At 33.9% G+C, this 57,671-nt stretch carries 48 protein-coding genes (2 of these 48 running past the window's edge); 13 read left to right on the forward strand and 35 right to left on the reverse strand.

The window, feature by feature from the left end:
* From MTP08_RS09780 to MTP08_RS09820, 9 genes are all read right to left on the reverse strand, one after another.
* On the reverse strand, window positions 1-912 hold the beginning of the coding sequence (locus MTP08_RS09780) for a nitric-oxide reductase large subunit (RefSeq protein WP_243575861.1). It extends 1,338 nt beyond the left edge of the window; the window shows 912 of its 2,250 coding nt (coding positions 1-912); it begins with the start codon at window positions 910-912; its stop codon lies beyond the left edge, outside the window.
* Window positions 913-930: 18 nt separating this feature from the next.
* The gene (gene ric / locus MTP08_RS09785) at window positions 931-1,656 is read right to left on the reverse strand and encodes an iron-sulfur cluster repair di-iron protein (protein WP_243575863.1); all 726 of its coding nucleotides are present in this window, start codon (window positions 1,654-1,656) and stop codon (window positions 931-933) included.
* Between the two features lie 251 nt (window positions 1,657-1,907).
* Window positions 1,908-2,333 carry a c-type cytochrome gene (locus tag MTP08_RS09790; protein ID WP_243575864.1) on the reverse strand — a complete coding sequence of 142 codons (426 nt, stop codon included), beginning with the start codon at window positions 2,331-2,333 and terminating at the stop codon, window positions 1,908-1,910.
* Between the two features lie 19 nt (window positions 2,334-2,352).
* Window positions 2,353-2,916, reverse strand: coding sequence for an SCO family protein (locus MTP08_RS09795; protein WP_243575866.1), 564 nt, complete (start codon window positions 2,914-2,916; stop codon window positions 2,353-2,355).
* Window positions 2,917-2,921: 5 nt separating this feature from the next.
* On the reverse strand, window positions 2,922-3,758 hold the full coding sequence (locus MTP08_RS09800) for a formylglycine-generating enzyme family protein (RefSeq protein WP_243575868.1): 837 nt from the start codon (window positions 3,756-3,758) through the stop codon (window positions 2,922-2,924).
* Window positions 3,759-3,798: 40 nt separating this feature from the next.
* Entirely contained in the window at window positions 3,799-4,836 is a 1,038-nt protein-coding gene (gene nirK / locus MTP08_RS09805; protein WP_317233000.1) for a copper-containing nitrite reductase, read from the reverse strand.
* A gap of 92 nt (window positions 4,837-4,928) precedes the next feature.
* Window positions 4,929-5,360, reverse strand: a complete 432-nt coding sequence (locus MTP08_RS09810; RefSeq protein ID WP_243575869.1) for an RrF2 family transcriptional regulator — start codon at window positions 5,358-5,360, stop codon at window positions 4,929-4,931.
* Window positions 5,361-5,615: 255 nt separating this feature from the next.
* Window positions 5,616-6,665: a glucokinase gene (locus tag MTP08_RS09815; RefSeq protein WP_243575871.1), complete on the reverse strand. Its 1,050-nt coding sequence runs from the start codon at window positions 6,663-6,665 to the stop codon at window positions 5,616-5,618.
* A 113-nt stretch (window positions 6,666-6,778) separates the two neighbouring features.
* The gene (locus MTP08_RS09820; RefSeq protein ID WP_243575872.1) at window positions 6,779-7,351 is read right to left on the reverse strand and encodes a transporter; all 573 of its coding nucleotides are present in this window, start codon (window positions 7,349-7,351) and stop codon (window positions 6,779-6,781) included.
* A 540-nt stretch (window positions 7,352-7,891) separates the two neighbouring features.
* On the opposite strand from MTP08_RS09820, the gene MTP08_RS09825 reads away from it, so the two are divergent.
* On the forward strand, window positions 7,892-9,262 hold the full coding sequence (locus tag MTP08_RS09825; RefSeq protein WP_243575873.1) for a DUF1800 domain-containing protein: 1,371 nt from the start codon (window positions 7,892-7,894) through the stop codon (window positions 9,260-9,262).
* Window positions 9,263-9,319: 57 nt separating this feature from the next.
* Entirely contained in the window at window positions 9,320-10,510 is a 1,191-nt protein-coding gene (locus MTP08_RS09830) for a DUF1501 domain-containing protein (protein WP_243575875.1), read from the forward strand.
* Between the two features lie 264 nt (window positions 10,511-10,774).
* On the opposite strand, the gene MTP08_RS09835 is transcribed toward MTP08_RS09830, so the two are convergent.
* From MTP08_RS09835 to MTP08_RS09850, 4 genes are all read right to left on the reverse strand, one after another.
* On the reverse strand, window positions 10,775-11,107 hold the full coding sequence (locus MTP08_RS09835; RefSeq protein WP_243575876.1) for a HopJ type III effector protein: 333 nt from the start codon (window positions 11,105-11,107) through the stop codon (window positions 10,775-10,777).
* A 76-nt stretch (window positions 11,108-11,183) separates the two neighbouring features.
* Window positions 11,184-11,624, reverse strand: a complete 441-nt coding sequence (locus MTP08_RS09840) for a hypothetical protein (RefSeq protein WP_243575878.1) — start codon at window positions 11,622-11,624, stop codon at window positions 11,184-11,186.
* Window positions 11,625-11,640: 16 nt separating this feature from the next.
* Window positions 11,641-12,915 (reverse strand): alpha-amylase family glycosyl hydrolase, encoded by a 1,275-nt coding sequence (locus MTP08_RS09845; RefSeq protein WP_243575879.1) that lies wholly within the window; start codon window positions 12,913-12,915, stop codon window positions 11,641-11,643.
* A 309-nt stretch (window positions 12,916-13,224) separates the two neighbouring features.
* Window positions 13,225-14,475 carry a dicarboxylate/amino acid:cation symporter gene (locus MTP08_RS09850; protein WP_243575880.1) on the reverse strand — a complete coding sequence of 417 codons (1,251 nt, stop codon included), beginning with the start codon at window positions 14,473-14,475 and terminating at the stop codon, window positions 13,225-13,227.
* Window positions 14,476-14,685: 210 nt separating this feature from the next.
* Between MTP08_RS09850 and MTP08_RS09855 the strand changes: the two genes are divergently transcribed.
* The 3 genes from MTP08_RS09855 to MTP08_RS09865 all read left to right on the forward strand — a co-directional run bounded on the left by MTP08_RS09855 (window position 14,686) and on the right by MTP08_RS09865 (window position 17,566).
* On the forward strand, window positions 14,686-15,168 hold the full coding sequence (locus tag MTP08_RS09855) for a BON domain-containing protein (protein ID WP_243575881.1): 483 nt from the start codon (window positions 14,686-14,688) through the stop codon (window positions 15,166-15,168).
* A 6-nt stretch (window positions 15,169-15,174) separates the two neighbouring features.
* Window positions 15,175-15,594: an SH3 domain-containing protein gene (locus MTP08_RS09860; protein ID WP_243575882.1), complete on the forward strand. Its 420-nt coding sequence runs from the start codon at window positions 15,175-15,177 to the stop codon at window positions 15,592-15,594.
* A gap of 112 nt (window positions 15,595-15,706) precedes the next feature.
* The gene (locus MTP08_RS09865) at window positions 15,707-17,566 is read left to right on the forward strand and encodes a CocE/NonD family hydrolase (protein WP_243575883.1); all 1,860 of its coding nucleotides are present in this window, start codon (window positions 15,707-15,709) and stop codon (window positions 17,564-17,566) included.
* Between the two features lie 56 nt (window positions 17,567-17,622).
* Here MTP08_RS09865 and MTP08_RS09870 read toward each other — a convergent pair whose 3' ends face one another.
* The 3 genes from MTP08_RS09870 to queA all read right to left on the reverse strand — a co-directional run bounded on the left by MTP08_RS09870 (window position 17,623) and on the right by queA (window position 20,785).
* On the reverse strand, window positions 17,623-18,534 hold the full coding sequence (locus MTP08_RS09870) for a sterol desaturase family protein (protein WP_243575884.1): 912 nt from the start codon (window positions 18,532-18,534) through the stop codon (window positions 17,623-17,625).
* Between the two features lie 78 nt (window positions 18,535-18,612).
* Window positions 18,613-19,647 (reverse strand): 23S rRNA (adenine(2503)-C(2))-methyltransferase RlmN, encoded by a 1,035-nt coding sequence (gene rlmN, locus MTP08_RS09875; protein WP_243575885.1) that lies wholly within the window; start codon window positions 19,645-19,647, stop codon window positions 18,613-18,615.
* A gap of 88 nt (window positions 19,648-19,735) precedes the next feature.
* Window positions 19,736-20,785, reverse strand: a complete 1,050-nt coding sequence (gene queA, locus MTP08_RS09880) for a tRNA preQ1(34) S-adenosylmethionine ribosyltransferase-isomerase QueA (RefSeq protein WP_144281106.1) — start codon at window positions 20,783-20,785, stop codon at window positions 19,736-19,738.
* A gap of 199 nt (window positions 20,786-20,984) precedes the next feature.
* On the opposite strand from queA, the gene MTP08_RS09885 reads away from it, so the two are divergent.
* Window positions 20,985-21,677, forward strand: a complete 693-nt coding sequence (locus MTP08_RS09885; protein ID WP_243575886.1) for an AIM24 family protein — start codon at window positions 20,985-20,987, stop codon at window positions 21,675-21,677.
* Window positions 21,678-21,730: 53 nt separating this feature from the next.
* On the opposite strand, the gene MTP08_RS09890 is transcribed toward MTP08_RS09885, so the two are convergent.
* The 5 genes from MTP08_RS09890 to MTP08_RS09910 all read right to left on the reverse strand — a co-directional run bounded on the left by MTP08_RS09890 (window position 21,731) and on the right by MTP08_RS09910 (window position 26,326).
* Window positions 21,731-22,246 (reverse strand): hypothetical protein, encoded by a 516-nt coding sequence (locus tag MTP08_RS09890; RefSeq protein ID WP_243575887.1) that lies wholly within the window; start codon window positions 22,244-22,246, stop codon window positions 21,731-21,733.
* 293 nt (window positions 22,247-22,539) lie between these two features.
* Window positions 22,540-23,028 carry a DNA-deoxyinosine glycosylase gene (locus MTP08_RS09895; protein ID WP_243575888.1) on the reverse strand — a complete coding sequence of 163 codons (489 nt, stop codon included), beginning with the start codon at window positions 23,026-23,028 and terminating at the stop codon, window positions 22,540-22,542.
* A gap of 79 nt (window positions 23,029-23,107) precedes the next feature.
* A complete protein-coding gene (locus MTP08_RS09900) occupies window positions 23,108-25,102 on the reverse strand; it encodes a S9 family peptidase (RefSeq protein ID WP_243575889.1) in 1,995 nt (664 codons plus the stop codon).
* 196 nt (window positions 25,103-25,298) lie between these two features.
* Entirely contained in the window at window positions 25,299-25,592 is a 294-nt protein-coding gene (locus MTP08_RS09905) for a hypothetical protein (RefSeq protein WP_243575890.1), read from the reverse strand.
* Window positions 25,593-25,675: 83 nt separating this feature from the next.
* A complete protein-coding gene (locus MTP08_RS09910; RefSeq protein WP_243575891.1) occupies window positions 25,676-26,326 on the reverse strand; it encodes a protein-L-isoaspartate(D-aspartate) O-methyltransferase in 651 nt (216 codons plus the stop codon).
* Between the two features lie 133 nt (window positions 26,327-26,459).
* On the opposite strand from MTP08_RS09910, the gene MTP08_RS09915 reads away from it, so the two are divergent.
* Complete coding sequence (locus tag MTP08_RS09915) at window positions 26,460-27,422, forward strand: Gfo/Idh/MocA family protein (RefSeq protein ID WP_243575892.1); 963 nt, start codon at window positions 26,460-26,462, stop codon at window positions 27,420-27,422.
* Between the two features lie 111 nt (window positions 27,423-27,533).
* Here MTP08_RS09915 and tpiA read toward each other — a convergent pair whose 3' ends face one another.
* From tpiA to MTP08_RS09935, 4 genes are all read right to left on the reverse strand, one after another.
* The gene (gene tpiA / locus MTP08_RS09920; RefSeq protein ID WP_243575893.1) at window positions 27,534-28,292 is read right to left on the reverse strand and encodes a triose-phosphate isomerase; all 759 of its coding nucleotides are present in this window, start codon (window positions 28,290-28,292) and stop codon (window positions 27,534-27,536) included.
* Window positions 28,293-28,331: 39 nt separating this feature from the next.
* The gene (locus MTP08_RS09925) at window positions 28,332-28,682 is read right to left on the reverse strand and encodes a tellurite resistance TerB family protein (protein WP_209391291.1); all 351 of its coding nucleotides are present in this window, start codon (window positions 28,680-28,682) and stop codon (window positions 28,332-28,334) included.
* A gap of 63 nt (window positions 28,683-28,745) precedes the next feature.
* Window positions 28,746-29,861, reverse strand: a complete 1,116-nt coding sequence (locus MTP08_RS09930) for a BT_3928 family protein (protein ID WP_243575894.1) — start codon at window positions 29,859-29,861, stop codon at window positions 28,746-28,748.
* A gap of 13 nt (window positions 29,862-29,874) precedes the next feature.
* Window positions 29,875-30,432 (reverse strand): DUF1599 domain-containing protein, encoded by a 558-nt coding sequence (locus tag MTP08_RS09935; protein WP_243575895.1) that lies wholly within the window; start codon window positions 30,430-30,432, stop codon window positions 29,875-29,877.
* 268 nt (window positions 30,433-30,700) lie between these two features.
* Here MTP08_RS09935 and folP point away from each other — a divergent pair, with 268 nt between their 5' ends.
* The gene (gene folP, locus MTP08_RS09940) at window positions 30,701-31,567 is read left to right on the forward strand and encodes a dihydropteroate synthase (protein WP_449508585.1); all 867 of its coding nucleotides are present in this window, start codon (window positions 30,701-30,703) and stop codon (window positions 31,565-31,567) included.
* 42 nt (window positions 31,568-31,609) lie between these two features.
* On the opposite strand, the gene MTP08_RS09945 is transcribed toward folP, so the two are convergent.
* The 6 genes from MTP08_RS09945 to MTP08_RS09970 form a co-directional block, all read right to left on the reverse strand.
* Window positions 31,610-34,063, reverse strand: a complete 2,454-nt coding sequence (locus tag MTP08_RS09945; protein WP_243575896.1) for a DUF5686 family protein — start codon at window positions 34,061-34,063, stop codon at window positions 31,610-31,612.
* Between the two features lie 102 nt (window positions 34,064-34,165).
* Entirely contained in the window at window positions 34,166-34,402 is a 237-nt protein-coding gene (locus MTP08_RS09950; RefSeq protein ID WP_243575897.1) for a hypothetical protein, read from the reverse strand.
* Between the two features lie 18 nt (window positions 34,403-34,420).
* The gene (locus tag MTP08_RS09955) at window positions 34,421-36,760 is read right to left on the reverse strand and encodes a hypothetical protein (protein ID WP_243575898.1); all 2,340 of its coding nucleotides are present in this window, start codon (window positions 36,758-36,760) and stop codon (window positions 34,421-34,423) included.
* A gap of 146 nt (window positions 36,761-36,906) precedes the next feature.
* Window positions 36,907-38,721 (reverse strand): cytochrome-c peroxidase, encoded by a 1,815-nt coding sequence (locus MTP08_RS09960; protein WP_243575899.1) that lies wholly within the window; start codon window positions 38,719-38,721, stop codon window positions 36,907-36,909.
* 73 nt (window positions 38,722-38,794) lie between these two features.
* Window positions 38,795-40,270, reverse strand: a complete 1,476-nt coding sequence (locus MTP08_RS09965) for a PhoX family protein (RefSeq protein WP_243575900.1) — start codon at window positions 40,268-40,270, stop codon at window positions 38,795-38,797.
* Between the two features lie 199 nt (window positions 40,271-40,469).
* Entirely contained in the window at window positions 40,470-42,926 is a 2,457-nt protein-coding gene (locus MTP08_RS09970) for a hypothetical protein (RefSeq protein ID WP_243575901.1), read from the reverse strand.
* Between the two features lie 314 nt (window positions 42,927-43,240).
* Here MTP08_RS09970 and MTP08_RS09975 point away from each other — a divergent pair, with 314 nt between their 5' ends.
* Window positions 43,241-43,660 (forward strand): hypothetical protein, encoded by a 420-nt coding sequence (locus MTP08_RS09975; RefSeq protein WP_243575902.1) that lies wholly within the window; start codon window positions 43,241-43,243, stop codon window positions 43,658-43,660.
* A gap of 54 nt (window positions 43,661-43,714) precedes the next feature.
* Here the strand turns inward: MTP08_RS09975 and alaS are convergent, their stop codons facing one another.
* The 3 genes from alaS to MTP08_RS09990 form a co-directional block, all read right to left on the reverse strand.
* Entirely contained in the window at window positions 43,715-46,318 is a 2,604-nt protein-coding gene (gene alaS, locus MTP08_RS09980) for an alanine--tRNA ligase (RefSeq protein WP_243575903.1), read from the reverse strand.
* Window positions 46,319-46,431: 113 nt separating this feature from the next.
* Entirely contained in the window at window positions 46,432-46,944 is a 513-nt protein-coding gene (locus tag MTP08_RS09985; protein WP_243575904.1) for a nitroreductase family protein, read from the reverse strand.
* A gap of 110 nt (window positions 46,945-47,054) precedes the next feature.
* On the reverse strand, window positions 47,055-47,504 hold the full coding sequence (locus tag MTP08_RS09990) for a hypothetical protein (protein ID WP_209390119.1): 450 nt from the start codon (window positions 47,502-47,504) through the stop codon (window positions 47,055-47,057).
* Window positions 47,505-47,714: 210 nt separating this feature from the next.
* On the opposite strand from MTP08_RS09990, the gene MTP08_RS09995 reads away from it, so the two are divergent.
* The 4 genes from MTP08_RS09995 to MTP08_RS10010 all read left to right on the forward strand — a co-directional run bounded on the left by MTP08_RS09995 (window position 47,715) and on the right by MTP08_RS10010 (window position 52,177).
* Complete coding sequence (locus tag MTP08_RS09995) at window positions 47,715-49,754, forward strand: M3 family metallopeptidase (protein ID WP_243575905.1); 2,040 nt, start codon at window positions 47,715-47,717, stop codon at window positions 49,752-49,754.
* Window positions 49,755-50,113: 359 nt separating this feature from the next.
* Window positions 50,114-50,551, forward strand: a complete 438-nt coding sequence (locus MTP08_RS10000; protein WP_243575906.1) for a hypothetical protein — start codon at window positions 50,114-50,116, stop codon at window positions 50,549-50,551.
* 238 nt (window positions 50,552-50,789) lie between these two features.
* Window positions 50,790-51,383: a hypothetical protein gene (locus MTP08_RS10005; RefSeq protein WP_243575907.1), complete on the forward strand. Its 594-nt coding sequence runs from the start codon at window positions 50,790-50,792 to the stop codon at window positions 51,381-51,383.
* An 83-nt stretch (window positions 51,384-51,466) separates the two neighbouring features.
* On the forward strand, window positions 51,467-52,177 hold the full coding sequence (locus MTP08_RS10010) for an ABC transporter ATP-binding protein (protein ID WP_243575908.1): 711 nt from the start codon (window positions 51,467-51,469) through the stop codon (window positions 52,175-52,177).
* A 74-nt stretch (window positions 52,178-52,251) separates the two neighbouring features.
* On the opposite strand, the gene MTP08_RS10015 is transcribed toward MTP08_RS10010, so the two are convergent.
* Window positions 52,252-57,671: the 3' portion of an alpha-2-macroglobulin family protein gene (locus tag MTP08_RS10015; RefSeq protein ID WP_243575909.1), read on the reverse strand. The gene runs 514 nt beyond the window's last position; 5,420 of the gene's 5,934 nt are visible here — the last part of the coding sequence; its start codon lies beyond the right edge, outside the window; its stop codon occupies window positions 52,252-52,254.

Consider the following 57,671-nt stretch of genomic DNA (forward strand, 5'->3'; position numbering starts at 1 on the left):
ATGGGCGGTAATAACGCCGGCAAGCATCTGAACCAAAATCAGCAATGCCACTACCCAAATATATTTCAGAGTCGCTCTCATAGAAGGTGTTGGTTTCATATTTCTGAGCGGATCTTCCAATGGCAGCATCTCGCTTGAATTGATTTCCTCTTCCTTGTTTCGGGCGTGGTAAAATACCAGCAGACCAACACATCCCAGCAACATCAGCACGCTGAAACCAGACCAAAGGTGAAGCGATGGCGGTGGTACGTTGCCAATCAGCTCATCGTGTGGCCAGTTGTTGGTGTACGTTACATCGTCACCGGGACGATCCGTAATGCAAACCCAGGCTGCCCAGGAGAAAAAGGCATTCATTTTTGCCATTCTTTCCGGAGTTTTTACTGTATTTTTCGGGATGGCGTACTGGTCTCTTAGTTTTGCCATTTCCGGAGCGTTCATAAATATTTTAGCATAGTAATCTGCCAATTCTGCCTGTACTTTTGCTCTTTCGGGAGAAATCACAATTGTATTTTTGGCTTCGTCCAACGTATTTTTACGAAGTTCCTTTTTCAGTAATACCTGATATTTTGCCTGCTCGTCATCGGGTAAATCTTTATAGACTTTCCCATCTTTTTTAGCTAGTTCTTCCAGAAGAAGCAAAGATTCACGATGGAGATAATCCGCACTCCAGTCCGGTGCAATGTAGGCACCGTGTCCCCAGATGCTTCCAACGGTTTGTCCTCCGATAGATTGCCAGACATTCTGTCCGTCTTTGATGTCTTGTCCGGTAGCCACCACTTTGCCATCGGTGGTTACCACTTTATCCGGAACGGGCGGAATTTTCCTGTAAATCTCCACGCCGAAGAAAATAAGGACAGCAAAGGAACCAATAATAACGGCTGCAAGCCACGTCCATAACTTTTTAGGTGTCATATATTTTTGTTTTGATGCTTAATGTTCCACTGAAAACTCTTTCTCCAACTCGATAGATTTTGGGAAAAGGATATTATTTTCAAGATGGATGTGTTTGTGTAAATCGTTCTCGAAATCCTGAAGCATTGCAAATGTCACTTTGTAGGTGTTGCAGGCATCGGCTGGCGGCGTATATTCGTTGGTGAGTTCTGCAATTTGTCGCAGGCGTTCCCCTTCCACGGTATGTTCGTGCTTCATCATATTTACCGGATTTTCCACAGTTCCGAAAGGCGGCTGCGGAATAGCACTGCCATCAATCTTAGCTTTCACCATATTTTTGATGAATGGGAAAAGCATCAGTTCCTCTTTTTTCAAATGTGCGCCCAAATCCTGTGCAGAAGCATCAAACAATTCTTTAATTTCGAATAATTCTGGATGACGACCGCCGTGCACTTTACAAAGTTTGTCTAAGAAAGCCTGTAAAACGGGCGTTTTTTCATACACGTAGCGGTGATGGGTTTTCTCTACATAATCTGTCAGCAAATCCAACGGCCAGCTTTTAAAATCTATGGAGCCGCCATTATCCTGAGGAAGATTTTCGATTTCTGCATAAATTGAGTTGGCATCCAGCATTTTGTTTTCGCAGGCATCCTCTATCGTTCTTCCGCCTTTGCAGCAGAAATCGATACCATTTTTTTTGAAAATAGCTGCCGTTCTGAAATCTTCAGCCACAATCTCTCCTATAAAATCTGTCTTGATATTCATAATTAAATACTTTTTTATCTTTTATTATTTTAAATTTTTTTTATGTTGATTTTCTGGTCTTTAGTTTTTGAATTGGATATAGTTCATTAGCAATAAATCTTCTATTCAACTGTAAACAACCCTATTTTTAGCTTTTTTCAAGCCTATTATTTGTCATTCCGAAGGAATCCATTTAGAATAAGTCCTTAATTCATCATCAGCAAATTGAGATTCCTACGGAATGACAAAATAATATTGATTATGTTGTTAATCTATTTTTTAAGTGAAAGGATATATTTTACCATTTTCTGAGCGTTCTCTTTGCTGAGTCCGGCGTGCGGCGTCATCGGGATATCGCCCCAAACACCTTTTCCTCCTTCTATTATTTTAGTTGCAAGGTGGTCAATATCGGCGTCGGTATATTTTTTAGCTACATCCTGATAAGCCGGTCCCACCAATTTAGAATCTACCTTGTGACAAGACAGGCAGTCTGCGCCTTCTACAAGAGCTTTGCCTTCGTCTTCGGGCTTTGCTGCGGCTGTTGTTGAAGCAGTATCAGCAGATGCTGCAGGTTTTGGTTCCTCCATCATTGTATTGGATTCTGTTGTGGGCTGTTGTTCTGCCACCTGTTCTTTTTTTTCTGAGCAAGAAGTGATGGTAAGAGAGAGCAAAATTGCTGTAAAAAATAAGTTTTTCATTACTAAAGATTTTTATGGATTATAATTCTATTTGTTTTTTAATTTCTTTTACGAGGTCATCATCGCCGGAGTCCAGACCTTCTTTTTGATAAGCTAAAGTTCCTTTTTTGGAATAGACACTAATGATATTGGAGTGGGAAAACTCTATCGGCGAGATTTCTTTGTATTTAACAGCCATTACGTTGGCGAGTTCCCGCGTATCATCCTCGTTGCTGCGGATAAATGTCCATTGTTTTTCATCGAATTTATTGGTATCCAGATAAGCTTTCATTACCTGCGGCGTATCGTTTTTCGGATCAATGGAAATCAAAACATACTGGATGTCTTCCGGATTGGTTTTTCCTACTTTTTGGGAGATGGTTCTCATCTCGGCAGTGAGTCTCGGGCAAGCGGTTTTACACGATGTAAAAATCATTGCAGTAACCAGAACTTTCCCTTTCATATCAGAAAAAGTAATGGTTTTACCGTCCTGTTTCTCCCATTTGGAACTGACATTATAAATGGAATCCGGACTTATTTCTTCGTTTTTTTTGCTGCAGGATAAAGTTGCCATTGCCAACAAAATATAAAGTAAGTTTTTCATTATGATTAATTTTTAAAATCTCTCGCACATCGGAAACCGAGATTGTTGAGACAATTGTTAGCTTTGATACTTCCGCGAAGTGCATATCGCACAAAGGCAGCATAATTTCTAAGATCCGAAGCGGTAATGGCGCCACCGGCACAAAACAAAGACTCGTTGGTGGTATTGTCTTTTCTGGATTCTCCGCTCATCATCACCGAATTGAAATCGTACGTCCATTCCCAAACCATTCCGTACATATCGTAAACACCGTAAAAGTTAGGTTCACTTTGTCTCACCACTTTATTCATATTGCTTTTCCGCTGCTGGTATTCTCTAAGTATAAAATCTGTAAAATCAGGTTTATTAGAAGCATTTTTAGAAGTGCGGTCTGCAAGTCCTACATATTCCCATTCTTCTATTGTTGGAAGCCTTTTGCCCACACTTTTGGCATACGCTTCTGCGGAAAACCAGGAAACATTGGTTACGGGAGCGTCGGGATTTATTTTTTCCGGAAGCTGATAATCGCCTTTCCAATGTTTGAGGTAAGTGCTGTCTGCGTATAACCGAAGCACTTTGCTTCTGGTCCATTGAGGATTAGCTTTCAGAAATGTGAGATATTCTGCATTGGTCACCGGGCTGTCATCAATATAAAAAGATTTTACTTTAATTATATTGTTAGAATCTTTTCCGATAAAAGCTCTGTACGATCCGCTGTCTATTTTCATCATTTTTTTTGAACTGGAAATGAATTCTAACTGATGATCTGCTACAGACGTACTCTGATGACTTTTGGGAGATTCTGAACAGGAAGCTAAACCCAAATTAAGGATGACTGCACAAATGATAACAAAAACTCTCATTGCTTTGTATTTGCTAAACCTCAATGAAACAAGAAAAAAATTATGGATTCTTTTTATAAACTGCAGGATTATCCGGTCCTGTAACTTTAATTTTACCTAAAGCTCCTTTATTGAAAGCTCTGAAAATTGCATGGTCAACAATCACATATTCACCCGGAACTGTAGCTTTGAACTCTACGATAGACGCTCCACCAGGAGGAATAACCGTGGTCTGTACATTTTCATTGATTTTACTGCCGCCTTCCATATACACTCTGTCGAAGATTTCCCCGATAACGTGGAAAGAAGACGTAAGGTTCGGACCACCGTTTCCTACGAAGAAACGCACCGTTTCACCTACTTTTGCCTGCAACTCGCCATCGCCCAAAAGAGCTCCGGTTTTTCCGTTAAATACTACATATTCCGGATGTTCTGCAATGGCTTTATCCATATCGAATTCCTGAAGACCTTTGTCACCAAATTTCCCTTTGGTATAGAAATCGCCCTGCATAATGTAGTATTCTTTGTCCACTTTTGGCAGTCCGCCTTCCGGCTCTATGAGGATAAGACCGTACATTCCGTTGGCAATGTGCATTCCTACAGGAGCTGTGGCACAGTGGTAAACGTAAAGTCCAGGATTCAATGCTTTAAAATTGAAAACTTTTTCCGTTCCCGGCGCTACAAAAGTGGCTTCTGCACCACCACCGGGACCATTAACAGCGTGGAGGTCGATGTTGTGAGGGAATGTATTGTTTTCATTATTTTTTAAGTGAAGTTCTATTTCATCGCCTACCCTTGCACGGATAAAACTTCCCGGAACCGTTCCGTTAAAAGTCCAGAAATTATATTGCGTACCGTCTGCCAATTCGCCGGTCTTCTCGATGGTTTCGAGACGAACGATAACCTTCTTTGCTGCACGATCTCCAACAGGAGCCGGCACATTGGGCGGTGCTACAGATTTTTGTTCTTCTACGGAGCCGTCCGTTTTAATTTTCTCTGTATCTGAATTATTTTCAGAGCTTGTAAAATTGTTTTGTTTGCAGGAATTCAGACTGATGAAAGCTGATAAAACTGTTGCGATGATGAATGTCTTTTTCATAACTGAAATATTTGAGTAACACCTGATACTAATACATTAAAATTTTAAAAAGATAAAAACACCTTTTAGTATTTTATTGTAGTAATTTTTTTTTATTTTTTTAAGAATGTCAGTTTTAAATCCAGATCTTCTACAAAAAGTTGAATTCTAGATTCTTCCAACATTGTTTTTATTGCCTGACGAATATGCTTAAATTCATTATGGATTGGACAAGGATGGCTTTCAGAACACTCTTTTAAGCCTAATCCGCAACCTGAAAAAAGTTTATCTCCATCTATTTCTCTTACAATATCTGCGATGGATAATTTAAGATTACTGCCGTCCATAAAAAAACCGCCTGTTGGACCTTTCGCTGATTGTACAAATCCTTTTCTGCTTAATTCCTGCAAAATTTTAGCAATGAAATATTCTGGAGAATCGATACCTAATGCAATCTCCTTAATCCCTATCCTACTTCCGTCTTTCGACTTCTGTGCGATATATATAAGGGCACGAATGGCATATTCACAGGTTTTGGAAAACATTATCTCTTATTTTATGTGACAAAGTTAGAAATAAATTTTAAATAAAAGAGTAAAAGGTATTTTATTTATTATGATTAATATCAATTGTTTTGAAAAGAAACTTCTTTAGCAAATAAATAATATCAAACTCATTAAAAAATCATTAGAGAAATTCTTCAGATTAAAACCTATGAAGAAGAAAAAATTAAAATGAGGAATTAAAATTTTAGAAAATATTAAAAATAAAAACTCCGGAAGAAATCCGGAGCTGAAATTTTATTCTGTAAAGTAAGCGGTGTAAAGTGCAGCACCATTAATACTTATGCTATCTGTATTTACAATATAAATCGGGATATTCTTCAACATATCCTCCATCTTATCACTGATTTTGAACTTCTCATAAAACTTATCTCTGTCTATGTAATTTCTTATAATCTGAGGAATATCTCCTGCAATAAGCAAACCTCCGGTTGCTTTCAGTTTAAGAGTAAGATTGTTGGCTTCTCTTGCTAAAAATTCAAGGAAAGTATCTAACGCGATTTTACAAATCATAACGTCTTCTTCCATTGCGGCTCTATACAATTCTTCAGTAAAATTACCGTTGGCAAGACGTTCTGCTAACCACTCAGGTTCTGGGTGTCTCTTTACATCTCGTAAAAATCTGTAGATATTAAACAATCCTGTTTTGGAAAGCACAGATTCCCAACTTACAATTCCGTAGATGTTATTAAGAAACTGATAAAACTCTACTTCTACATTTGTTCTTGGTGAAAATTCTGAGTGTCCTCCTTCTGTAGCAAATGGTCTTAAATATTTACCATCGAAGAAATATCCTGCTTCTCCCAAACCATTACCCGGAGCAAGAATAGCAACATTTCCTTTTTCAAGATGTCCGCTGGTATAAATGGCATCCAATTCAGAGTCGTCTAAAAGACCAATTCCGTAAGCAGCAGCTTCCTGGTCATTCAGCATATTTACTTTCTCAAATCCGAATTTTTCCTGATATTCTGAAATATCTAAATTCCAGTTTAATCTTGCAGGATGGCTTTTTCCATCGATTACAGGCCCCGGAACAGATATCCCTAATCTTTTCACATTCTCCAGCTGAGATTCCTGAATAAACTGGGCAAGAACATCCGAAAACGAAGCGTATTCTTTAGTAATATATGTTTTTTTTAACTGAAGCTCTATACCTGCATTTCCAGAAATATAATACCCTATCGTAGTGGTATCTTCTCTTAGATTTGCTCCGATGATAGAGACATTGTCATTGGTATTATTTTTTACCCCCGGTAAATAAAGAGGAAATTTTGGATTTAAGTTCATAATCTCAAATTTTATCAAATATAACAATAGTTTTGATATTTTCTGTATCCTAACAAAAAACCTTTTCAAAAAAACGAAAAGGCTTGGTTAATAATTGTTTATATATCGGTTAATTATTTTCCTAAAGGAATATTATAAGAAAATCCTGCTCCAATGCTTCCCACATTGTAGTCTTGTGAAGCTGGAGAAACAATATCTCCATTGCTTCCTGCAAAAACCTTTTGGTACTGAAGGAAGAAATTCCAGTCTCTATTGTGATATCCTACCTCTGGTTTAAGGTAAAAACCTCCGTTGGGTCTGCTAACATCAGAATTACTTGCCACCTTATCATCTCCCAACAAAAATCCGTAACCTAAATCTGCACCGAAGTAAAATCCTGTCTTTTTAGGATAAACTCTAAAAAGTGCAGCTACCGGAACCACTCCTACATCGTTGTTTTTATATCCGTTGTTATCTTTACCAAAATAATGTGTATATCCTGTTGCAATACCCAATCCGAAACCTGGAGTAATTAGATTCTGATAAGCTACATCTACTCCAATTGCAGCCGAAAGATTATCTGCCGGAACTGCCAAACCTGCAGTAGCCCCTACTTTAATCATGTTATTCATACTTACATCCTGTGCACTTAATAATTCTGCAGTTAAAATCCCCGCTGCTAAAATGCTTTGTTTAATCATTTTCATAACTCTGATTTTTAAATTTTACCTTTTGCTGGATGTAAAAATCATGCCAATAAAAAAATTAAGACTCAACAAGACTTAAATAAAAATATATAATTAATTCCAAATCAAAACATTATACGCAAATGATTTTTTTTTGATTTTAGGCTTTGTTTAAATCTTGATTGTTTATTCTTTTTAAAAATTAAGATTTTTAGATTATTAAGATAAAATGATTAATAAATCAATTTGTTGATTTCTTTTAAGTAATTTAAGTATTTAAGATAATCTTAATTTCTTACTGTAAAATAAGTTTGAAATTTAAACTATTAAAAAAATATAATGGATGTCCGTTTTAAATCATAATTCTCAAAAATCAACAGCCATTATCATTCTGAAAAAACACAGACATACTGAAATACAATATTTTAGATTCTTAAAAAATGATAAAAGTAATGCTGAAAACTAAATTATCGCTCATTGCGCAAAAGCAGTAAATATATTAAAGTCTGTTAATATAATTTAACTCGAACGTACAAAATAGCTCTAAAAAGAAAAACAGCAATGAGTTCAGTACTAAACAATAAACATCTTATTTCCAGAGCAGGTTTTGGAGTAAGCATTAATCAAATTAACAATATGGAAGACTGGACTCCTCAAAAGTTGAGTGATGTACTATTCCGCAATTATAATTTTACTGAAATTACTTACCAAACTCCAGATTTTGTAAAAACAGAGACAGATGATCCTAAGCTGATTGCCAACCAAAAAAGACAGCAACTGAAAACATTTCAAAAGCAAAATGAAGAACTTAACCTGAATTTTCTAATGAATATGGTTCATAATGAAGACCAGCTTTTGGAAAAAATGGCTTTTTTTTGGCATGGTCATTTTGCAACGAGAATCAATAATTCTCAATTTAACCAGCAGCTTCTCAATTTTATTCGAAAAAATGCATTGGGAAATTTTAAAGATTTGCTTATTGGAGTAAGTAAATCTCCGGCAATGCTTAATTTTTTAAATAATCAGCAGAATAAAAAAGATCATCCCAACGAAAATTTTGCACGAGAGGTAATGGAGCTTTTTACACTTGGAAGAGGCAATTATACAGAAACCGATATTAAAGAACTTGCCAGAGCTTTTACGGGATGGTCTTATGATAAAGATGGTAATTTTCAGGAAAGAAAAAACCAACACGACAATCGGGATAAAACATTTCTCGGCAAGAGAGGCAACTTCAATGGAGATGAGGCTTTAAAAATAATTTTAGAACAGAAAACAACGGCAAAATTCATCACAGAAAAAATTTATCGCTTTTTTGTGAATGAAATTCCGGACAAGTCTATTATTGATAAGTTAAGCACAGATTTTTACGCTTCAGATTATGATATTAAAGGTTTAATGAAAAACATATTTACCAGTAAATGGTTTTATGATGAAAAAAATATAGGAAACAGAATAAAATCTCCTACGGAACTTATAGTCGGGATGATGCGAATATTACCCATGGAAATTAAAAATTCTGAAAATATTGTTGTCTATCAAAAACTTTTGGGACAGATGCTTTTGTATCCGCCCAATGTTTCGGGATGGCCTAACGGAAAATCTTGGATAGACAGTTCTTCTCTTATGTTGAGAATGCAGATTCCGCAGATTTGGTCGGGAATACGCCCAATGGAATATTCTGCCAAAGAAGATGATGATATGGATATGGGAATGAAGTCGAGAGAAGCACTGAATAAATCTTTCAAAAATCCAAATATTATAATTGACTGGAAAAAAGTTGAAAATACTTTTAAAGACAAAAAACCCGAAAATTATATCATCATCAATTCCGGAAATATTAATATGGAAAGTGTTAAACAGTTTTCAGATTCAGATAAAATTAAGGCAATCATCAATATGATGTCTACTCCAGAATACCAGTTGATGTAGATTACAGCACAAAGATTTTGGCAAACAATTATTTATTTTTCACTAAAAACTTATGTTATGCTCATTAAAAGAAGAGATTTTTTAAAGATAAGTTCCCTTGCAAGTGCATCTTTACTATTACCTGGTTTTCTAAAGTCTATGACTTTTGAAGGAGCTCTAAACCCTACGCAGAAAAAACTGATTGTTCTTCAGTTTACCGGAGGAAATGATGGCTTGAACACCATTATACCTATAAAAAATGATATTTATTTTAGAGAACGAAACAAAATCGCAATTCAGGATTCTCTCAAATTAAATGATGAAACAGGAATAAATCCTGCTCTCAGTTATTTCAAAAACCTTTATGATAGCGGAGAATTATCTGTAATGAATAATGTTGGGTATCCCAATCCGGACAAATCTCATTTCAGAAGTATGGATATTTGGCAATCTGCAAGCCGAAGTGATGAATATCTGGATACCGGTTGGATAGGAAGATTTCTGGATGAAGAATGTTACCGATGCCAACATCCGACCCAAGCTTTGGAAGTAGACGATATGCTAAGCCTTGCTCTAAAAGGAGAAAACAATAAAGCTTTTGCTTTTAAAGATCCTAAGAAATTGTACCAAACCAGTCAGGAAAAATATTTCAAGTCGATTTACGATCATCATCACAGCCATGATGACGAAACGGTTTCTTATCTATATCAGACATTGGGTTCAACCATCAATAATGCAGATTATATTTTCGATAAAAGTAAATCGGTAAAAACAGCAGAAGATTATCCAAACACCAAATTGGGTAAAGACTTCAAAACCGTTGCATCTTTAATAAAGTCTGATATTAATACTCAGGTATATTACCTATCGATCGGCAGTTTCGATACTCATGTGAACCAAAATGAAAGACAGCAAAAGTTATTTGAAGAAATAAACGGAGCCGTAGAGTCTTTTGTAGCAGACATGAAAAAGAACGGACTTTTTGATGATATTCTACTGATGACTTTTTCTGAATTTGGAAGAAGAGTCGCCCAAAATGCCAGCAACGGAACCGATCACGGCACAGCCAACCAAATGTTTTTTATAAGTGGCGGATTAAAAAAGAAAGGATTATTAAATGACTTACCCAATCTTGAAAAACTGAATGACGGCGATCTGATTTACACAGAAGATTTCCGAAAAGTGTATGCTACAGTTCTTAAAAAATGGCTTAATGCAGATTCTTCCAAAATTTTGGGATGGAAGAACGGAATGTACGATTTTATATGAAAAAACCTTACAAAAGTAAGGCTTTTTTCATTTAGCGGGGAGAAGGAATTTGCTTATCAGTGGTTTTCACTTCCTTCTTTCCTGTTACTTTTTTTATTACATAATCTATCACAATAGGTGCGAGAAGAGTAAGAATTGTTCTTAAAATTCTTGATTTCATATTTGAATTGTTATTTTGAATTAATATACAATTTGAATTGCTTTTTTTTAAATTACAAAAACAGTTACAAGAAATAAGCCAATTGCAATTCTATTATCTAAAAGTTATTTCAGTTGTAAAGCTTCTCCTTCAAAAGAAATTCCGTTCCAGCCAGACTCAATAAAATTTCTGATGTTCTGATGATCTGTACCTTTTGGATTTTGCAAAACATCTATTCTGTAAAAATCTCCAAACAACGCTAAAGTTTCTTCTTTTGATAAGTTATTCAGTTGAGCAAAACTGAAAATTTTACAAGAACCATTGTTCTGATTGGCTTCGTTTACTGTATTTCCGTTAGTGAATTTTGTGGGCGTAAAATCATATTTCTCATCAATGAAAGCAATGACATCTTTAAAATCGATACTTTCAGATGAATTTTTAAGTTGTTCTAATATCATTTTAATAAATTTATTTTTATTTAACAGTAAAATACAATTGTTTAATTATCAAATATTTAAAAACGATGTTAATATTTTATTCAACAGTTAAGATGGTATGATTAATTCCATTCAAAACAAAACTTTCATTTGCCGATTTTCCCTGCATGGCTTTTGCTAAAGGAGATTCTAATGAAATTGACATTATTTTTTGGGTATCCAACATAATTTCTCCCAAGGAAACCGAAATAAAAAACAATCCTTTTTCCGTACTCACCAAAGCTCCTTTTTCAACTTTTTGAAGCGGATTTAAAGAGATTCCTTTAAGATATTCGCGTTGTTGGAAAACCGCATTAAGCTGAACCTGAAGATTATTGATTTGTTGTTGCAACATTTCTCTTCCGGTTTCATACTTATCGCCCATAGAACTTTTTGTATCATTATTGGATGCTCTGGTTTCTGCGATAAGATTTTCCAGATTTTTGATTTTTTCTTCTATTTTTTGATGCAGAACATCAATTAGATTTTGTTTATTCATTCCTAAAATCAATCATTTACCTTTCAAAAACAGCATAATCGGACACTTTGAAACTAAAATTTCTACCTTCATTAAAATTTCTTTTCATCCCGTCAAAAACATTTTTAAATATTCCCGAGACACGATCATCATCAATATTAAAATCTACTGGTTGTTTCGAAAAATTAAGAACAGTAAGAACTTCATTTTCTCCATTTTTACGGAGATAGGCTAAAATTTTATCGTTTGCCGTAGTGTTTAGAAGATAAGTAGTAACGTTTGGATCGCCGCCTCTTAATGCAGGATGAGAAGATTTCAGTTCGAGCAATACTCTGTAAAAGTCTGCCATTTCGTAATTGTTGGTCCAGGATATGGTATCTTTTTCAAAAAACTCAAGCCTTTTAAGATTGGGAAGCTCCTGACCGGAATACAACAGAGGAATTCCGTTCCATGTGATCGAAAAAACAGCCATAGGCAAAGCAATATCGCCATATTTTTCGTATTCTGTTCCGTTCCAGGAGTTTTCATCATGATTGCTGGTAAACCAAGCCCTTATAGAAGAATCGCCTATCTGAGAATATTGTTTGAGTAAGTCTGTCAATTCATGCAAAGGCTGATTATATTTATAAAAATCTGCAGATTTGTGCATCCATTTCCAAGAATAGCTTGCGTCGAACACTTTTCCATATTCTGGATTTTCGAGTTCGTCGAATTCTCCAATCCAAAAAAGAGGTTTCAGTTTTTCTACTTCTGGTCTGGCTTCTTTCCAAAAATCTACTGTAACCCAAGATGCCAAATCGCAACGAAAACCATCAATATCTGTTTCTGAAATCCAGAATTTCATAGCTTCAATCATTTCTTTTCGAACCTGAGGATTTTCATAATCCAATTCAATAATATCATCCATCCCGGAAGCTTTTTTGAAATCTCCGTGGTCGTCTTTCTGATAAAATTCAGGATGGGTTTTTGTCCAAACATGATCCCAACCTGTATGATTGGCAACCCAGTCTATAATTACCTTCAACCCTAATCGGTGAGCTTTTTTCACCAATCTCTTAAAATCTTCCAAAGATCCGAATTCGGGATTAACAGAAAAGTAATCCGCAGCCGCATAAGGACTTCCTAAGCTTCCCTTTTTATTTTTCTGTGCAATAGGAGTAATGGGCATGAACCACAGTGTTTGAATCCCCATATTTTTAAGGCGCGGCATTTCTTTTTCGAAAGCCTGAAAAGTACCTTCTGGTGTATATTGCCTTACATTAACTTCGTATATATTGGTAGTATGCTTCCATTCTTGTGATAAATTCATCATTTTTTCTTGATTTTTATTTTTTTGCAATATAAAATTGATTACAAAAATTATTATCTTCTTGTATTAACTTATCATAAATAACATAATTTATTTAAAATTAAAAATTTAAAATAATGTTCTTAATACTATAAAATCAGATGTAGAAATAAAAGTTTACAACTTCTGAAACCAAGCTAATAAACTTGGCAAAATTAAATTACAGAAATAATTGTAGCAGCAGCAATCGTAACAGCAAATAAATTTTTATGATTTTGTGAATTCTTAACCTATTATAGAAAAGAACCTTTTTAAAATTCGAAAATATTGTAATTACATATCTCCCCCGTGACTTTCCAACTGACCTTCCCATTTTGAGACAGCAGAAGTTGCCAATGCATTCCCTAAAACGTTTGTCATACTTCTTCCCATATCACAGAAATGATCGATAGGCAATATTAGTGCAATTCCTTCCGGAGGAATCCCAAACATAGAACAAGTTGCCACAATAATTACCAAACTTGCTCTTGGAACACCAGCAATTCCTTTGGATGTAAGCATTAAAACTAAAAGCATGGTAATCTGTTGACCAATCGTCATTTCTACTCCGTAAATCTGAGCAATAAAAATAGAAGCGAAAGTCATGTACATCATGCTTCCATCAAGATTAAAAGAATATCCTAATGGTAAAATAAAAGATACTACTCTATTATTGCAGCCAAATCTTTCTAGTTCTTCCACCAATTTTGGGAAAACTGCTTCTGAACTTGTTGTGGAAAATGCAATTAGTAAAGGTGATTTTATTCTTTTCAAAAGATCAAAAAGACGGTTTCCTAAGATCATGTAGCCTACCAAAAGCAAAACCAGCCACAAAATTCCTAATGCAAAGAAAAAATCTCTGAGGTAAATTGCATATACTTTAAAAATTTCAAATCCGTTGGTCGCAACTACTGCTGCAATGGCTCCTAATACGCCTAAAGGGGCAAACCACATGATGTAGCCTACCATTTTTAAAATTCCGTGTGCTACAACATCAAAAAGTTTTATTACTGGCTGTGCATAATCATCACCCAAATTTGCCAACGCAACCCCGAACATAATAGAAAACACAACAATCTGCAAAACTTCATTTGTAGCAAAAGCTTCAAACAAACTCTTTGGGATAACGTGTTTTACAAAATCTTCCAAAGAAAATCCTTTGCTGGATTTCAACAGTTCATCAGCAGAAGTTACATCCTGAATCGGCAGTTTGGTAACGTGTCCCGGTTCCAGCCAGTTTACCAAAACCAAGCCTATGAAAAGAGAAACCAGAGAAGCAGAGATAAACCAAAGCATTGCTTTTGTTCCTACTCTGCCAATCATTTTAATATCACTCATTTTGGCAATTCCTACAACAAGTGTTGTAAATACCAACGGAGCGATAATCATTTGCACCAAACGTATAAAAATAGTACCCAAAAGTTTGATGTTTTTAGAAAACGGCTCTGCACTTTCAGGATACTGTATATGAACCAGTCCTCCAATTCCTACTCCTATTATGAGTGCTGCAATAATTGCAATAAATAATTTGTTTTGTCCTTTCATAAAAATAATTCAAGAAACACAAATATAATGCTTTAATTATTTAAGCTTAAGATTTTATTTGAAAATAGAAAAACGCTATACATATAAAATTAAGATTCAGAAAATGAAAACCTTAACAATTTCCCTTTGGATATTTATTGAATTTTTAATCTGTTGGTATAATTTTTATTATTACATTTGGTTGTAATTAAAACATTAAAACAATCAATTATGAAAAAAACAATCGCTATTTCTGCTCTAGCTTTGGCAGTATCGTTTGGATCTATTTCGTGTAAAAAGAAAGTTTCTGATGCCGATCTTCAGACTCAGGCAACAACAGTAGTAACTTCTAATCCGGGAGCAACTGTTGAAGTAAAAGAAGGTGTTGCACATCTTGGCGGAACATTCGCTTCTCAGGAAGAGAAAGATGCTGCCATTAAAGCATTAAAAGAAATTAAAGGCGTAAAAGATGTTCATGATATGGCTAAAGTAGAGGCTGCAACAGCACCAGTACAGACTACTTCTGCTGTTGATCCTGCTATTCAGCAAAAAGTACAGGATGCTGTAAAAGATTTCCCATCTGTAAAAGTGGAAGTTGTGAACGGAGAATTAACTTTAACAGGAAATGTTTCTTCTGTACAGGCAAGAAAAATCAAAGAATCTGTGGATGCTTTAAAAATCGGAAAGTATAACAATAATTTAGTTGTAAAATAAGGAGTTATGAGTACATTACAAGATAAATATTCAAGCGTAGTTTCTGCGGCTCAGTCTGCAGGTGTTACCAATCTTCAGGTTCAGGAACAAGACGGAATTCTTTATATCTCCGGAGGTGCAGCCAATACAGCTACTAAAGATGCGGTATGGAATGCTTTAGGAGCTATTGATTCTACTTATTCTGCTACAGACATCAATATCGATGTACAAGTTACAGGTTTGCCTGCAGGAGCTAGCTTAACTGTTGCTACTGAAGAATCTAATCTGAACATCAGACAAGAGCCTTCTACAGATGCTGCTGTTGTTGGAAAAGCAGCTAAAGGAGAAACTGTTACTTTGGTAGAGCAAACTTCTGATGACTGGTGGAAAATTAAAACTGCCGATGGAGAAGAAGGTTATGCTTATTCAAGATATTTGAGAGCTTAATTGCAAAACAAAATTTCAGAACACAGAGCATCCTTTTTATGAAGGGTGCTTTTTTTGTGACTGCGTTTCAGAATGCCATATTTTATCAATAAATTAGCAGCAAATTTTTCCCATGAAAATATACTTTTCTTTGCTATTTACTTTGTTTTTCCTTTTTGGAAAATCGCAGTCGGACAATTCAAAGGACAGCTTCGTAAAAGATAACTTTACAAAGAAAGAATTTTATATCACAATGCGGGACGGAATAAAATTGTTTACGGCAGTTTACATCCCAAAAGATATTTCAAGAAAAAATAAATATCCTTTTTTAATGCAGAGAACCTGCTACAGTATTGCTCCTTATGGTGAAAATGAATACCGAAAAAGTATTGGTCCCAATAAATACCTTATGAATGACAAATATATTTTTGTTTTTCAGGATGTAAGAGGAAGGTATATGAGTGAGGGAACTTTTACCAATATGACTCCTCAGGTAAATCATAAAACAAAAAAAGATGTAGACGAAAGTACAGACACTTATGATACTATAGAATATCTTTTAAAGAACATTAAAGACAACAATGGTAAAGTTGGGCAATATGGCACTTCTTACCCGGGTTTTTATACTGCTGTAGGAACTCTTTCTCAGCATCCGGCATTGGTAGCTTCTTCTCCACAGGCTCCTATTTCAGATTTCTGGAATGATGATTTTCTTCATAATGGAAAATTTATGCTCGGATACTTCAAAACATTTCCTGTATTCGGTGTTCAGAAAACAAAGCCAGAAACTAAAGCATGGTATACCGATTCTATGATTAAAACAACTTCTGAAGACGGATTGAAATTCTACAGAGAAATGGGTACTCTAAAAGATGGTTATGAAAAATATTATAAAAACAACTTTTTCATGACCGAAATAATGAACCATCCCAATTATGATGAATATTGGCAAAAAAGAAGTCTTTTACCTCATTTTAAAGACATTAAGCATGCCGTAATGACTGTTGGAGGCTGGTTTGATGCAGAGGATCTTTCCGGACCTTTAAACATTTATAAAACCATAGAAAAGACGAGTCCAAAGGCAAAAAACACAATCGTAATGGGGCCTTTCTCTCACGGAGGCTGGTCTAGAGAAGAAGGAAAGCATTTTCACAATCAGATATACTTCGGAGATAGCATTGCAACGTATTATCAAAAAAATATTGAGAGAAAATTCTTCAACCATTATCTTAAAGGCAACAGCACGAAAGATGCCGGTTTACCTGAAGCTTTAATGTATGATACAGGTTCTAAAGAATGGCGTGAATTTTCGGTTTATCCTCCAAAAGAATCCCAAAAAATCAGATTTTATTTATCTGAAAAAACATTAAAAAACACTCCCGAAAATGGCTTTTCAGAATATTACAGCGATCCGGAAAACCCAGTTTTAAGTTCGGAAAACTTAAAAGATTTCAATGGATTTACCCCAAGAAATTATATGTCAGAAGATCAGCGGTTTGCAGTTGGAAGACCGGATGTTCTTACTTTTACGACAGATATTCTTAATGATGATCTTACTTTTGCCGGAGAAATTTTGGCGAAGCTGAATATTGCGTCTACATCAACAGATGCAGATTTTGCGGTTAAAATAATTGATGTTTATCCTGAAGATTTTAAGCCTACAGAAAAAAAAGAAGGCGTTATTTACGGAAATTACCATCAGATGGTAAGAAGTGAGATTATGCCCGCAAGATTCAGAAATTCCCGTGAAAAAGCTGAAGCTTTAGTTCCCAACCAAAAAACAGCAGTCGATTTTAGGTTGCAGGATGTGGTTCATACTTTTAAGAAAGGGCACAAAATACAGATTCAGATAAGTTCAACATGGTTTCCTCTTTTCAGTGTCAATCCGCAAAAGTTTTTAGACAACCCAAACTCTGCCACAAAAGAAGATTACACCAAAGCTTTTATAAAAATTTTTGAAGACAGTGCCATTGAAGCAGATGTTTTAAAATAATTTAAAGAGAGAGTTGTAAATTTTGTTTCTCTCTTTTTTAAACCAAGAAAAAATCACTATTTAGTATTTCTTCTACTCAGATATTCTTTTTGATATTGTTTCACTGTTTTCCCGGTTCCATCATGCTTCCAACCGGGAGAATTGAAAATATAATTTATTCTGTCTGAAATTTTTAATCCGGGCTGCTTAATATCTTTCCATATTTTACGCCATTCATATAAGAGAACTGTATCCGGATTATTGTTGGGCATTTTAGGATAAATCCCAAATTTTACTGGCACATTAGAATCTTCTTTTTCGAATGTTCCGAATATTTTATCCCAAATAATAAGGCACATCCCCATATTTTTGTCGAGATACTTCACATTACAGGCATGATGTACTCTGTGATGAGAAGGTGTTACCAAGATGTATTCTAACACTCCCAGACTTTTTACAGCCTGAGTATGAATCCAAGTTCCGTAAACCTGCCCTATTGCATATACCACCATAATATGCCAAGGATTGAAACCTAAAAAAGCCAGCGGAGAAAAATACAGATATCGGTACAATGGCTGCAGAACGGGACTTCTGAAACCCGTCGTAAGATTAAAATATTCTGAATTGTGATGTGTAATATGAACTGCCCAAAAAGCTCTTGAATGATGATCTACATAATGTAAAACATAATATGCAAAATCTGTAGCAATAAAACAGAAAACCCAATACCAAACAGTAAATTTCCACGTAAAAAGACTATGATTGTAAAAAAAGAACATTACTCCCATCGCAAAAACCTTCATTATCAAGTCTAAACCGAAATTCATCAGTGCAAGATAAATACTGGTTGCAACATCTTTTCCGTTGTATAATTTAGCTTCAGAGATATGGCTGTAAATCATCTCAGCAAGAATTACAGCAGCAAGAATAGGAATAGACCACGCATAAACACTTTCGAGACCATCTTCTCCCACAAAGAAATCCATCATTACCAGTTTATTTTGGTACAAATTTAGGATTTTAGAAAAGTTCTGTAAAAGATTTTTTCTTTTTTAATTGAAATTTAATTAATCGGCAGATTTATTTGCCAATTGTCCGCAAGCAGCATCTATATCTCCACCGCGGCTTTTTCTTACCACGCAAACAATACCGGCATTTTCCAATTGTCGGATATAGTTTTCTTCTGCCTGTTTATTACACTGATCGTATTTTCCGTCTCCTATAGGATTATACTGAATTAAATTAACCTTAGAAGGAACCTGTCTGCAATATTTAATGAGTGCTTTAATATCTTCATCCGTATCGTTAATTCCTTTCCAGACACAATATTCAAAGGTAATAACAGAACCAGTTTTAGAATACCAATATTGCAAAGCCTCCATAATCTCAGTCAGCGGAAATTTATCCGAGAAAGGCATTATTTCATTCCGTTTGGTTTCTATTGCCGAATGGAGAGAAAGTGCCAATTTTACTTTCAATCCTTCATCCGCCAACATTTTAATCATTTTAGGAATTCCGGACGTAGAAACGGTAATTCTTCTTGCCGACATTCCCAATCCTTCCGGCTGGGTAATTTTCCTAATAGCTTCAACAACATTTTTGTAGTTCATCATCGGTTCTCCCATCCCCATAAAAACAATATTGGAGAGAGGTCTATCGAAATACATTTTACTCTGACTGTCGATTAAAGCAACCTGATCTACAATTTCTGCTACTTCAAGATTTCGCATTCTCTTCAGCCTTGCAGTAGCACAGAATTCGCAGTTTAGAGAGCATCCAACCTGAGAAGACACGCACGCCGTAGTTCTTGTTTCGGTAGGAATTAAAACAGATTCTACCAATAATCCGTCATGAAGTTTTACTCCATTTTTAATGGTTCCATCTCTACTTTTCTGCAACAAATCTACAGAAACAGGATTAATGATATATTCTTCGGCTATTTTGTCCCGAAGCTGTTTAGAAAGATTGGTCATTTCATCAATCGAATGGAGATTTTTACTCCACAACCAATCGTAAACCTGTTTCGCACGAAAAGGTTTTTCTCCCAAAGAAACAAAGTAATCTTTGAGTTGGTCGAGTGATAAAGTTCGGATATCTTTCATTATGTTGTTGGGTATGGGATGTCAGAAAATGGAAGAAAATTGAGTGCCGAATTATAAACTTCCAGCACCCAATTTTCAGCTTCCTGCTTTATAAAATTAACATGGCATCGCCATAAGAGTAAAATTTATATTTTTCTTTAACTGCCTCTTCATACGCATGCATAATAAAATCTTTACCTGCAAACGCTGCAATCATCATAATTAAAGTAGATTTTGGCGTGTGGAAATTGGTAATCATAGAATTTGCAATTCCGAAATCGTGGGGCGGATAGATAAATTTGTTTGTCCAACCCTGAAAAGCAGATATTTTCTTATTAGAAGAAACTGAAGTTTCTATTGCTCTCATTGTAGTTGTTCCTACTGCACAAACTCTTCTGTTTTCCTGTACTGCTCTATTGATGATTTCTGCATTTTTTTCATCAATAATAACCTCTTCAGACTCCATTTTATGCTTAGAAAGATCTTCTACCTCAATTGGGTTGAAAGTTCCCAATCCTACGTGAAGCGTAATTTCTGCAAAATCTACCCCTTTAATTTCCAATCTTTTCATAAGATGTTTAGAGAAATGCAGACCTGCAGTAGGTGCCGCAACAGCTCCTTCTATTTTAGCATAAATTGTCTGGTATCTTTCTGCATCTTCAGGTTCAACCTCTCTTTTGATATATTTCGGAAGTGGAGTTTCTCCCAACTCCTTCAACTTCGCTCTGAATTCTTCATAAGAACCATCAAATAAAAATCTTAAAGTTCTTCCTCTTGAAGTGGTATTATCGATAACCTCAGCAACCAAAGATTCATCTTCTGTAAAGAATAACTTGTTCCCAATTCTTATTTTTCTTGCAGGATCTACCAAAACATCCCAAACACGAGTTTCTTTGTCTAGTTCTCTTAATAAGAAAACTTCAATTTTGGCACCTGTTTTTTCTTTATTTCCGTAAAGACGTGCAGGGAAAACTTTGGTATTATTGAAAATAAACAAATCTTTTTCGTCGAAATAATCTACTACATCTTTAAAAAGTTTATGCTCAATGGTTTCAGTTTTTCTGTTAAGAACCATGAGTCTTGCTTCATCTCTGTGCTCTGAAGGGTGTTCTGCCAGCAATTCGGCAGGAAGGTCGAAATTAAAATCGGATGTCTTCATTTTTTAAATTACGGTTTAAAAATTATACAAAATTACAGACTGTAATTTTGAGAGGTGCAAATATACAACATTCTACACCCCTTTGTCAAGCATTAATTTCACATCCTTTTATTCATAAGGGATACAAGAGGGTAATTTGTTATTGAACTCCTTTTTTTGAGAAAAATTTTCGCTATTTTAGCATCCAAAAATAGAAACGATGAGCAAATATTCAATTGAATCTTTTGTACAGGAAACAAAAGAGAACCCTTTAGAAAGAGATTATTTCGAACTGGAAAAACCAGCACTTTTAGAAATTAATTTGAACAATCAATCAGTTTGGACAAAAGCAGGAAGTATGGTGGGCTATGTTGGAAATATTAATTTTGAAAGACAGGGTATGCTTTCCGGCGGACTGGGGAATTTATTAAAAAAAGCAATCAGCGGTGAAGGTTCTAAGCTGATGAAAGCGGAAGGAACAGGTAAATTATATGTCGCCGATGATGGAAAGAAAGTAAGAATATTACATCTGAATAATGAGACTGTTTGTGTAAACGGAAATGATGTTTTGGCACACGAACAAAGTATAAAAAGTGATATTACAATGCTGAAAAGTATCGCTGGGGTTATGTCGGGCGGATTATTTCAGGTAAAACTTTCAGGAACGGGACATATTGCTATTACAACTCATGGAGAACCGTTAACATTATTGGTAACTCCAGACTCACCCGTTTTTACAGATCCAAATGCAACCGTTGCATGGTCTGGAAATTTAAGTCCGGAACTAAAAACAAGTGTTTCTTTAAAAAGTTTGATTGGAAGAGGAAGCGGAGAAGAGTTTCAGATGAAATTTTCGGGTAATGGTTGGGTATTGATACAACCGTATGAAGAAGTTTATAGGATTGAGAAGTAGTAGCCATTTTAATCTATGAAAGTAAAAGCAAGGAAAATTCCGTGCTTTTTAATTTAATCTTTAAAATCAGACCAATGCTCAGGTTCTTTTAAAATTTTAGGTAATTCTATTGTTAAATCAACTTTTTGAATTCCTTCCAAAATATTAAATTTACTAACATTAGAATTATATTTATACTCAACAGATTTAACCATAAACTTTTTATTTGGGTCTAGCATACCTCTCAATTGTTTTTCAGCATCCCTCGTAATTATATGATCTATTCCAAAATTAATATAGTCAAAATCTCCAATTTCCAGATTTACTGTTGCATCAATAATCTTTTTTTTTCGGCTTGCATCCTTATAGACTATGAACTCATATTTCAAAGAATCTAGTTTTTTAATTTGAAAAACCTCATTCCTTTTGTAAGAATTTTCAGGATTATACCCTTTATTAATTTTTCTTGAATACTTATAAATGAAACTAATATTGGACTGTAATTTATTTACTTTAAAAACATGTTTAACTTTAAGATCTTTGGAATAAATTATCCCGATAATTTTATTGTTTTCATTTTCCAAAAACATTTCATCCTCATTTTTCGAACTATAAAACCATTGTTTGGTGAAAGTATCTTTATTGGTTTTATAACTTTCTTTCAAAAAGTAATCAAAATGATATTCCTGAGATAGTAAAACTGTTGATATAAAACAAAAAAATATTAAAAGAAAGTTTCTCATTGCAAAAAATTTTAGCACAAAAATTTAATTAAAGATATCTTTAGATTATCTGCTTGTTATAGACTAAAGAGATTTTATTTTTAGTTTATTAATTATTTGTGAACAACAAATATATCTTTTTTATTGGAAATATTTTACACTTATAAATGATCCAATATTTTCTTCCAATCCTCAAATTTTCTTTTAAAAGAAATGGTGTGAAGCGGACTTGTCGATGGCAATAAGTAAATCGGAATTCTAAAGTTTTTACCTAATAATTTCTGTAAACTTTTGTAAGATTTGCCGCCATTGCAAAATATTGCTGTAATGTTGGGATAATTTTCTAAAAGTTCTTCAACTTGATTGGCTTCTTCATTTTTTATTTCTGAATCTAGGCTTCCTTTTCTTTCACAAGAATCGATAACATCCCAAAGTGCAATTCTATGCTTTTTTAAAACGGCTACTCTTTCTTCATAATCTTCTGTAAATCCTTCATTAAAAAGCTGAAAGATAATCCTCCAGAATTTATTTTGAGGATGACCGTAATATTGCTGTTTTTCCAAAGATTTCACTCCAGGAATAGAACCTAATATTAAAATTTTAGAATTACGATTAATAATAGGTGAAAATGAAGATATTCTGTTTTGCATCGCAAGAAATTTTTCTAAAGCTAATCAACAAAAAACGGACAAATGAATGTCCGTTTTTACTATATTTTTTCAATTATGTTTACAAAGTTTCTTTCAGCCAATCGAAAAACTCTCTTTGCCAAACCAAACCATTTTGCGGATGAAGCACCCAGTGATTTTCGTTCGGGAAATACAGAAATTTAGACTTTAATCCTCTTAACTTAGCTGCCTGAAACGCTTCCTGACCTTGTTCGTAAGGAACTCTGTAATCAATTCCGCCCTGTATAATCATAATCGGTTTATTCCATTTTTCTACAAAATTACTTGGGTTAAATTCTGTATATGCTTTAGGAAGTGGTTTTTCCCATGGTGAACCAAGATCCCAATTGGCAAACCATAATTCTTCAGTTGTTAAATACCAGGATTTCATATCAAACAATCCGTCGTGGGCAATAAATGTCTTGAATCTGTTATTGTGAATTCCCGCCAACATAAAAACACTATATCCACCATAACTTGCACCAACAGCCGCCACTCTATCGCCATCTACATAAGGTAAAGTTTTAGCAAAATCTGTCGCTGCCAAATAATCCCTCATTGGTTGTCCGCCCCAATCTTTGGAGATTTCTTCGTTCCATTTTGTTCCCCAACCCGGCATTCCTCTTCTGTTTGGAGCTACTACAATATATCCATTCGCAGCCATTAAAGAAAAATTCCATCGTGTGCTGAAAAATTGTGTCAACGCAGATTGAGGACCACCTTGGCAATACACTAAAGTAGGATATTTTTTATTCGGGTCAAAATTTGGTGGATAATGAAACCACACTCCCATTTCTTTTCCGTCTGAAGTTTTCACCATTTTCAGTTCAGACTTTCCTTGAGCTAATTTTGCATAAACATCTTTATTGGCATCGGTTATCTGCTTTAATGCTCCGTTTTTAAGATTAACGGCATAGATTTCAGAGGCATGGTTTATGTCTGTTTTGGAAACTAAAAGTGAAGTTTTCTGATCTGCAAAAATCTCATTAATATCAAAATCACCTTTTGTAATCTGCTGAATTTTAGAATCTTTAGGATTTAAAGAAAACAATTGTTTGGTTCCTCTATAAGCTGCTGTAAAATAAATAGATTTAGAATCTCCGCTCCAAAAAACATCTCCGGAAACAGATTCGTCCCAAGATTTTGTAAGATTTGAAGTTTTCCCGGACTTCCAGTCCATTAATTTAATATCATTTTTATCTGCTTCATAACCATCTCTTTCCATACTTTGCCAAACAAGAGATTTACCATCCGGACTGAATTTAGGGTTCAAATCATACCCTTTATTCGACTCTGTTAAATTTTTTGTTGTTCCGGAAGCTAAATCGTAAGCAAAAATGTCGGTATTGGTACTTGTAGAATAATCTTTTCCGCTTTTCGGCTTCGTAACATATAAAAGCTGAGTAGAATCTGGACTGAAAATAAAATCTTCGGCACCTCCAAAAGGTCTCTGCGGCGAATCCCACATTTTGCCTTCCAGTAAATCCTTTGCAGAATCTATGTTTGCCGCAGCATCTACTACAAAAACATGATTGTATTTGCCTTCATTAAAATAATCCCAATGTCTGTGATTGAGATCGGTATAAACCTGAGCTGTAGTTTTGGGCGTATCCGTAAATTTATCTTTACCCATCACTTTTTCAACCAAAACCTGCTTGCTGAAAGCTATTTTCTTCCCATCTGGAGAAATAACGATATTATCTGCTTCGTCGATGGTATAAAATTCTGTCCAAGTTTTACCGCTGTCTTTAGAAAGGTAAATTTTATCGCCTTCCTGTGCATATAATCCGTTTTTATCCCACTGAATTAATGCTTTTTTACCTAAATCTATTTTTGCAGACTGATTATTTATTACATTCAGCAGATAATTCTCATTTTTCGTTTTTTCTGTTTTAAGATCAACCTGTCCTATTTTGTAAATTAGCGACGACTGATCCGGAGAAACTGCCTGAACTCCGACTTTCTTTAATGTCCAAAGAATTTCCGGCGTCATTACTTGTTGTGCATTCATGAGAAGAGGAGCTGCTAAAGCCAGCAGACTGTGTTTCAATTTCATATTACATTCATTTTTAAAAGAATTTTCTGTACAAAAATTCAAAGATTGCCAAAGTTAATATTTAATACAAAATTAACCGAACGAAATTGAAATGAATTTAAAAAACAGTCTTCAAAATTAAATTAATTTGTTTCCTGAACTAAAGAAAATCAGTCTTATAATAATAAAAAATCCCGCTCACATTGGCGGGATGATATTAAGAAATGAGATCTTCATTGGTTTCTTCGTGGTCATCTTCATTGTCACTTGTACTATAAAAACTGTTCTCTTCATCAGGAAGCTGGTTGGTAATCTGTTCAAAATTATCATCATCTTCCGCACCGGGAACATCCAACCCAAAAGGCATTTCATTGTTTACTTCATTGGGATTGGTAATGGGATTTCCGTCTCCATCTAAGGCAATATGCTCTTCTCTGTTGAATATATCTTCACCTGCATTATAATCCATTTCCTTTAGCTTTCTGTTTTGTTCATTAAGGTTATCTTCCATGATACTAATATTTTTTTGATATGATGAAACAAGACAAAAATAGTTCCAATTGTTTATTGAACTTTTACTTTTTTTAAAAGTTTTTACTGATTGGTATTATTCAGCATCGGTACAAATTTGTAAGCTCCGAATTCTTCTTTCTGAATTTCGGTAGGCGAAATTTTGGTAAATCTGTATAATACCTGTTCGTCTGTAGGACCGAGTGGAATTACCATTTTCCCTCCTACTTTCAGTTGTTTTAATAATTCTGTAGGCAACACAGATGCACCACATGTAACTATAATTTTATCGAATGGGGCAAAAGTAGGCAACCCCGCAAAACCGTCTCCAAAACTTTGAAATTTCGGATAAAAATTCATCTCACGAAGTTTTATTTTAGAAAAATCGAATAAATCTTTCTGCCTTTCTACCGTGTAAACCAAAGCTTCCATTGCAATTAATACAGCAGTTTGGTAACCACAGCCGGTACCAATTTCCAAAACTTTTTCGCCAGATTTTATCTGCAAAAGTTCAGACTGCTCTGCAACTGTTGAAGGATGAGATATGGTTTGATGTGCCAATATGGGAAAAGCCCGGTCTTCATAGGCAAAATCTTCAAATATACTTTCAATAAAAAGATGTCTGGGAACGGTATTCATCGCTGCAAGAACACGTTCATCCGAAATCCCAATTTTCTGTCTGAGATATTCTACCAAATTCTTCCTTTTTCCCTTATGTACAAACGAATCTACCATGTCACAAAAATAATGAAATGATTTGAAATTTCAAATCTGAGAGGTAAGTTTGGAGGTTAAAAATTGATTCTATTATAATTTGAAATTCCACATATCAAATTAAACTTTTATCTTTACAAAAATTTGAAAAGCTATGTTAAAAGCAGGTTTGGTAGGTGCCGGACATTTGGGTAAAATACATTTAAAACTTTTAAACGAGTCTTCAGAATATCAACTGGTTGGGTTTCATGATAAAGATGCAGAAAACGGAAAAAAACTGGAAGCTGAACTTGGATATACTTATTTTGAAAATTTTGATGATCTTCTGAATGAAATCGAAATGCTGGATATCGTTACACCGACAATCTACCATTATGATTATGCTCTTAAAGCGATTGAAAAAGGTCTTCATTTCTTTATTGAAAAACCGGTTACACATACTCTTGAACAGGCAGAAGAAATTGTTGCATTGTGTAAAAAAAACGGTATAAAAGCTCAGGTTGGGCACGTAGAAAGGTACAATCCGGCATTTATTGGAGCTAAAGCTTACATTCAAAATCCTATGTTTATTGAAATTCACCGTTTGGCGGAATTCAATCCTCGCGGAACAGATGTTTCCGTAGTTTTAGACCTGATGATCCACGATCTGGATATTTTACTGAGTGTGGTAAAATCACCGGTAAAAAACATCCACGCAAGTGGTGTTTGTGTAGTAAGCAAAACTCCCGATATAGCCAATGCCAGAATTGAGTTTGAAAACGGATGTGTTGCCAATCTTACGACTTCCAGAATTTCTATGAAAGCCATGAGAAAAAGCCGTTTTTTCCAAAAAGACGCTTATATTTCTGTTGATTTTTTAGAGAAAAAATCTGAAGTTATCCGAATGAAAGAAGCACCTGAGAATCCTACTCCGTTCGATATGATTATTGAAAATTCTGAAGGTGAAAAAAATCAGATTTTATTTGAATATCCTAATATTCAGCCCAATAATGCGATTCTGGATGAGCTTAATTCTTTTGCCAAAGCGATTACCGAAAACAAAAATGTAGAAGTTTCTTTGGAAGACGGTACAGAAGCTCTTAAAGTTGCCCTAGAAATTATGAAACTGATTAGCTAAACATATTTTTCTCAAAATAAACGAGAAATTTTCGGCAGAAGAAATTACATCAAACAGAAGAATTCAAAATAAATTTTCATCTTTTGTCTGATGTAATTTTATTTTTAAGGATTAATTAAAAGCTTCTATAATCTTAGAAAAATCTTCTAATTTTAAAGCAGCACCTCCAATAAGACCTCCGTCTATATCCGGCTGAGAAAAAATTTCTTTTGCATTATCTGGTTTTACAGAACCTCCATACAAAATAGAAATTTCTTCAGCTACTTCTTTACCATATTTTTCGGCAATTGTATTTCTGATGTGTGCATGGATTTCCTGTGCCTGTTCTGGTGTCGCCGTTTCTCCGGTTCCGATTGCCCAAACCGGTTCGTAAGCAATAACTACTTTTTTAATTTCTTCAGCCGAAAGCGTAAAAAGAGCAGTTTCTGTCTGGTTTTTTACCACATCCAAATGTTGCTCTGCTTTTCTTTGGTCTAAAGTTTCTCCGTTACAGTAAACAGGAATTAAACCTTTATCTAAAGCTAATTTTACTTTTTTATTGCAGCTTTCGTCTGTTTCGCCATGATATTGTCTTCTTTCAGAATGCCCGATTAAAGATCCGCTTACATCAATAGACTCCAACATATTCGCAGAAATTTCTCCTGTATATGCACCACTTTCGTATTCGCTCATATCCTGAGAAAAAACTCCGATTTCGTCTTTTTCAAAAATATCTTTTGCCATCATAAGATATAATGAAGGCGGTGCGATCCATACTTCACAGTTGGTTTTGTTTTCGTTTTTGTAACCAAGCAGCTGTATCATCAACTGTTGAGCTTCAATTACGTTTTTATTCATTTTCCAGTTTCCTGCAACTATTTTTCTTCTCATAGTTTTTGTATTGTAGTTAAAATGATTTTAATCTTTTGTTTAGTTCAGTTTCCAAAGATTTTTCAGCAATTTGTAAAAAGTATGTTCTTCATCTGTTACCACCTCATCTGCTTTTATTAAAGACTTTGCAAATTCTGCAAATTTTATACGTTCTTTTTCGGTAGAATCTTCTAAAAAACAACGTGCATGAAATTCAAAATGATCTTTCCATTCTTCTGGCTGTAGCAAAGCAATGGTTTCTAACTCGTTATCTAAATTCATTTTGAACGGAAATTCGTCTGCAAGATACTGCTGAATGAGCATTCCTTCTTCCGGAGCAAATTCTCCGTCTATCGATGAAAGAATCATCAGCAAATGATATCCCGCAATAGGTTTATTAGATTTATGCATATTTTTTTATTAATATTTATACTTTAATTTTATAGATAAACTTTGAGATAAATAAAGTTATTTTTATTCTTCAACAAAATTTTTAGCCGTCTGTTTATCTGTAATTTTACCATTTTCGATAATCAAAACAAAGGGATTACTTCTCGCAATGGTTTTAATAGCTGTACCGTCCATCATTGCATTCTTAATTGTTTTAAATGTATTAGGCATTGTAGAAACGCCATAAATAACAGTAGCATTTTGTGTTTTTACCTTATTTTCTATTTTAGCTAAAAGCTCTTTAGAAACTTCTTTTGGATGATAAGAAAATACCAGAACCGCTTTGGGAGCATTAATAACTTCTGCTGTTACGTCCTGACCGGTTGGATCTTCAATTTTAAATTTAGAAATTTCAGATTTATAGCCTTCTTTTACGAGTACAGATTCATTTTTACCTTCTTCTGTTTTCCACGGGGTTCCTTCTTCCCAATATTTAGATTCCTTCACATAATCGTCCTGATTAATACGGATTACCTCGCCCGTTTTTGTGTTTTTTAAAGAATAAAAAGTTTTGTATTCTGACGGATTCTTGTTTATCTTTTCTTTTTCTGCCTTCAAATCTGTTCCGATTTTATAATCTCTGAAATCAATAATCGGTTCATTGATAATACCTTGAGCCATTACAAAAATCATCAATCCAACAAAAACTCCGAAAAATGCAGACTTCAATTTGTTGCTTTTAGGTTTCTCACTGTAGATGTAAGGATCGTCTTTACTGCAAAATTCTTTTTTGTAGAGAACGAATAAAATAATAAGCCCTGCTAAAAGAACAATATCTTTAATAAAGCTTTGCCAAGGTGTAAATTTTATAGCATCACCAAAACATCCGCAATCTGTAACAACGTTATAATAAGCCGAATAAAACGTAAGGAATCCGAAGAAAATACACAATGCAATGAGTGCAGAAATTGTGAACTTCAGCTTGAATTTTAAAAGCAGCATTACACCTAAAAGAAGTTCTAAAACCACTACAATTACAGAAAATATTAAAGCAAATTTTTCCAAAAACGGCATATTGAAAACGCTCGGAGAAAAATACTCTTCCATTTTGAAAGAAAACCCTACCAAATCGACCGCTTTTACGAAGCCGGAAAGGATAAAGATAACTGCAATAACGAATCGTAGTAAACTTTTAATCATTTTTTTTAATCTTTTAAAGTTGTTTTTGATGATTTTGCTCGGAAAATTTAATTAAACAGAACACGGCATAATTCAGCATATCAAAATAATTGGCATCCAAACCTTCCGAAACGAGTGTTTTACCTTGGTTATCTTCTATCTGTTTGGTTCTTAAAACTTTTTGATAAATTAAATCGGTAATAGAAGAAATTCTCATATCTCTCCAGGCTTCACCATAATCGTGGTTTTTCTTTTCCATTAAAGCGTGTGCTTTAGAAGCATAATCGTCGTAAAGCTTTAAGATTTCTTCTTTATTTTCATTAAAATCATCGGAAAGACCTTTTTCTAACTGAATTAAACCAATAATTGAATAATTAACGATAGCCACAAATTCTCCTTCTTCGCTTTCGTCGATCATTTTAACATCCGTCATCTGTAAAGTACGGATTCTGTTAACTTTAATATAAATCTGATCGGTAATTGAACTTGGACGTAAAACCCGCCACGCAGCACCATAATCCTGCAGTTTTTTACTGAATAAATCCCTACATTCTGAGATGACATTACCAAACTGCTCTGAAGTTTTGTTCATAAATTTCCTTAATCTTTCAAAGATACAAATTTTTGTTTTTCGAGATTGTTTATCAGCTCTAGAGTTTCGATTGCAGAATAATTTTGAAGCGTTTTATATAAAGTTTTACAAGCTAAAATTTTAATTTAAAACTGATACTTTGCTTTTCATTCGTCGTTAAATTGTTTTTTTAATCTTTCAGTTATGGTTTATTTCAAAATATGCAATGGATGATCTTTTATCAACTTTTAGTTTAATTTTGTATCATTCATAAAAATCATCAGAACTGATGCTTCACAACAAATCATCTTTTTTCTCTCCCGATTCTCCTGTACACTCTATAAACTGCAACGGAAGACTTATCGAACTGGATACGCCGAAGATTATGGGAATCCTCAACATTACGCCGGATTCTTTTTCAGACGGCGGCAAATTTAACAACGAAAAATCTGCTCTTCTGCATACCGAGAAATTATTGAATGAAGGTGCCGAAATTATTGATATTGGAGCACAGTCTACAAGACCTCATGCAGAATTTCTTTCGGATAAAGAAGAAATGAGAAGAATTGGCAAAATAATTTCAGAAATAAAAAGAAATTTCCCTGAAACGCTGCTTTCTTTAGACACATTTTATGCTGAAACCGTACAGTTTGGCTATGATGAGGGGATCGACATTATTAATGATATTTCTGGCGGACAATATGATGAAAACATGCTGAATGCGGTAGCAGAAACTCGACTTCCCTATATTTTGATGCACATTAATTCTACTTATGAATCTATGCACGAAAAAATTAATTTTACCGATATTACATTATCAATCAACCAATATTTCAGCAAAAAAATACAGGAACTAAGAAAAAAAGGCATTAAAGATATTATTCTGGATCCTGGTTTTGGATTTGGAAAAACCGTGGAAGACCAAATGAAAATGATTGATGAAATCCGATTTCTAGGATTTGGACAATATCCTTTACTGATAGGAATTTCCAGAAAATCTTTCATTTATAAACCTCTTGGAAAATCGCCTTTAGACATTAATCCGGAAACCCAAAAACTGCATTTAAAAGTATTGCAGCAAGGTGCAAAAATATTAAGAGTTCACGATGTTGCAGAAGCAAAGAAAACTGTTGATGAGTTTTTAATAAACCGCTAAAAAAAACCTCCTAATTTCATCAATCAGGAGGCAAATTTATTTTTAAAAACCAAGTAATTTCAGCTTAAACTGAATGGCAAAATTATCTTTGAATTTGGTCGTATTATAATAACCAACTCTATAAAAGAATCCCAAATTGAACTGTGTGGAAAGGAAATTATTCCACTCTAAGCCTACTTCATTATAAAGATGGTTTAATTTTTTGAAATCGAACTGATGAAATTCAGGATTCTTCATATTACCAATCGTTCCTCGGTAAATAACATCAAAACTCGATACATTTTTACCAAAACTTTTAAAGTACCAAGGAAGTCTGTGCGTAAGATAAGCTCCCACAAATTTATCGTTATAATATTTTCCGCCTTCCATTGTAGCGAAGCCTAAATACGAAGTGAGGTTAAAATTAAGCCCTCCGTTTCCTTTACCCAAACCATTCATGGTAAAATTCTTCCAAATGGGTGCATCTCCAAAAACAATTCCTCCGTAAGCACGCAAACCGGTAACACCTAATTTAGTTTTAAAATTGTGCACCAACAAAGCGTCTAGCCTACTGAAATTAAAATCACCATCTAAAGATTTGAAACCCTGCTCATAATTGAAATAAAATTCGGGGAAATTTTGTTCGTAGGTAAACTTCCCATTTTCAGTCATGATATTTTTCGAATTTGGAGAGTATTTTAGGGTAATTGTAGACGAAGTGACATCAAATGTATTTCCTAAGCCTTTGTAGCTGTAATCGAATTTAGCATCTTCTTCGGATTTTCTTGCAGATACATTTACGGTTAATCCGTTTGTAATATCATTTTCATAACTCACTGCAAAACCTTTGTATCCGTAAAAAACACCATTATTTAACGAAACTCCGGAATTCATAATCATCATTCTGAAATTCCAGAGATTTTCTGAAAATCTTCCTGCTGCGTTTACATCATCAAAATACTCTACTCTGAAGAAAGAATTTTTCTTTGTAGTGGTACGAATGTCTACACCCGCTCCAAATTTGAATTGTTTATCGTAAATTCCATAGGCAAAATAAGCATCCGGAGAAATATATCTGCTGAATTTTTCATTGAGTTTGGCTCCTAAACCTAATCTGAAATGTTCGTATTTATTATAACCCACAATTTTTGAAAGATCGAAATCTACCATTCCGAGTCTGAGTTTTCCTTTTAATAAACCAGCCAAAGCTTTCACTTTATTATCAAGATTATATTTGTTGCTCAAACTGTCTATTTTCAAATAGGTAGTTTGTTCTCTTCCTGTTAAACTGTCTGTTCTGTACTTGTCTATTAGACTTCCGTCAGAATTATTCACCTCCATGCTGTAACCTCTGAAATTCTGACGTTTTTCTTCAATTGGAGTTTTAAAATCGAAATAATCTGCAGTAACAAAAGCGTAGGTTCCGAATTTGCTTCTGGTCTTTTTATCTTCTTCTTTCTGTTCTTTAGTTTTATTTTTATCTGAATCGCTGGTATTGGAAAACGTTGTGGAAGCCAATTTTATCTTGTAATTCTCCTTAACCAAAAACCATTTATTATCGAATGGTTTCCAAATACTGGTTATACTGCCTTCGCTTTTAATTTTGCTGTTGCTTACAATCTTTTTCAGAGCATAAGTATCTTTATCTACATAAATATATCCATTGAATTTTGTCTTATTAGCCGATTGTTTATAACCAACCTCCCGAAATCGGATTACATAATTTTCTCTCCCATCTATTTCTATAGAATCTGTTAAAAAATAACGGTAAAGATTTCTGTTTTCTTCTTTTATTTCTTTGGGAATCTGAGTTCTGTTGGAACGAAATGCCATCAACTCGTAAATCGGTTCTTTAAGACCAGCAATTTTATTATCTAAAACAATGGTTTTTTCGCCATATTTTTTAGAATACAAATTTTCCAGAGCCCTTTCCCATAAAAACATTTTGCTGCTTCCCATAAGCTTCATCAATCCGACCGATTGCAGAGAATCTTTCATTTCCTGCTTTTTCATGGGTTGTTGAGGAAGTTTTTTAAGAGAATCGATTCGGTTGCCGATGTAATTGTTGTACGCTTTTATGCTATCCTCATCAAAATCTAAAGAAATTTTTTCATACGATTTGTATGAATAAGAATCTAAACTCTTTGGTGAATTTTCTTGATAATTTTCATTGATTTTTCTGAGAATTTCTAAAGCTTTCGGATCGCTTTTATCCTGTAAAACAACACTTTGAATTTCTCGCGTTTTTACATCGGTTTTGGTAAGAAAAACCTCCATCAGTTTATCGGTTACTACATCTTCTTCGTAAAATCCTTTTGCAGAAACTTCTACTTTGCTACATTTTGTATTGAAAATAAGAGTTCCGGAGTGATCCGTTCTTCCTAATACCTGATTTTTGCAGGAAATTTCTGCTCCATGAATGGCAGTATCATCTGCCGCATTTTTCACAATAATTTTAGATTGCGAAAAAGCAAAACAGAAAGAAAAAGAGAAAACAATAATAAAAATATTCTTCATAAATGTAACATGGTTTTAGATCGGGAAAATTTGCTTGTCTAAAAGTTTCCTCAGACAAAAAAAGTGCCGTAAATTATCCCATATTACAATATTACATTATTTTTAATTCTGGCTTGCCATTTTATCTGCAAACTCTATTGAAAATTGTTTTCTATCTTCCTCTAGTTTTTCAGCATTTACCGGAAGAATATAATTGAAGAGAATTTTTTCTTCGTTATCCAAAAAAATAATTTCTTTTTCTTCTCCGTCGATCATCTGAGCAAATACAGACCACATAGAAGTATCTTTAAGCTTTAATAATTCAAAAAACTGTTCGGCTTTTATTTCAATTGTTTTCATTTTTCAATATTTATTTTTTTAAAATTCCAGAAGTTTAAGCTTAAACTGTACCGCAAAGTTTTGTTTAAAATTGTGAGTGGTATAATATCCCACACGGTAGAAAAAACCGAGATTGAAATAAGATGATAAAAAATTATTCCACTCCAATCCTACTTCCTGATAGAGATGATCGAGTTTCTTAAATCTGAAATCGTGGTAATGCGGGTGTTTCATGTCTCCGATGGTTCCACGAAGAACAAAATCAAAACTGGAAACATTCTGACCAATACTTTTGAAGTACCACGGTATTTTATGGGTTAAATAATACGCTATAAAACGGTCGTTATAAAATTTTCCGCCTTCTAAAGTTGCAAAACCGAGATATGAAGTAAGATTGAAATTAATATCTCGGCTTGGAGAAGCAAGACCATTCATGGTAAAATGTTTCCAAATGGGAGCTTCGCCCAAAACCAAACCACCATATAAACGGACACCCGTTTTTCCTAATATATTCTGAAAATTATGCGCAAACAAAGCATCAAAACGGATATAATTAAAATCGCCTCCAAAAACTTTCATACTTTTCTCGTAGTTGAAATACAGTTCCGGATATTTCTGGTCGATTTGAGATTTCCCCTGCGGCGTCATGATATTGGTAGAATTTGGAGAATATTTCAGAGTAATTAACGTATTGAAATTTTCGAAAGCATCTCCTTTTCCTCGAAAATTATAATCGAATTGTGCTGTTTCTACATTTCTTCTGACTGCAAAAGCTAAGGTTAACGCATTGCTGATATCATTAAGATAAGATAATGAAACTCCTTTGTAGCGGTAAAATTTATCGTTATTAATGTTGTTTCCATAATTCATCATCTTCATTCTGAACGTCCAGAGTCTGCGGTAGAATTCGCCAGAAGCACTTACATCATCATAATATTCTATTCTGAAAAAGTTATTTTTTTCCAGAGAAACTTTCATATCCACTCCGATTCCGTATTTCCAACGCTGGTCTTTTAAACCATACGCAAAATAATAATCGGGAGAAAAATAGGGTTCGAAAGTTTCATTAAGTTTGTCTTTTAAACCCAAACGGAACCCTTCGGATAAGTTATAATTAACAATTTCGCCAATATCAAAATCGAAACTTCCCATTCTGACCTGACCGTTGATTAACCCTGTAAGAATTCTGGCTTTTCGGTCTACATTATACAATTTCCCGATGCTGTCTATGGTAGAATAAGTCTGAATTTCCCTTAACGAAAGAGGTTCATCCCGATAAAGATTCAAAGTATTTCCTGAGGTATTTTTTACTGAAAAGGTATACCCGTTAAAATCTCCTTTGTTTTCTTCTATGGGCGATTCATAATTAAAATATTTCGAATTGAGAAACACATACGTTCCGAAATTTCTTTTTTCTTCACGATTTTCTTCGCGGTCTGTAAATTCTTCACCTAATTTCAGTCTGCTGAGTCTTAATTTAAGATTTTCTTCTGCCAGAAACCATTTTCCTGCATAAAAATTCCATGTACTGATGATATGACCTTCGTCTTTTTCTTTGCTGATGCTCTCAATTTTTTTTATTCCGAATGTTTCTGCATCAATATAAATAGCACCGCTGAATTTTCTTCTTTTCATCGGTTTTTTGTAATTCGCTTCCCTAAAACGAATGACATAGGTATCTCTATGATCTATCTGAATGCTGTCTGTAAGGAAAAAGCGATATAAACCACGGTTTTCCTGCTTAATTTGATCCGGAATTTTGTTTCTGTTGCTCTGTAAAGCAATCAGTTCGTATATAGGCTGCTTTAATCCGGATATTTTATTATCCAGAATTGTAATTTTCTCACCATATTTTTGGGAAAATAAAAATCTCTGAGCTCTCTCCCAAAGAAAAAGTTTACTTTTTTCAAGAATTCGGCGCGACGAGAGATTATTAATACTGTCTCCTTTATTTTTTTTCTTTAAAAACCCAAAATTCCCGTTAAAAAGGTCTCGATATGCAGAAATACTGTCCTGATCGATATCTACCGATAATTTTTCGTAAGATTTATAGCTGTAAGAATCTAAACTTTCCGGGGAATTGCTTTTGAACAACCTCTCAACTTTTCTTAAAATTTCCAGCGCTTTGGGATCGCTTTTATCGTTAAGAATAACCGCTTCGATATCGTTAATTTTATATGAAGCTTTAATTAAGGAAACTTTTATAAATTTTTCTACTACTGCGTTTTCCGTATAAAATCCATCCGCTCTTATTTCTATATTTTTGCATGAGGATTTAAATTCTAAAAATCCATAATGATCTGTTTTGCCTAAAACAACATTATTACAAAGAATTTCTGCATCTGGAATAGGAGTATGATTTGCTTCATTAAATATCATAATCTTTGATTGCGAAAAACCAAAAACATACAGCAAAAACAAAACAAAACTCAGAATTTTTTTCATAGGAAAAACCTGCCCAAAATTACAGATAATTTTCTGTTTCAGAAAGCTGAATTCTATGTCTTTACCGATATCAATAGTTGCTACTTTTTATCATCAAGCGCCTTCAAAAATTCAATTACATCATCCATTTCCGTGTCGGTAAGATGAAGTGGAGTATCCGAAAGCGTTTGATTTTCAATTTTAAATCCAAAACCAACACCTCCTCCTTTATTATAAAATTCCATTACCTGCTTTAAAGTTTTATATCCTCCGTTATGCATGTAGGGAGCTGTTTTATTGATGTTTCTGAGTGTTGGTGTCTTGAATGAATTTTGTAAAAATGCTACCGTTTCATGGAATTTCCCCCTTCCCGGATCGCGGTCTAATTTTTCATTACTGAAATTTTCTGCAACACCCAAAACTTCCTGTTCTGTTTTTTTGTAATCCGGAGGAACGGTTCCATTGAAAAGCGGAAGAAAATGACAAATTGCACATTGTGCTTTTCCCATAAATAAGTTGAATCCTTTTTTCTGTCTTTCAGACATCGCATTATTATTCCCTCTCATATACTCATCAAAATCTGAACTGAACGTGGCAAGTGATCTTATATATGTTGCCAAAACATTCTGAAGCTGCCAAACCTGAGCCTTCTGAGAACCAAAAATCCTCTTAAAATCTGAATTGTATTTTTTATTGTTATTTATTTTGGCAATAATTACATTTAGGTCGCCGTGCATTTCTTCTTTATTGGTAATTACATCGGAACTCTGCCCTTCGAGATCGTCTTTTCTCATATCCCAAAACTGACCGTGCTGAAATGCTGAATAATTAAGCGAAGGTGTATTTCTTACCAATGCGACATTCTGTAAAGACATCGATTTTTCTTTTCCGTCTGTAAACGCTTTTTCGGCAACATGACAGGTAGAACAGCTTCTTGTACTGTTGTTGGATAAAATAGGGTCATAAAAAAGTTCTTTTCCCAATTCTGTTTTTTGCGGAGTCATTGTATACTCTTTTCCCGCTGTAAATGCATTGGCATCGAAAGCATTTTTCGAATAAAAAGTAGCAGCATTTTTGCGGAGTACCGTGGTAACTTCCACTTCAGGAATACGCTCTTCTTTTCGGAACTGAAGAAGAGTTTCAGAAATTTTATTTAAGTAAGAAGGAATAAACACTGCATAATTGAATGTTATTTTATCGGAATTCTGCTTCAGTACATTAATTGCCGCGTCGATTTGTGTACTTAGTGTTGTATAAGAATTGTGTTTAGATTTTTCTGTTGAAATTTGGCTTAAAACTTTTTTTACAGACTCCATCGCATAAGGCATTTCCTGTAGAAAAGCTCCGGAAATCGGGGTATCAAAACCGGCAATTCCCAGACTTGAAATTCTAAAAACTTCCTGTCTCAAAGCATCAAAAACCTGATCTTTTCCTATGCTTATCGCCAGAAAATTGGTTTTAATGATATTGCTTTTATTCAGAAGTTTTTTCAGAAGTCTTATTACTTCATCTTTGTTAGATGGTTTATAAGGATATAAAAGTTCCTCCAAAGCCTGTAATCCTTCGGGTTCTATCTCGGTATGCTCCGACATTTCTATTTCGGGAAGTGCAGCTCCGTTAATAAATCTTGCAGAATGGGGAAGAAAATACTCTACAGCCCATTCCATTTTTTTGTACGTTTTTCTTAGATTTCCAAATTTTTCCTGCAACGTTTTTTCTGTAGCATTATGAGAAACCAAATCAATAAGATGATTGGTCTGTTGCAGAAAATCATTATTATTCTTTAAAATTTCATTTTTTACATCCGTAAGCGAATCTACAGGAGGAATTTCGTTCTTTTTACACTGTAAAATACCAAAAAATAAAAATACAATGAAAAGAAATGCCAAGAGCGGATATTTCAGGATCAATTTCATAGGAAACAGAATATATAAAAAAGCATCAACAGAGATTTCTATTGATACTTTTTTAGGTTATTAAAGATTAGTATTATTTCTGTACGTTTCTGATGATTACAATTTGTCCGCCTTCTTTGTTGGTATTTACGCCCGCTCCATCTGCATTTTTAAATGCGTCTTTTTGCCAAGTATGAGAGTGAATATTTACCGCAAAAGTATTCGGAACCCCAATGATATCTGAAATATCTATCATTGCACCAAATTCCCAAGAACCCAACTTCGTTAAATTACCAGACTGGTTGTATGCAGTTTGCCAAGCAGCATCGTTTCTGTTGTGTTTCATATTAAGCCAAGGCTTATACTGTTTTGTTCCGATATTCAGCTGCCAAATGTATGAATCGTGATTGGCTGCAGAATAGTAAGAATCTCCATCTTCCTGAATGTAAACATAATTCTCGGTTACACAAAGGTTATCGGGATTAATTAAATTATTTCCAGGATTAGAATCTCCTTCTGCAACAACTTCCAGTTTTCCTGCAAGCATATTGTTTTCGTTAAGAACAAGCTTATAAACTCTTCCCCACATGGTAAGTCCCGGTTTTGGATTTACACCATCCGAAGATTCTCCAGTTGCTGTAAAATAAATTTCTCTACCCTTTCCTGCTCCTTTTCTGTAATCGACATCTTCTACTCTCGAAAAACGGATGGCATTAAGATCCATATTTTTTTGGTTAATCTGGGCTCCTGTAAGATTTTTAGCATTGCTAATTTCTACAAATTCTACATCATACTGAGAACCTTTTACCATATCTGTCTCCGTATAATTGTTGTTGGTTCTTTTTAAAGAATAAAGTTTTCCGTTGTCTAGATCTCCTTGTGTATTCGAAACATACATCAAAAGCTGTCCTGCTGATTGATGAGAAGTAGAATAAGACTGATCTTCGCCAATCATAATATATGTTTTACCACCAGAAATATCTTTAGGAAGAGGAACTGCATTTTCCATAGAAGCTTTTCCTAAAGCCGGTTTTACTCTTGTTTTATCTGAAGCCTGAGAAACAGGTGCCAAAGGATTAAGAGCGTGTACCATACTTTCTTCGCCAGATTCTCCTGCTGTAAGAAATGCATCGAAGCCATGTTCTTTCTGTGTTGCCAATGTTGCAGAACACAATCTTGTCATCCCACCAATTCCGTTAAGAATATATTCACCTTTTACAGGTTTGAAAGTTTTGTCTAAATATACTCTGGAAACAGACTGGGTAATTTCGTGGTTGGTAATCATCAGATACCCGTTAGAATTAGGATCTTTCATAATTCCCATTCCGTCTGGCTGTCCTGCAAAAACAAAGTTCGGACTTTGAGAAAGCACATCAGAGCTTGAAATAAGCGTTGTAATGTTCAAATTCTCGAAACCAGGCATTCCGTATACAAATGCAGGTTCTTTAGAAAAATTTTCGATTTTCACTTCGTTGTTTACCGGAGTTTCGGTTGTTTCTACATCGTCTTTACAGCTCTGCGCAAGTGCTGCAAATAAAAATAACGCACCAATAGATCTTTCAATTTTCATAATATATTTTTATAGTTTATCTGTTTGCAAAACTATAAGTCTATTGTTAACTGCACTTTAATAACAGCAAAACTGCAATTAACTTTATTTGAATAATGAAAGTTAATTGTTAATTAAAAGAGAACTTTAAAGTATTTCTCAAAAAAAATAGAAATTCAAAATCATTGAATTTCTATTTTTAGAGTTTATGGGGCAAAGTTTAATTCAGTAGATTAAATCTTAGTTTAACCCCAAAATTTTCTTTAAATACAGGGGTCTGATAATATCCAAGTCTATAAGAGAATCCTAGTCCGAAATTTCTTCCCAGAAAACGGTTCCAGATTATTCCAGCTTCCTGATAATAGTGATCTAAAGGAATAAAATCGAACTGATGATCTCCTCTATTTTTGAAATTACCAATTGCCGACTGATATTCCAGTTCGATATTGGAGTATCTTTTGCCAATGGTTCTGAATCTGAAAGGTAAATACTGAGAAATTTTGAATGCTACAAATTTGTCTGCAAAATAAGTCCCCGAAGGCATGGTCGCAAAACCAAAATTAGAGGGTGTACTTACGCTGGAAAACCAATGCTCTAAACCTCTTTCAGTTTGTCCTGCTATTTCAAAATTTTTCCAGATAGGCGCAGTTCCTGAAGAAATTCCACCTAAAAGTTTCAAGTTAGTATATCCTAATTTGGTTCTGAACTGATGTACAACTAATGCATCAAATTTCTGATAGTTCAGATCTCCGCCTAAAATATGATATCCTTTTTCGAAATTGGCAAAAACCTGAGGAAAACCTGTTTCAAAAGTATATTTTCCGCTAGGAGTCATAATATTTTTATCATTGGGCGAAAATTTCAGAGATAAAGTAGTGCTTACATTATTAAAATTATTCCCTAAATCTCTGTACTGATAATCGAAAAGTGCCTTTTGCTTCTCTTTATTCACCGCAATTTTCATACTTAGAGAATTAGATATATCATATAAATACGACGCACCAAATTTCTGGTTTTTATAAAAATTAGCATTGTGAAGATCCAGATTGATGTCGGTTAATTTCATCATTGTATTCCACATATTGTTGCTGAATCTTCCTGCTGCAAAAACATCATCCACATAATCTATTCTGAAAATAGAAGTTCTTTTCTGCGATAATTTCACATCTAAACCAAGCCCATATTTCCAGGTATGATCTTTAAAACCGTAGCCAAAATATCCGTCGGGAGAAAATGTCTTACTGAATTTTTCGTTAAGCTTCACTCCTGCTCCTAGTCGAAACCCCTGATATTTGTCGTAATTGAATACTTTCGTAATATCAAAATCAATCATTTTATATCTTAAATTACCTCTCAGTAACTGCGTATAAAAGCCTAATTTCTTTTCAAAATCGTGCTTTTCTACAAATTTATCAATATTATCATAAGTCGTATTTTCTCTTGTGGTTAGGCTGTCGGTTCTGTATTGATTAAGCAGACTTCCATCAGAATTTTTTACTTCTAAAGAATATCCTTTAAATTCGGATGCTTTCTGTTCAGGATTAATTTCAAAATCGAAAAATCTGTTTTTAATGTAAAGATAATTTCCGAAAGTTTTTTTATAGTATTTCTGTTTCTCGCCGGCTTTTACACTGTCTTTTTTAGCAGTATCGAAAGACTGATCTCCCATTTTCATCCTCATGTCTTCATAATCGAGAAACCATTTATTGTTAATAGGTTTCCAAACGGAAACTATGTTGCCTTCATTCCTTTTTTTGCTTGAACTTTCAAATTTTTTGAGGGCAAACGTTTCGGTATCAATGTAAATTTTACCGTTAAATTTTCTGGGATTCTGCTTCTTTTTATCCATAATTTCTTTGAATTTAATGACATAAGTGCTTCTTCCGTCTATCTGTATGGTATCTGTAACATAAAAATTAAACAGATTCCTATTTTCCTGTTTTAATTGCCGTGGAATCCTGTTAAGATTAGAAAAATTCATTGCTAAAACTTCATAAATAGGATTTTTGAAACCCGACATTCTGTTGTCTAAAACATTGGTTTTTTCGCCAAACTTGTCAGAATACTTGTATTCTGTCGCTTTTTCCCACAAAAACATTTGTCCATCTTTGGCTGCATCTAGAAATTCTTCACTAAGTAACGAATCTTTTTCATCGCTTTTCTTTTTAAAAACCTCCTTCTTTTCTACTTTAGACAAAGAATCTTTTCTGCTTACAATAAAATTTTTAAATGCATCGATAGAATCTTTATCCACATCAATAGAATACTTAGAATAAGATTTAAATTGATAAGAATCTAATGATTTAGGAGAATTATTTTTCTCTCGTTTATTGAATTCATCGAGAATTCTGAGTGCTTTAGGATCGCTTTTATTTGAAATTACAATCTTGTCTATGTTGCTGGATTTTTCGGAAGAAGTTTTTAGAAGAACTTCCATATTTTTCTTAACATCAGCCGTTGCATCTTCGAAATTGTTGGCTAAAACCTCAACTTTCTTACATTTTGTTTTAAAATTCAGAATTCCTTCATCATTGGTTTTACCAAGCAGATCATCATCACAGTAAACAGCGGCATTTCCTATCGGTTTTTTATCGTTTTTACTTAAAACTTTAATTTGATTCTGACTGAAAATGAAGATACTCAACAATAAAAATAATGGAGATAAAAATTTTGTCATGTAGTTTTTATTAATGAGACAAAACTATTGATAAGAAAGTTACAAAACCATGAGAGAAAATATAAACTTTTGTTAAAGATGTAAATGTCTGGACGTTAGTCATTTTTTATAGAAATTAAATCTACTTGAGAGGATTATTTCTGAATTATTTTTAAAAATCATAAAGAATTTAACGAAAATGAATAACACCTGATTTCTGCGGAATTTTAAAATAATTATCCGAATCAGTTTCATGACATGTATAACTTGGAGGTAGCCTTAATTTATTAAAAAAATTGTTACTAAATTTGCCGGAATTTTTTTAAGCATATACAATGATCAAAAAACTATTTGCAATTTTATTTTTTGCAGGAATCGGAATTTTCGGAACTGAAATAAAAGCACAAACGATTGATGAAATTAAGCAGAAACAGGAGTTATTTAAAATTTATTCTGATCTTTTAGACAAAAATATGGATCTTGCCAAAGAAAGACAAACCAATGTAAAATTAACTGAAGAGGTAAGTGTTCTAAATAGAAAATCAGATAAAAAAACAGATAAATTTACTTCTTCTGATCCTAAAAGCACTTCTTCTGATGCTAAAAATACGGCAAAACTTCTTAAAGAAACAGAATCTGCTAATCGGGATCTTGCCAAAAGCAACAGCAGGATTAAAAGCATTGAAAATGATATGAAAAAAATCGTAGCTAAAATGGAAAAGTACGATTACGCCGTTGAAATCAAGAAAAAGTAAATAAAAAAGGCTGTCACAAAAAATGAGACAGCCTTTTTTATATTTTCAATTCAATTATAAATTCAGAGCTTTCTGATAAGCATTCTCTAAACCATCAAGATTTTTACCGCCAGCCGTTGCAAAGCCCGGATTTCCGCCGCCGCCGCCCTGGATTTCTTTCGCTAAATCTTTCACGATTGTTCCTGCCTGATAACTCGATGCCAAATCATCCGAAACACCAACTGTAATCATAGGTTTTCCGTCTGCATCAGATAAAATTACCGTTACCGAAGTCGGAATTTCTTTCTTCAATTGGAACACTATATCTTTCACAGAAGCTGCATCCAAAGAGGTTTTCTTCACTAAAAGAAGTTTGTCGCCTTTTTGTTCGTAAGCATTTTTCCAATCACCGATTTCACCTTTTGCTTTTTCTTTTTTGAAGGCTTCAACTTCAGATTTTAAAGTGGCATTTTCTTCGATTAATTTCTCAATAGAACGCACCACATCTTTAGATTTCAGCAATTGGGAAAGCTCGGTTATTTGTTTTTCCAGATTTTTGAAATATTCATCGGCTTTGTCTGCAGAAATGGCTTCAATTCTTCGGATTCCCGCCGCTGCAGAACTCTCGGAAACCAATTTGAAATGCCCGATTTCGCTCGTATTTTTAACGTGAGTTCCACCGCAAAGTTCCATTGATGTTCCAAACTGAATCATTCTTACATTGTCACCATATTTTTCACCAAACAAAGCCATCGCACCTCTGTCCAAAGCTTCCTGAATCGGGATGCTTCTGAACTCCTGCAAAGCAATGCTGTCTTTAATTTTGGCATTCACTTTATCTTCAACCAATTTCAGTTCTTCATCGGTCATTTTATTGAAATGTGAAAAATCGAAACGCAGATAATCCGGACCTACAAACGAGCCTTTTTGTTCTACGTGCGTCCCTAAAACCTCTCTCAGAGCCTCGTGAAGCAAATGCGTCACCGAGTGATTCGCCTGAGAATTTCTTCTTTCAGAATCATTGACTTTAGCGTAGAAAACAGCACCGGCATCTTTCGGAAGCCCGTTGATTAAAGAAATAATCAGTCCGTTTTCTTTTTTGGTTTCAAGTACTTCAAAGCTTTCGGCGGCATTTTCAAGAACACCTTTATCGCCGATTTGTCCACCACCTTCCGGATAGAAAGGCGATTCGCTCAATACGATCTGATAAAATTCTCCGTCTTTATTTTCTACTTTTCTGTATCTGGTAATATACGTTTCAGACTCGGTTTTATCGTAACCGACAAAGTTTTCTGGCTTCTCTTCCAATGTTACCCAGTCATAAACTTTCTGTGCAGAATCTGCTTTGGAACGTTGTTTTTGTTGATTCAAAGCCTGCTCAAAGCCTGCTTCATCTATGGTTAAGCCTTTTTCTTCGGCAATAATTCTCGTCAAATCATCAGGGAAACCGTAAGTGTCGTACAATTCGAAAACTTCTTCTGTCGGCAATACTTTTTTACCTTCAGAAATTGTCTGTTGAATGAGTTTTTCAACTCTTATTAATCCTGTCTCAATAGTTCTGAGGAAAGATTCTTCTTCACTTTTAATCACTTCAGTTACCAAAGTTCCCTGCTTTTCAAGCTCCGGGAAGAATTTGCCCATTTGCTCCTGAAGAACAGCCACTAACTGATAAAGGAAAGGTTCTTTTTGGTCTAAAAAACGATAAGCATAAGAAATCGCTCTTCTTAAAATTCTTCTGATAACGTAACCAGCACCGCCGTTGGATGGCAATTGTCCGTCTGCAATCGCAAAAGAAACCGCTCTGATATGGTCTACCACAACACGAATGGCGATGTCTTTTTCATCCGTTAAAATTCCGGTATATTTTTTACCTGAAAGTTCCTCAACTTTAGCAATCAAAGGGGTGAAAACATCCGTGTCATAATTAGATTCTTTATGTTGCAATGCCATACAAAGACGCTCGAATCCCATTCCGGTATCGATGTGTTTTGCAGGAAGATTTTCCAGAGAACCGTCTGCTTTTCTGTTGAACTGCATAAATACGAGATTCCAGATTTCTACAACCTGCGGATGGTCGTTATTAACCAATTCCAATCCGGAAATCTTAGCTTTTTCTTCTGCACTTCTCAAGTCCACATGGATTTCCGAACAAGGTCCGCAAGGTCCACTTGCTCCCATTTCCCAGAAATTATCTTTCTTATTTCCGTTGATAATTCTGTCTTCAGAAATAAATTCTTTCCAATAATTATAAGCTTCATTATCTCTTTCAAGATTTTCTTTTTCGTCTCCTTCAAAAATGGTGACGTAAAGATTTTCTTTTGGAATTCCGTACACTTCTGTCAACAATTCCCAAGCCCAAGAAATGGCTTCTTTTTTGAAATAATCGCCAAAAGACCAGTTTCCCAACATCTCAAACATCGTATGGTGATAGGTATCACGACCCACGTCATCCAAATCATTATGCTTCCCAGAAACTCTCAGACATTTTTGAGTATCGGCAATTCGGGAGGCTTTCGGTTCTTTGTATCCTAAAAAATAATCTTTGAACTGCGTCATCCCGGAGTTGGAAAACATCAGCGTGGGATCGTCTTTAAGAACGATGGGCGCAGAAGGAACAATTAAATGTTCTTTGCTTTTGAAAAAATCTAAAAATTGCTGTCTTATCTCTTGTGAAGTCATTTTAGTTATCGGTTGTTGGTTGATAGTTGATTGCTGTTTACACACATCAACTTTAGGTTGGCAAATTTAATGTTTTATATGATTTGTTGCTATATATTATTTTTGCTCAAAAATTAATCTGTTTGTCCCATATAAAAAAGACCCAGACATTTCTGATTTTCTTCAATCGTGAGCGAATTTTTTAAATAATCTACTAGTTTTGGTGAACTCCAATAACACCCGATATGATGAGCTGTACAAGTAAGATACATATTCTGAACCGCCATAGAAACGGCAGCAATTTCTTCCCATTCCGGAACTAAGCCGCTAAAATTCACAACAATAGAAACAACCGTATCTGCTTTATTAATTTTAAAACCGATATCATTGTATTTTTTCTCTAAAAAAGTTTGAGGAGCCGTTACAGATTTATAGATTTCCTGCATTTCGGATGCAAGTTTTACCTTTTCTGCTCCTTTGAATATTTTAAAACGCCAAGGCTTTGTTCGTTTATGATTAGGTGCAAAATTAGCCGAGTTGATGATCTCTTCAATAATATGCTGAGGAATTTCATTTTCTGAATAATCTTTCGGAAAAATACTCCTTCTTTCTTCTATAATTTGTTTTAAAACTTCTGCTTGATTCATGTAACGAAATTATCGAAAAAACTTGAATTCTGAATGTAGCATCATCAATTTTTCCAGAATAAAGGCATAAAATGGTTAATTCTTCGTTTTATACTTTCATTCAATTTCAATTACAGAACTTCTTCAATTTTTTGATGAATTCTGTTTAAAGTGAATTCTTCGCCCGCTTTCATGCCGATAATTTTTTTTGCCATCGGACTTTCGGGAGAAATTGCGTAAAAACGATCTCCGTTATAAAAAAACTCTCCCAAAGAAACAGAAATGTAGAATCTTGCCTTATTGGTTATAACCAAAGAACCTAATTTGGCTACTTCAGAATCTGTACTTAAAACTTTCTTCATTTGCTGCTGCATACTTTTAAGATTAGCCATTTGTTTATCTAAATGGTAAATCTCATCCTGTATTTCTTCCCGAATAGAATCGTATTTGGAAGTTTTTTTAATATCTCTACTTGCTTCCAAAGTGAAATTGAGATAAAATTCTAATGTTTTCACTTTACCCGAAATCATATCCCGTACAAAAACCCGCAAATCATTTTTATTGTAAGTCACCTTCTGCATATATCTTATTCTTTAAAGATAAAGATAGCATTTTTAAATGAATTTTAAAATGTGAACGAAGTCTGATTATCATTCAATAAAAAAAGATTTCTGACATTTTTTCGAAGATTCAGCATTTTTGTCATACTATTTCTCAGGGCATTCTTTTTGACCATTGTAAAACATAATTCAGACTAAAAAATAATTACATTTACGTATAAAAATAGATTTATGAGTATTCTAACGGAAAAATTCACGACTAAATATAACTCTGCACCTTTTAACCAAATAAAAAACGAAGATTATCTTCCTGCTTTTAAAGAATTAATACACAGTTCTGAAGAAGAAATTAATGCTATCGTTAACAATCCAAACGAACCTGATTTTGAAAACACAATTGAAGCTTTGGCATTTTCTGGTGAACAGCTAGACCGAGCTTCAAGTATTTTTTTCAATTTGAATTCTGCTGAAACCAGTGATGAGTTGCAGCAAATTGCACAGGAGGTTTCTCCTATTTTAACGGAATATTCATCGAAAATTTCTCAAAACAAAGCTTTGTTTCAAAAAATAAAAAAAGTTTATGATCAAAAAGACAGTTATAATCTGAACGAGGAGCAGCAAATGCTTTTAAATGAAACCTACAAAGGTTTTGTACGAAGCGGAGCACTTCTGAATGAAGAAGATAAAGAGAAATTACAAAAAATAAATATGGATTTATCTCTTAAATCTCTTCAGTTTGGGCAAAATGTTTTGGCATCTACCAATAACTACTTTAAGCACATAACCAATAAAGCAGATTTAGCCGGAATTCCTGAGGCTATTTTGGAACAATTTGCAGAAGAAGCCAAAGAAAGAAATCTCGATGGATGGGTAATTACCTTACAATATCCCAGCTACATACCGTTTATGACGTATGCGGAAAATAGAGAATTGAGAAAAGAAATTGCATTGGCAAACGGTAAAAAATCTTTTCAGAATGATGAATTCGACAATCAGAAACTTATTGTAGATATTTTAAAATTAAAGCAGGAAAAAGCAGCATTATTAGGATTTAAAAATTATGCAGATTATGTATTGGAAGAACGAATGGCAAAATCTCCAACCAAAGTGCTTGATTTTTTGAATGAACTATTAACAAAAGCTAAACCATTTGCAGATAAAGAAATTGAAGAATTAAAATCTTTGGCAAAGAACGACGGAATAGAAGAAATGCAGAGTTACGACCATGCATTTTATGCGGAAAAACTCAGAAAAGCCAAATACGACCTCAACGATGAAGAACTGAAGCCTTATTTCCCTTTAAATCAGGTTCAGGAAGCCGTTTTTGGGCTTTCACATAAACTTTTCGGACTTAGTTTTGAGGAACAAAAAGATATCCCAAAATATCATGATGATGTGAAAGTGTATGAAGTATTTGAGGATGAAAAAAATTCAGGTGAAAAAACTTTTAAAGCACTGCTGTATGTAGATTATTTCCCAAGAAAAGGCAAAAGAGCCGGAGCCTGGATGACGAGCTATAAAAATCAGTATCAGAAAGATGGCGAAAACTCGCGTCCGCATATTTCCATTGTTTGTAATTTCAGCAAACCGACTAAAGACACACCGAGTTTACTTACTTTTCAGGAAGTAACGACATTATTCCACGAATTTGGTCATGCTCTTCACGGGATGTTGGCAAACACACAATACCCTAACCTTTCCGGAACTTCTGTAAAATGGGATTTTGTTGAACTTCCTTCTCAGTTCCTAGAAAATTTCTGCTACGAACCCGAATTTCTGAAAACTTTTGCCAAACATTACAAAACAGGAGAAGTTTTGCCGGATGAAAAAATTGAAAAAATATCGCAAAGTAAAACCTTCATGGAAGGATATCAAACGTTGCGACAAATAGGTTTTGGTTTGCTGGATATGAATTATCATACAAAAGTTGAAGAATTGGAAAGCAAAAACATTAAACAGTTCGAAGATTATTACACCAAACAGACACAGCTGTATCCTGTAAATCCTGAAACTGCGATGAGCCCAAGTTTTTCTCATATTTTCCAAGGAGGTTATTCTGCGGGATACTATTCTTATAAATGGGCAGAAGTTTTGGATGCAGATGCTTTCGGCTATTTTAAAGAAACCGGCATTTTCAATCCAGAAACAGCAGCAAAATTTAAAGTTCTGCTTTCTTCTGGCGGAACAAAAGACCCAATGGATTTATATAAAAATTTCAGAGGCAGTGAGCCAAAAGTGGAAAGTTTGCTAAAAAGAGCATTCGGCGAATGAGGACGCATTTTTTAAATTAAAAAAATTTCTTTTTAGAAATTTCTGAAACTCCAAAGAGAATATCTTTTGGAGTTTTTTTATGTGGTATTCTTCAATGTTTTGGATGTAAAAACAACATTTATTTTGAATTTTAAACCATCTTTTTTCAACTTACAACCAAATGATTATCAATATAATACCATAATAAAATGTAAAATTTTCCGAATTTTTACATTCCTTTTATAAATCATTACAAGCTCTTATTTTTCCACACCTCTAAAAAGTTAAATTTGTAAAACAAACATTTAATAAAAGTTATTTTTTTTAAACCAAAACTTGTATTAATATTTATTTTATCAACCAAATAATCTTTATGCACAATGAAAATTTCTAATTACAATTTCACCCGCTCATTAGCATTTTGTGTTACTTTTAGTGTACTGATAATTTCGCTAGCTTTTTTAACAATTTCAGAAGGATTAATTTCGGATTTAGCACTTATTGCAATTGGTACTTCAATGCTATTCTTGATTTTTCGTATTCAGAGCGTTTCTTATGAAATTTCCGGAAATTGCCTTACTATAAGGAAATTTCACCCTTTTACATCGAGAAAATTTAATCCTCCATGTGTAGAACTTCCACAATCCAGCATTAAAAATTATCATCTTTCCAATTATTTGGGATTAACGACACTTACTCTTAGAATTAATACTCACAGAAAAAAAAATTATTTAATACGGATTTATTTTTTTGGATTCAGTACCAGTCAGTGCAGAAAAATACAATCGAGCCTTCAGATGATGAAAGTTTCAGGATAATCTGTAATAAGAATTTCAGCATTATCAAAGAATAAGAATTTATTCTAAAAATCACTAAGACTTTTAATAGTTATTTGGATAAGTTCACAATGGTTTCAGGAAAAATTAACAACGGATATAAAAAAGGTAAATTAATCAAATAAAAAAAAAGATTATTTTTGCAGGAATAAAATTGGCATCTGGCTATAATTATCAATAAATTAGCAGTCATTTACCAAAATATTAAATTGAAATTCGCATGAAAAAAATAATTTTATTTCTTACCTTTTTTATAGGAATATCTGCTTTCTCACAGATAAAAGTGCTTAAAAATGAAACATTGGTAGAAATTGGAAAAGAAAATTCTGTAGGTCTTTATAAAAAAGAAAACAGATTTACCTTCAATTATCAGGATATCAATACCAGTAATCTTAATACGTTCAGATCTTTTTCTTTTAATGATCTTAATGGAGATGTAAGTGAACTTTATAAAATGATTAGCGATGGTTTTATTGATGAACCTAGCGGAAACATCACTTTAGAACTTCCAAGTGATATTATTGAACTGCATTTTGAGAAAAATTACGGACAACCTACTGTTCAGTTTATACAGTACATCAACAAAAACAAAAAATACGTAGGTAAATCTCAGTTTCTGAATAAAAAACAGATTGATAAAATCTTTGGGATAGGAACTACAAAACAAAATCTTTACAAAAAAGCTGTTGAAAAGCATACAAATGCCAATCAACCTAACGCAACACAGACCTATCAAAATCAGGTTACGTATGAGCAGCCAAAGAGCAATACACCGGCTTCAATGCCTTCAAAAACTAAGAAATCCAGAAAATAATATTCATTACAGCAATATATTAAGACTCATTCTACACGAATGAGTTTTTTTATTTCTATTTTTGCTGAAATATTTGTTTTAATATGTCACTTCAGGTTATCAATTTAACAAAGAAATTCGGAGAGCAGACCGCTCTTAACAATATTAATATTTCTATCGACAAGAACGAAATTATCGGTCTTCTTGGTCCCAATGGAGCAGGAAAATCTACCTTGATGAAATCTATCGTAGGTGCTTTGAAAATTGATGAAGGAGAAATTATTTTTAACGGTAAAAATATATCCGAAAGCGAAATTGAAGCTAAAAAGAACATCGGTTTTCTTCCTGAAAACAATCCTTTATATTTGGAGATGTATGTAAGAGAATACCTGCAATTTGTAGCCGATCTTCATAAAATTTCACATGCAAGAATTGATGAAGTAATAGAATTGGTTGGAATTACCCCAGAAAAATCTAAAAAAATCGGACAGCTTTCTAAAGGTTATAAACAGAGAGTTGGCTTAGCACAAGCAATTATGCATCAGCCGGATTTATTGATTTTGGATGAACCTACCAACGGACTAGACCCTAACCAAATTCTGGAAATACGAAATGTGGTAAAAGAAATAGGTAAAGAAAAAACCGTTTTACTATCAACCCATATTATGCAGGAAGTAGAAGCACTTTGTACCAGAGTAATTCTTATTCATAAAGGCAATATTGTACAGGATTCTAATATTGAAGATTTCAAAGGTAAATTTTCGAGTCTGGAAGAAGCTTTTGCTCATTATACGCAGACGGAAGTTACAGAATAAATGTATTCAGTTATAAATATAAAAACGGTTTCAGGAAATTTCTGAAACCGTTTTTCTTTGGTAAGCTCGGTAAATTATTCTTGTATTACAATATTGGTACCTTTTGTATGAGCACTCATCTGCGGAGCATAGTAATTCTGAATGGTTGTAATTCCGTTCGAAAATTTCCCCGAAGCATTGGTAACATAATCATATTCAAAAACATATTTACCTTTCGGCATATATTGAATATAAAAATTGGTAGACGCATCTTTTGTTGACTGATAATATCCTAAATTATTTTTCCACTGATATCCGGAGATTACATCCAACGGCTCAAATCCTGCCGCTCTCATGTCTTTAATATGAATAAACTCCATTGGGCGGTCTGTATTCAAAATCATTCTTACTGTAACTTTATCGCCTACTTTCAGAGGGGTTTCAGAAGAAATTTTCTTTAATTCTTCTCCATTTACTGTTTTTACCTTTTTATACAGCTCTTTGGTTACAGAAAGATAATTTTCGGAAGATTTTATTTTATCTAAATCTTCATAATACTGCCAAAACAATCCTCCCTGAACAATTCCCGCTCCCGGTTTGGTAACCGTAACTGTTGCTAATTTTTTGTCTAAAATATCTGTTTGAACAGTAGATTTAATATATCCTGTTGCTTGGTTATCGGCTTTCACTTCTTTTCCGCCCCAGATTACTGTTGCTTTATCGCTTTCAGCAGAAGTCCAAGATTTCCCTGAATTCAGAATTGTAAAAATTACTTCAGCAGTTCCTCTAGAACTTCCCCAAGAATTTACTTCTTTCTGCGTTACAAGCCAGATTTTCATATCTTCTATCCACTTTTCGTCGTTGGGTTTCAATTTGCTGAATGCCTCCAAAGCACCCGCCTGATTTACTACTTTAGAACTGAACCAACCCCAATCGTTCAAATTCTGTTTCCAGTAAACCCCTTGTGTTTTAGAATCGACAGAAGTTTCTTTTAAATAATTTAAAAACCTGTCTGAAACAGCTTTCAAACCAAAATTATAAGTAAGTAAAGCCATACGGTGCAATCCAAAGAAAGTAAAATCTGTAAGTTTTGCCGATTGCGAATTACTTTTTACTAAAGATTTCAAAGTTGCAGATTTTCCACTTAAAGGATACTCTTTTTCCCAGTAATTTCGGGTATCGAGATAGTCTAAAGTGAAATTATTCATTACATTTTTATCTTTAGGATTATAATATTTAATCATTTCTTTATCTACAAAACCAACCAGTTTCTTCACCAAATCTTTCTGTTCGGCAGTTTGATAATCTTTTACATTATCTTTGAGCCAAGAATTTATTTTTCCTAAATTTTTAAGAATATACAAAGATGTAGAATAAGAACTTGGATATCCTTGATACCACGAAAAGCCACCATCCGGATTTTGAAGCTTTTTAAACTCATCCCAATCCTGACGAATAGAATTTTTCATCGTATTGACATCAAACAGCAATGCCAGTTTCTGCATTTGCTCGTTTTCGTTTTTACTTTCTAAAACCCATGGCGTTTCTTCGAGCAATAACTGTTTCAGCTCTTCATTTTTTTCAAGATTTGAATTCACTAAGCCTTTGCTCTGATATTCTTCAAAAACTGTTTTCAATTTTGGATTAGCTTTAAAAATTTCTGAAGCCAATACATCGGCAAACCATTTATTGAAGACCACATCCGCCGAACTGTTCTGATCGTTTTTCAGACCAGGAAGAGCAAACAGAATTTCCCAAACAGGATTTGTTGTTAATTCTAAAGTATTGGAAACATTAGTAATGGTGGAAGAATTAGAATTTTTCAGGTTTTCCAGCTCAAAAGTTTTCGTTTCTCCTTCTTTCACAAAAATGGGTAAAGCTTCAGTAACCAACATTCTGTTAGGTAAAACCGCCATAGCTTTCTGTTCACCGTCAGAATACTGTCCGGCTTTTGCCACAACCTTCATAATAACAGAAGAAGCATCTTTCGGAACTTTAACCTTCCACGTAAGAGCAATATTTCCATTTTCATCAACCGAAAAAGCCTGTTCTGAATTATATCCTGAAACTGCCGTAATTCTACTCAAACCAAATTTCTCTGAAATATCTTCATTCGTAAAAGCATCCAAAATCTGGAGTTGGGCAAATCCGTTCAGTTTTTTTGATGTTAAATTAGACAGTTTCGACTGAAAATTAAGTTCATCTCCTTCTCTCAAAAATCTTGGGTAATTTGGGGTTACCGAAAATTCTTTCTGTGTAACCACCTCTTTTTCTAAAGTGGCCGCTCTTGCATCTTTTGTATGAGCCAAAAACATCAATTTCCATTTTGTTAAAGCTTCCGGAGAAGTAAATTCAAACTGAACATTGCCTTCAGAATCAGTTTTTAAATCTGGATAAAAGAAAGCTGTTTCATTAAGATTTTGGCGAACCGGAATTTTATTTAATTCATCATCAAGAATATCTTTAGAAGAACCCGGTGTTCCAGAACCTGTAATAAATACTCCGGCAGCCGAACCTTGAACAGCATTCAAAACATTTGCATTAGGACGTTTTTTTAATACTGACTTACTATATCCAAGAAGCACCACCTCTTCATTTTGCTTCACATTATTATCTAAAGTATCATAAGATTTTACAGCAACTGGAGCAGGTGCATTTCCTCTGTAATATTTCAAATCGGTGTTATTATCAAACCAATTAAAAAGCGGCAAATAAACATTTCTTCCTTTAAGATATTTTATTCTCTGCTGAAAATTAATTTGGCTCAAACTATTTCTCATGTCATAAGAATTGACAAAAGAATATGGATTGAACAGTTTTTCCCATGTGAAATTATTTGCAGAGAACTGATCCAAAGACATATCGTACATATTTGCCAAAACTTCTGCATTTATTTTCTCTTTATCGTTTCCTATTACCTTTACAGACCATTTTTCTTTAACATTGGGCTCAATTTTATCTCGGAAAGTTGTCGTTTCAATTTTTAAAGGCTGCTCAGAATCTTTAATTCTTAAATTAACCTTTTCCGTCTGAATATCATTAAAAGCAACCACCTGAAACTGAAGATTAACCGAATTAATATTTTTGTCTTTAGGAATTTGCACTTCATATTCTAAAATACCATTTTTAATCGGATAAACTTCAGAAACCGTATTCTCCAAACCATACTGAACAAATACATTTACCAAAGCATCCGGAACCGAAGAATAAACATATATCTTCGCTTTTTCTCCTCTTACAACCTCATCTTTTGGTTTAACAACAGAAAGAAAAGTTTTTTGATTGTTTTTTAGCGTTTTTCTATCCCAAACCGCAAAATTCTGTGTGGCTTTAATGGTATCTTTTCCTTCAATATTGTAAATTTCCAGGTAATAATTTCCAGATTCTAACTTTCCTAAATCTAAAGATTCGCCAGTTTTCTGTTCTCCATTGAGAATAACCGAAGCAACTTTCCAGTTTTTAATACCATCATTTTTATCATAGAAATCGTGAGGAAATTTCTTAATAAATTCTTCTTTAGAAAATTTCGGCAAATCCTGAATTCCTTCAATAAAATTACTTCTGAAAATTCTCTGCGGAGCTTCCAATTTCGACAATTTTACTTTGTAAGGTTTTTTAAGATTCTGTTCGTTATAATTCTTGGTTTCCACCTTAACACTAATTTTTTCATCAGAAAAAACATCTTGTATTTCCTCTGCAGTAATGTAATGAGAGACAGAAGCAACTTTCAGATTGGTATTTGCCGACTGAGTTTCTCCGTTAATATCGGTAACCGAAGCATTAATCTGATAGTTATCAATCTGAATTCCTTTTAGTTTTTCATCACTTTTAAGGTTTAAACTTATCGTAAATTCGCCTTTTTCATCTGTTTTCACTTCTCCCAAAACAGAATTTTCGTTATCATCATTATTAGGATACCACGGGAAATATCTCCATCGTATATTCTGTTTCAGAATTTCATAATTCACATTGGTATTGCTTAAAGCCACTCCGGAAAACATGGTTGCCTTTCCTTTAATCTGAATGGTTTTTCCGTATTGATATTCTTCTTTTACAGGTTCAAAAGTCACTTCAAACTTCGGACGTTTATATTCTTCTACCTGAAAATATTTGTAGCCATTTGTATTTCCGTCTGTTGTGATGTTAAAAGTTCCATTAAGTGCACCTTTTGGAAGAATAAAACTGCCATGATAAGAACCAAATTCATTAGTTGAAAAATTCTGAACAGAAACTTCCTGATTGTTAACATCCTTTAAAGTAATTTTTTGCTGAAGACCAGAAATAACAGATTCTGTTTCATTTTCAATTTTAGTATTAATAACTTTAAAATAAACCTTTTGTCCTGGTCGGTAAATTGCTCTGTCTGTAAAAATCTGAGCTTTTATACGCGTTTTTTTATTCGGATTTCTTTCATCGCTGTTGTAGGAAGTATTGCCATACACTTCCATCATCTGAAAATCGTTGGTTTTAGGTTGCTGAACTAAAAAAGTTCTGTAATAATCATTATTTTGAGATTTTGGAAATTCAAACAATCCTTTTTCAGATGTTTTACCTTGAGATGTATTCAATTTTTCATTCCCGGTAAATTCATAAAAAACAAGATTATCTATTACAGGCTTACCATTCTCCGAACTTACAAGTTTCAATTTATTTTCCAGCGGGTTTCTCTCGTCTCTGTTTTGATATATAATTTTATTTCCGGAAACCAAAAAGTAAAAATTCTGCCCAGATCTGGAATCTTTATCTCCCACTCCGTCTACCGAATATTCTGCAAGATAAATTCCGGAAGGAAGAGGCTGTATCTCCAATGAAGTTTTGTGAGATTGATAATCTTTTTCATCTTTAAGCTGAAAAACCTCTTTTCTCACCAACGTTTTTTTCACTTTTCCGAATGCATTATTATACGGATTTTTAGTGTACTTTAAGAAAGACAGCAAATCTTCTTTCACCTCGTATAAACTGAGCGAAAACTGAGAAACATTTTTGTAATCTGCCACAATATGAATAGGCATATTAGGCTGAGTCTGCTCCTCATATTGAATCTCTAAAACAGGATTGGTTATCTGATTTTCTTTATTGATAATATTATTTAAGAATTCGGATTTCGGATATTGTTTCTTTATAGAATCTGCAATCTCTAACGCTTCTTTTTGTTTGTTTTGAGAAACTAAATCGTTAATTATCTGTTCTGCAATTAAAACTTTGTAATCGCCATCAATATTCACTTTCAGTAAATCCTGAAGTTGGCTCAGAAGGTTGTTGCAAGAATTATAACTGCAGTTTCCTATTAATTTCTGATGCATAAAATACAGTTTGGAATTCCCTGAGTTTTGCAATATCAGATCATCATAAACCGTATTAATAATTTTTTTATTTTCGACAAGTTCATTTTTGGTAAACAAACCATTCTGCGACAAAAAAGAAACTTTTTTCATCGCATACCAATCTGCTAATGTTGGGAAATAATCTATATTTTCGGTATTAGAAAAAACATCTTTGTACTTCGATAAAGATA

Origin of the sequence: Chryseobacterium oryzae (assembly GCF_022811665.1) — a bacterium.
Taxonomy (GTDB): Bacteria; Bacteroidota; Bacteroidia; order Flavobacteriales; family Weeksellaceae; genus Chryseobacterium; species Chryseobacterium oryzae.

Bases quoted from the DNA above. Each gene is read 5' to 3' on its own strand.
- MTP08_RS09905 (WP_243575890.1), bottom strand. From the start codon at position 25,592: ATGGAAGATAACCTTAATGAACAAAACAGAAAGCTAAAGGAAATGGAT.
- MTP08_RS09955 (WP_243575898.1), bottom strand. From the start codon at position 36,760: ATGATATTTAATGAAGCAAATCATACTCCTATTCCAGATGCAGAAATT.
- MTP08_RS09935 (WP_243575895.1), bottom strand. From the start codon at position 30,432: ATGAACAAAACTTCAGAGCAGTTTGGTAATGTCATCTCAGAATGTAGG.
- MTP08_RS09795 (WP_243575866.1), bottom strand. From the start codon at position 2,916: ATGAAAAACTTACTTTATATTTTGTTGGCAATGGCAACTTTATCCTGC.
- queA (WP_144281106.1), bottom strand. From the start codon at position 20,785: ATGAAGACATCCGATTTTAATTTCGACCTTCCTGCCGAATTGCTGGCA.
- MTP08_RS09985 (WP_243575904.1), bottom strand. From the start codon at position 46,944: ATGAATCAAGCAGAAGTTTTAAAACAAATTATAGAAGAAAGAAGGAGT.
- MTP08_RS09885 (WP_243575886.1), top strand. From the start codon at position 20,985: ATGAGCAAATATTCAATTGAATCTTTTGTACAGGAAACAAAAGAGAAC.
- alaS (WP_243575903.1), bottom strand. From the start codon at position 46,318: ATGACTTCACAAGAGATAAGACAGCAATTTTTAGATTTTTTCAAAAGC.
- MTP08_RS09990 (WP_209390119.1), bottom strand. From the start codon at position 47,504: ATGCAGAAGGTGACTTACAATAAAAATGATTTGCGGGTTTTTGTACGG.
- MTP08_RS09915 (WP_243575892.1), top strand. From the start codon at position 26,460: ATGTTAAAAGCAGGTTTGGTAGGTGCCGGACATTTGGGTAAAATACAT.
- rlmN (WP_243575885.1), bottom strand. From the start codon at position 19,647: ATGAAAGATATCCGAACTTTATCACTCGACCAACTCAAAGATTACTTT.
- MTP08_RS10010 (WP_243575908.1), top strand. From the start codon at position 51,467: ATGTCACTTCAGGTTATCAATTTAACAAAGAAATTCGGAGAGCAGACC.
- MTP08_RS09855 (WP_243575881.1), top strand. From the start codon at position 14,686: ATGAAAAAAACAATCGCTATTTCTGCTCTAGCTTTGGCAGTATCGTTT.
- MTP08_RS10000 (WP_243575906.1), top strand. From the start codon at position 50,114: ATGAAAATTTCTAATTACAATTTCACCCGCTCATTAGCATTTTGTGTT.
- MTP08_RS09890 (WP_243575887.1), bottom strand. From the start codon at position 22,246: ATGTTTTTGGAAAATGAAAACAATAAAATTATCGGGATAATTTATTCC.
- MTP08_RS09925 (WP_209391291.1), bottom strand. From the start codon at position 28,682: ATGCATAAATCTAATAAACCTATTGCGGGATATCATTTGCTGATGATT.
- MTP08_RS09845 (WP_243575879.1), bottom strand. From the start codon at position 12,915: ATGATGAATTTATCACAAGAATGGAAGCATACTACCAATATATACGAA.
- MTP08_RS09815 (WP_243575871.1), bottom strand. From the start codon at position 6,665: ATGAACTTAAATCCAAAATTTCCTCTTTATTTACCGGGGGTAAAAAAT.
- MTP08_RS10005 (WP_243575907.1), top strand. From the start codon at position 50,790: ATGAAAAAAATAATTTTATTTCTTACCTTTTTTATAGGAATATCTGCT.
- MTP08_RS09910 (WP_243575891.1), bottom strand. From the start codon at position 26,326: ATGGTAGATTCGTTTGTACATAAGGGAAAAAGGAAGAATTTGGTAGAA.
- MTP08_RS09810 (WP_243575869.1), bottom strand. From the start codon at position 5,360: ATGTTTTCCAAAACCTGTGAATATGCCATTCGTGCCCTTATATATATC.
- MTP08_RS09950 (WP_243575897.1), bottom strand. From the start codon at position 34,402: ATGAAAACAATTGAAATAAAAGCCGAACAGTTTTTTGAATTATTAAAG.
- MTP08_RS09900 (WP_243575889.1), bottom strand. From the start codon at position 25,102: ATGAAATTGAAACACAGTCTGCTGGCTTTAGCAGCTCCTCTTCTCATG.
- MTP08_RS09895 (WP_243575888.1), bottom strand. From the start codon at position 23,028: ATGCAAAACAGAATATCTTCATTTTCACCTATTATTAATCGTAATTCT.
- MTP08_RS09830 (WP_243575875.1), top strand. From the start codon at position 9,320: ATGCTCATTAAAAGAAGAGATTTTTTAAAGATAAGTTCCCTTGCAAGT.
- MTP08_RS09945 (WP_243575896.1), bottom strand. From the start codon at position 34,063: ATGAAGAATATTTTTATTATTGTTTTCTCTTTTTCTTTCTGTTTTGCT.
- ric (WP_243575863.1), bottom strand. From the start codon at position 1,656: ATGAATATCAAGACAGATTTTATAGGAGAGATTGTGGCTGAAGATTTC.
- MTP08_RS09835 (WP_243575876.1), bottom strand. From the start codon at position 11,107: ATGATATTAGAACAACTTAAAAATTCATCTGAAAGTATCGATTTTAAA.
- MTP08_RS09995 (WP_243575905.1), top strand. From the start codon at position 47,715: ATGAGTATTCTAACGGAAAAATTCACGACTAAATATAACTCTGCACCT.
- MTP08_RS09840 (WP_243575878.1), bottom strand. From the start codon at position 11,624: ATGAATAAACAAAATCTAATTGATGTTCTGCATCAAAAAATAGAAGAA.
- MTP08_RS09930 (WP_243575894.1), bottom strand. From the start codon at position 29,861: ATGATTAAAAGTTTACTACGATTCGTTATTGCAGTTATCTTTATCCTT.
- MTP08_RS09965 (WP_243575900.1), bottom strand. From the start codon at position 40,270: ATGAAAATTGAAAGATCTATTGGTGCGTTATTTTTATTTGCAGCACTT.
- MTP08_RS09820 (WP_243575872.1), bottom strand. From the start codon at position 7,351: ATGAAAATGATTAAACAAAGCATTTTAGCAGCGGGGATTTTAACTGCA.
- MTP08_RS09870 (WP_243575884.1), bottom strand. From the start codon at position 18,534: ATGATGGATTTCTTTGTGGGAGAAGATGGTCTCGAAAGTGTTTATGCG.
- MTP08_RS09960 (WP_243575899.1), bottom strand. From the start codon at position 38,721: ATGAAATTGATCCTGAAATATCCGCTCTTGGCATTTCTTTTCATTGTA.
- nirK (WP_317233000.1), bottom strand. From the start codon at position 4,836: ATGAAAAAGACATTCATCATCGCAACAGTTTTATCAGCTTTCATCAGT.
- MTP08_RS09850 (WP_243575880.1), bottom strand. From the start codon at position 14,475: ATGAAAGGACAAAACAAATTATTTATTGCAATTATTGCAGCACTCATA.
- MTP08_RS09865 (WP_243575883.1), top strand. From the start codon at position 15,707: ATGAAAATATACTTTTCTTTGCTATTTACTTTGTTTTTCCTTTTTGGA.
- MTP08_RS09825 (WP_243575873.1), top strand. From the start codon at position 7,892: ATGAGTTCAGTACTAAACAATAAACATCTTATTTCCAGAGCAGGTTTT.
- MTP08_RS09975 (WP_243575902.1), top strand. From the start codon at position 43,241: ATGATCAAAAAACTATTTGCAATTTTATTTTTTGCAGGAATCGGAATT.
- tpiA (WP_243575893.1), bottom strand. From the start codon at position 28,292: ATGAGAAGAAAAATAGTTGCAGGAAACTGGAAAATGAATAAAAACGTA.
- MTP08_RS09860 (WP_243575882.1), top strand. From the start codon at position 15,175: ATGAGTACATTACAAGATAAATATTCAAGCGTAGTTTCTGCGGCTCAG.
- folP (WP_449508585.1), top strand. From the start codon at position 30,701: ATGCTTCACAACAAATCATCTTTTTTCTCTCCCGATTCTCCTGTACAC.
- MTP08_RS09800 (WP_243575868.1), bottom strand. From the start codon at position 3,758: ATGAGAGTTTTTGTTATCATTTGTGCAGTCATCCTTAATTTGGGTTTA.
- MTP08_RS09790 (WP_243575864.1), bottom strand. From the start codon at position 2,333: ATGAAAAACTTATTTTTTACAGCAATTTTGCTCTCTCTTACCATCACT.
- MTP08_RS09970 (WP_243575901.1), bottom strand. From the start codon at position 42,926: ATGACAAAATTTTTATCTCCATTATTTTTATTGTTGAGTATCTTCATT.